This is a genomic window from Micromonospora sp. BRA006-A, assembly GCF_033433935.1.
GTDB lineage: Bacteria > Actinomycetota > Actinomycetes > Mycobacteriales > Micromonosporaceae > Micromonospora > Micromonospora aurantiaca.
Map to the genome: position 1 here is coordinate 3,286,280 of NZ_JANCLW010000001.1, position 54,128 is coordinate 3,340,407.

Sequence of the window (54,128 nt, forward strand, 5' to 3'; positions counted from 1 at the left end):
AGCGCGCTCTGCGGCAGGTGGCCGTGCAGTTCGACCTCGACCAGCCGGCCGGTGACGTCGCGGACCCGGACCGGGGTGACCAGGAACTCCGGCCCCTTCTTCAGCTCCTTGAAGCTGCGCCGGGCCCCGCCGCCGCCACTGCTGAGCAACGCGCGCACCACCTTCAGCAGCAGCCCCACCACCCCGGCGGCGGTGAGCACCGCGACCAGCGCGGGCTGCCCGACCCGGACCTCCCGGGCGTAACCCTCCATCAACCGGACCAGACGCCCGGTGACGACGCGTTCCGTCGGGTGGACGACGCGTCGGGTGTACAACTCCGTATCCATGTTCACCACCGAGAGTCCCGTTCCGTGCACAGATGGTATCGGCCCTTCGGGTTGAACGACGTGAATGAACGGTGGTCACGCCCGGGCGGCCGGCAGGTGAACTCCGCCGGGGCGCGGGTATGCGTGCGGCCGAGCCGGAAAGGGGTCGAGCATGCAGCTGTCCTTCCTGCGCCCGCTCTACGACCGTCCCGGGCCGTGGTGCTCGGTGTACATGGACGCCTCCCGCGACACCCAGGACGCGCGAGCGCAGGTCGACCTGCGCTGGCGGGCCCTCAAGGGCGACCTGCTGGGGCAGGGCGCCGACCCGGTCACCGTCGAGGCGGTGGAGGAGGTCGTCCGCCGGCACCAGCCGATGCCCGGCGACTACGGCATCGCCGTGTTCGCCAGCCGGGGGCGCGTCGTGCTCACCGAGTACCTGTCCGCGCCGCCGCTGCGCGACCTGGCGAGCTGGTCGGCGTTGCCGCACACCATGCCGCTCGTGGCTCAGCGGGGCGAGCAGGTGGCCTGGGTGCGGGTGCTGGCCGACCGTACCGGCGCGGACGCGATGGCGGTCAGCGCCGGCGGCGTGCCCCGGCGGGCCCAGGTGCAGGGCGGGCAGAGCCGCCAGCTGCGCCGGGTGCAGCCGGGCGGCTGGTCGCAGTCCCGCTACCAGCGCGCCGCGATGGAGGCGTGGCACCAGAACGCCGGTGACGCCGCCGCAGCCACCGCCGACCTGGCCGAGCGCGTCGGCGCGGACGTCGTCGTGGTGGCCGGGGACGTCCGGGCCACCGGCATGATCGCCGCCCAGCTCCCCGCCCGCTGGCAGGACGTGCTGGTGCGCACCGACGCGGGCGCCCGCGACGTGGGCGCCGACGACACGCTGATGGACGACATCACGGTGCAGACCGTCGCGGAGGTCGCCGACCGGCGGATCGCCGCCGCGCTGGACCGCTTCGGCGTCCAGGAGGACGTCGGCGCCGGGCTCGACGCCGTGGTCTCCGCGCTGCAACGCAACCAGGTCGACACCATGCTCATCGTGGACGACCCGTCGGCCGACGGCGAGCTGTGGGTGGGCCCCGAGCCGACCGAGATCGCCACCGACCCGGGGCAGCTGGCCGGCATGTCGGTGGCCGACCCCCAGCGGGTACGGGCCGACGCGGCGCTGCTGCGCGCGCTGATCGGCACCGACGCGGACCTGACGGTGCTCGCGCCGGAGGAGGCGCCGGAGCTGACCGACGGGGTCGGCGCGGTGCTGCGCTACGTCGACGCGAGCACGCCGGGGCGGGGTAATGGCTGAGCGCATCGTCGCCGACCTGGTGGTCGAACGCCTGCGGGCCTGGCGGGTGCCGCGGGTGTTCGGCCGTCCGGGCGCGGCGATCGCCCCGCTGGTGGGCGCGCTCGACGACGCGGGCGGGGATCCGGTCTTCGTCCCCGCCCGGCACGAGGAGACCGCCTCGTACATGGCCACCGGGCACGCGAAGTTCACCGGCGGCGTCGGGGTGTGCCTGGCGACCCAGGGCCCGAGCGCGGTGCACCTGCTCAACGGCCTCTACGACGCCAAGCTCGACAGCAAGCCGGTGGTCGCGATCATCGGCGAGGACGTCACCGGCCCGCTCGGCGGCGCGCACGAGGAGATCGGGCTGAGCCGGCTCTTCGGCGACGTGTGCAACCAGTTCGTCCGCTACGGCCGCAGCCCGGAACAGGTGCCCGCGCTGCTGGACCAGGCGTTCCGTACCGCCGCGGCGACCCGCAGCCCGACCTGCGTGGTGCTGCCGCGCGCGTTGCAGGTCACCGCCGTACCGGATCTGCTGCCGCAGACGGCCGGGGTGGTCACCGCGACGCCCGGCGAGCCGCTGGCCCGGGTGCTGCCGCACGACGCCGACCTGGACGCCGCCGCCTCGCTGCTCGGCAACGGGCGGCGGGTGGCGATGCTCGTCGGCCAGGGCGCGCACGGCGCGGCCGAGGAGATCGTCGCGCTCGCCGACCGGCTCGGCGCGGGCGTCGCCACGTCGCTGCTGGGCAAGCCGGTGCTCGACGAGCGGCTGCCGTTCCACACCGGTGTGCTCGGCGAGGTCGGCACCACCGCCGCCGCGCAGCTCATGGGCTCCTGTGACACGCTGCTGATGATCGGCACCAACGATCCGTGGACCGACTGGTTCCCGATGCCGGGCCAGGTACGCACCATCCAGATCGACATCGACGGCCGGCGCATCGGCACCCGCTACCCGGTGGACGTGCCGCTGGTGGGCGACGCCGCCGAGACGCTGCGGGCGTTGCTGACCCGGGTGCCGGAGAACCCACACCGCGAGTGGCGCGGCATGGTGGAGAAGATGGTGGACCGGTGGCGCGTGGCCGCCGCCGAGCGGGCCGCCACGCCCGCCGATCCGGTCGACCCGCGGCTCGTGCTGCGTGAGCTGTCCACCCGGCTGCCCCGGCACGCCGGCGTCGCCGTCGACGTCGGCTCGGTCGTCTACTGGTACGCGCGGCACCTGGAGCTGCCGCCGGGGGTGCAGGCCCGGTTGTGCGGCACGCTCGGCTCGATGGGCTGCGCCCTGCCGTACGCGGTCGCGGCCAAGCTGGCCCGCCCGGACGAGCCGGTGCTCGCGCTGCTCGGCGACGGCGCGATGCAGCTCAACGGCCTGGCCGAGCTGATCACCGTGGCGCACCACTGGACGCGGTGGCGCGATCCGCGGCTGATCGTGCTGGTGCTGAACAACAGGGACCAGTCCGGCGTCGGCGGCGGCCGGTCACCGGGGGAGCGGGGGCCCGAGGTGCCGTACGCCGGGTGGGCCCGCCTGCTCGGGCTGCACGGCGTCCGGGTGGACCGGCCGGACCTGGTCGGACCCGCCTGGGACGAGGTGCTGGCGGCCGACCGGCCTGCCGTCCTGGAGGCGGTGGTGGACCCGGCCGTGCCGCTGGACGCGCCCGAACCGGCGCTGGCCGACCTGCGCGGCCTGGTGGCCGACGGGGACGCGGCCCGCCGGGTGCGGGAGCGGGTGATCCAGACCGAGGCCATCGCGGCCGACGAAGTCGTTTAGCGGCATCGGGGCGGGGCACTGCGACCGGGCGCAACCGTCCCGGGAGGTCACCATGTCCGTCGCCGCCGACAGCCGTTACGGCCCCGCTCCGCTGCCCGCGGCACGCGGGCCGGTCTCCGCCGCGTTGCTGGCCGCGCTGCGCGGCGCTCCCCGCGAGCTGCCGGCCGGGCTGGGCGCGCACCTGGACGCGGTGGTCGCGCCGCTGACCGACGAGGATCTCCAGCTCACCCTGTTCCTCTGCTACGAGCTGCACTACCGCGGCTGGTCCGGCGTGGACGAGGCGTGGGAGTGGGAGCCGTCCCTGCTGGCGCTGCGCGCCCGCGCCGAGCGGCCGTTCGAGGCGGCGCTGCGCGAGCTGGCCGGCCCGCCGCCCGCGGTGCTGCCGGGCGCCGTGCCCGGCGCGCTGGCCGATCTGGTGGCCGCCGCCGACGGACCGCCGCTGGCAGCCACGCTGCAACGCCGGGCCGACCTGAACCAGTTCCGCGAGTTCGTGACGCACCGCTCGATCTACCACCTGCGCGAGGCCGACCCGCACAGTTGGGCGCTGCCCCGGCTCGGCGGCCCGGCGAAGGCGGCGCTCGTGGAGATCCAGACCGACGAGTACGGCAACGGCCGGCTGCACCTGATGCACGCCGAGCTGTTCCGCACCACGATGGACCGGCTCGGCCTGGACACCGGCTACGCCGCCCACCTGGACCGGGTGCCCGCGGTGACGCTGGCGACGAACAACCTGATGTCGCTGTTCGGCCTGCACCGGCGGCTGCGCGGGGCGCTGCTGGGGCACCTGGCCGCGTACGAGATGACCTCGTCGCTGCCGAACCGCCGCTATGGCAACGGACTGCGCCGGCTCGGCTTCGATCCGGTCGCCACGCGCTTCTACGACGAGCACGTCGAGGCCGACGCCGTGCACGAGCAGATCGCCGCGTACGACATGTGCGGCGGGCTGGTCCGGGCCGAGCCGGCGCTCGCGTCCGACGTGCTGTTCGGCGCCGCCGCCGCGCTGGCGCTGGACGCCCGGTTCGCCGCGCACCTGCTCACCGCCTGGTCGGCGGGCGAGTCGTCCCTGCGCCCACCCCAGCGCACCCTCGCCGCAGCCTGACCCCCGCCCCCTCCCTCGTGATCTTGCAGTTCGGGCCCCTCGACTGCCCGGTTCGGGAGGTTTGCCGGGCACGGAAGTGCAAGATCGGCGGGGGCGGCGGCGGGGGCGGGGGTCAGGTCGAGCGGTCGCTGCGGGCCCGGAAACCGGCCACCTTGTGCGTGCCGTCGCAGAACGGCTTGATCGCGCTCTTGCCGCACCGGCACAGCGCCACCGTGCCCCGGCGCGTCTCGATCGGCGTGCCCTCGGGCGTGACCAGCGCGAAGTCGCCGCGTACCAGCAGTGGTCCGTCCCGGTACGGGGTGATGGTCGCCGCCGGGGTGCTCTCGTCGTCGGGCATGCGCCGTGCAGTGCCCGTCCCGGTCCGGCCCAAACCCGCCCGCGACGGCGGGCACGCGGCGCGACGGCGTACCTGGGTGTCGCGGGCGGTGCCGGTACCGGGCGGGCCTTGGTCCTGACCCGTGGGGAGATGCCCCGTTTAGACCCCAGAGGGACGGGAAGCCGGGCCGCGTGGTGAGCGAACGAGTCGAACGGGCCGGCGGCGCGGGCCTGCCCGCGGAGCGGGTGGTGGCGGCCGGCAGCGCCGCCCGGATCCTGGTCGCCGCGACCGCCCGGGCGCTGCGCGGCGACGACTGCGGCGACCTCGGCCACCCGGGCGCGCTGTCCCGCCTCACCGGCGCGCCCGAGCCGGTACGCCGCGCCGCCGCCGTCCGGGCCGCCGGGCGGGCGGCGCTCACCGCCGAGCAGATCGCCGCCGTGGACGCCGAGCGGATCGCCGGATGGTTCGCCGGGCAGTACCCGGACCGGCGCTTCCCCGGCGTGATCCTCGGCTCGCCGCACGGCGCCGCCGCTCACCTCGCGGCGGCGCTCGGCGTGCCCTGGCTGCCGGCCGGCTTCGAGATCACCGCCCAGTGGAGCCGGGGGGCGGTGGACCGTCCCGACGCCGCGTATGCGCACGGCGCCACGCTGGCCGCCCGGCTGCTCGAGAGCAACCCGCGCGTGCACGTCCGCCAGGTGCACTGCCCGGCCAGCCGGGGCGCGGCGGCCGGCGCGGCGGTGACGTTCGCGGTGCGCTGGCGCACCCTGCCGGAGGCGTACGCGCGCTTTCTGGCCGACCGGCTGGAACCGGCCGCGCCGGTGCTGCTGCTGCACGACGCCCGCACCTGGCCGGTCCGCGACGGCGGCGACGGGCACAGCTTCCAGGCCGGCTGCCCGGCCGGCGGCCTCGACCCGGTCGACTTCCACCCGGACGCCCGCGCGCTCGGCCAGGTGCTGCGCGCCGCCGGCGGCGAGGAGACGCGCTGGGCGGCGCCGGAGGTCACGGTGGCGGGCGCGTTCGCCGAACACGGCGTAGAGTCCGGTTTCGAGCACGACGCCCGCTGTCTCGGCGACCGGCACGGGCATCCGCTGCACCGGGCGGTCGTGCCGCAGCCGGACGCGCTGAGCGCGGTGACCGCCGACCTGTACCGCCGCTGGCTGCGGCGGGCCGGCAAGACCGGCAACCGGCTGGTGGTGGAGTGCGGCCGGCTGCTCGACCCGGCGCAGGTGCTGCGGGCCGGCCTGGTGCCCTACTGGTGCGAGAACGCCACCGCGCGCCGGGTCGCCGGCGTCGAGTGGTGGCTGGCCGGCAGCGAGCCGTTCAGCTCGGTGGACGTGCTGCCCGAGCCGCCCGGCCTGCGCTCGCCCGCGTCCGCGGGGCTGCCCCAGTGGCTGGCCGTGGCCGGCTTCGGGCGCAAGCGGCGGGCCCTGGACCGGGGCGCCGCGCGCGGCTACCCGGTCGCCTCGGTACCCACCCGACGTGCCACGGAGGTGTTGCGCAACCAGCCCTGCGACCTGCCCGCGCCACCGCCGCTGCGGATGGCCGAGGCCCTCACCGCGCTGCGTGACGCGGGCGCGCACCAGGGCCTGCTGGTCTCCTGAAACCGCCGCCGGGACCGGCCTGCCGGCCAACCTGGCGAAACTTCCTCGCGATCCTGCGGTCCGTGATTGAGTACCTACGGAGCGGGAAGACCGCTCGCCGCGAAACGGCCCACGACGCCGTGCGGCGGGCAGCCACCGCTTTCGACGTATCCGTCACGTAACCCAACTTCCTCACCCGGTGCGTGGTCCGACCACGCGCACGACCGGTTCCGACCGGGCGGGGGCTCTTCGGCGAGGGGGCGCGGATGTTCGGACAGACCACCACACCCACACCACCGACCACCGACCGGGGTCTGGAGGACCTGGACGCGGCGGCGCTCGCGTACGCGGCCCGGATCGAGGGCCTGCCACCGGAGCGGCGGCAGGAGGCGCGGGACGACCTGGTCCGGTTCGCGCTGCCGTTCGCCGGTCGGCTCGCCCGCCGCTACCGCGGGCGCGGTGAGCCGCTGGAGGACCTGGAGCAGGTGGCCCGTCTCGGCCTGGTCAACGCCGTCGACAGGTACGACCCGGAACGCGGTTCGTTCACCGCGTACGCGGCCATCACCATCGTCGGCGAGATCAAACGGCACTTCCGCGACCGCACCTGGGGCGTGCACGTGCCGCGCCGGCTGCGGGATCTGATCCTCGAGGTGGGACAGGCGACGGCGACGCTGACCAGCGAGCTGTCCCGCGCGCCCACGGTGGCCGAGCTGTCCGCCCGGCTGGAGACGCCGGAGGAGGAGATCCTCGCCGCGCTGGAGTCGGCCGCCGGCTACAGCCCGGCGTCGCTGAACGCGCCGGTGGGCGGGGAGAGCTCGGCCGAGTTCGGCGATCTGGTCGGCGAGTCCGACCACGCGCTGGAGTCCGTCGACGACCGGGTCACGGTCAGCGGCCTGCTGCACCGGCTGCCCTGGCGGGAGCGCCGCATCCTGGCGATGCGCTTCTACGGCAACCAGACCCAGGCGGAGATCGCCGCCCGGTTCGGCATCTCGCAGATGCACGTGTCCCGGCTGCTGTCGCGGGCGCTGACCTGGCTGCGGCAGGCGATGCTCGCCGACGCGCCGCCGCCCTGGCAGAACGGCGCGGCCGAAACCGAACCGGCCAAGGCGCGGATCTCGGTGAAGCAGAACGGCGACCGGGTGGTCGTCGAGGTCGGCGGCGAGGTGGACCGGGCCGGCGCGGACCAGTTGCGCCGCGCGGTGCTCCAGGCGGTCACCGGGCAGCCCCGTGAGGTGGTGGTCGACCTGGTCGGGGCCGGTGGCTTCGACGCCGGCGGGATCGCCGCGCTGATGGCCGGCCGGGAGGCCGCCGCGCGTACCGGGGTGCCGCTGCGGCTGACCCGGGTGCAGCCGGCGGTGCGCCGATCGCTGGCCGCGGCCGGACTGCCGGCCGCCGACTGACCGCACGCCACCGCGCCGGCTCCCCACCACGGGGCGCCGGCGCGAGGCGTACGACGAGAGGGCCGGCGCCCGGCGGCGCCGGCCCTCCTCCGGTGTCTCAGTTCTCCGGGGTGTCCCCGTGCCCGCGCGGGTGCCGCCACCTGTCATTGGGCTGGTCGCCGCGCTCGGCGTTGAGCGCGCTGCCCTCCGGCTCGTCGGTCTCCTCGAAGCTGGGCCGGCGCACCTCCTCCGGCTCCGGCACCTCCACCGGGCGGGCGCCGGACTGCGGCGCGGGCTGGTAGTCCACCGCCTCGCGCGCGCCGTACGCGCCGCCGGCCGACGGCGACTCCGGCACGTGCCGCTCGTGGTGCAACTCCTCGCTGAAGCTCTGCGGCGGCTTCGTGGTGCGCTGCGGCAGATCGCGGCCCAGGTCGGACACGAGCGGGCCGTACTTGAGGTCGAACGCGGGCCGCTCGGAGCGGATGCGCGGCATCCGGTCGAAGTTGCGCAGCGGTGGCGGGCAGGTGGTGGCCCACTCCAGCGAGTTGCCGAAGCCCCAGGGGTCGTCCACGGTGACCATCGCGCCGTACCGCCACGACTTCCAGACGTTCCAGATCACGAACAGCGTGGACGCGCCGAGGACGAACGAGCCGATGCTGGAGATCGTGTTCAGCGTGGTGAAGCCGTCGCCGGGCAGGTAGTCGGCGTACCGGCGGGGCATGCCCTCGTTGCCCAGCCAGTGCTGTACCAGGAAGGTGGCGTGGAAACCGATGAACATGGTCCAGAAGTGCATCTTGCCGAGCCGCTCGTCGAGCAGCCGCCCGGTCATCTTCGGGAACCAGAAGTAGAGCCCGCCGAACGCGGCGAACACGATGGTCCCGAACATCACGTAGTGGAAGTGCGCCACCACGAAGTAGGTGTCGGTGACGTGCCAGTCCACCGGCGGGCTGGCCAGCAGCACGCCGGTCAGGCCGCCGAGCAGGAACGTCACCAGGAAGCCGACGGCGAACAGCATCGGCGTCTCGAAGGTGATCTGTCCCTTCCACATGGTGCCTATCCAGTTGAAGAACTTCACCCCGGTCGGCACCGCGATCAGGAAGCTCAGGATGCTGAAGAACGGCAGCAGCACCTGGCCGGTGGCGAACATGTGGTGCGCCCACACCGTCATCGACAGCACCGTGATGGCGATGGTGGCGAGCACCAGGCCGGTGTAGCCGAAGATCGGCTTGCGGGAGAACACCGGGATGATCTCGGTGATGATGCCGAAGAACGGCAGCGCGATGATGTACACCTCGGGGTGACCGAAGAACCAGAACAGGTGCTGCCAGAGCATCGGGCCGCCGGTCGTCGAGTCGTACACGTGCGAGTGCAGCAGCCGGTCCGAGGCCAGCGCCATCAGCGCGGCCGCCAGCAGCGGGAACACGAAGATCACCAGGACGCTGGTGAGCAGCGCGTTCCAGGTGAAGATCGGCATCCGGAACATGGTCATGCCCGGTGCGCGCAGCGTCACGATCGTGGTGATCAGGTTGACCGCACCGAGGATCGTGCCCAGGCCGGACACGGCCAGGCCGACCACCCACAGGTTCCCGCCGACGCCGGGGGAGTGCTGCGAGGTGCTCAGCGGCGTGTACGCGGTCCAGCCGAAGTCAGCCGCGCCGGCCGGGGTGGCGAACCCGCCCACGACCATCAGCGCGCCCAGGAAGTAGAGCCAGTACGCGAACGCGTTCAGCCGGGGGAACGCCACGTCGGCGGCGCCGATCTGCAGCGGCACCAGGTAGTTGGCGAACCCGAAGAACAGCGGGGTGGCGAACAGCAGCAGCATCACCGTGCCGTGCATGGTGAACATCTGGTTGTACTGCTCGGGGGAGACGATCTGCATCCCCGGCCGGGCCAGCTCCGCCCGGATGATCAACGCCAGGATCCCGCCGACGATGAAGTACCCGAACGACGTGACGAGGTAGAGCAGGCCGATCTGCTTGGCGTCGGTGGTGCGCAGCAACCGCCACAGCGCGTTGCCCTTCACCGCCTCCCGTACGGGCCCGGGGAATCCCCCGAACCGGGCCGGCGCGAGGATCGCGGGCCCCCGGTCTCGTACCGGTTCCGTGACTACCCGCTTGGGCATGGCATCTCACCCCGTGTGACGACAGACAGGACGGGCGGGCGTACCCGGCCCTCTGCCCATGTAACCAGGCGAGAGCGGAGAATTCGGTCAATTAGCCGGGAGTATGGCCCAGACGACCTTGCCGGCGCCGACCGGAGTGCTGCCCCAGCGCTGGGTCAGCTCGCGGACCAGCATCAGCCCGCGGCCACCCTCGGCGCGCGGGTCGCGGCTGGTCGCCTCGTACGCGTCGGCCGGGCTGCCGTCCATCACCGCGACCCGCAGGTACGGCCGGCGCAGCGTCAGCGTCACCTGCATCGGGGTGCCGGCGTGCCGCACCACGTTGCCGACCAGCTCGCTGAGCACCAGCGACGCCGGCCCGGCCAGCTCCGGCACGTTCCACCTGCCGCACGCCTCGGTGACCAGCTCCCGGGCCCGGCGGCAGGCGCCGGCGACCGGCTCCAGCCGGGCCCGCAGCCGGGGCGACGCCGCCGCGCCGGCCAGCGCGGTCGCCTCGGCGCAGTCCCGGCGCACCGGCACGACCCGGCAGGCGGTGGTCTCGTTCAGCCAGGCCGCCGTCTCGGCGCAGGGAGCGGCGAGGACCATCGGCACCGCCGGCCAGTCGGCGGCCCGGCGGGCGGCGGCGGCGAACACGGACAGCGCCAGCGGCTCGCCGACCTCGATCTCCTCCAGGTCGACCACCAGGGCGTCCGGCTGCGCGGCGAGGCAGCTGTCGAGCACCTCGTGCACCGCGCGCATCGTGCCCAGGTCGAGCGCTCCGGCCAGCCGTACGACAGTGACCGGCGACTCGTCGCGGACCTCGCACCTGATCCGGGTCACCATCGCCGCCTCGTTTCCTTCTCGTCGGGGAGGGCCGCCCTCGTCGGGAGGGTCGCCCCGGCCGGGGCGGTCGCCGCCTCCCACAGCCGGAGGACTACGGACGTACCCGGGCCCCGGACCGGCGAAACCGGGCATCGGGGCCGCCGGGGCGCAGGTCAGCGGCGGTCCCCGCGCCGCGCCGCGAGCAGCCCCAGCGCCAGCATTGTGGCGCCCAGCAGCAGGTGCAGCCACGAATCCGCGCGGTTGACCGCGAGCGCGTTCGCCGCGTCGCGCCGGTCGACCGCCAGCCCGTAGAGCCACAGCGCCAGGTAGACCGCGCCGGCGCCGACGAGGAACGCGCGGGCCCCGGCGACGGTACGGGCCAGCACCAGCCCGGCCACGCCGAGCACCAGATGCACCAGGTTGTGCACCACCGAGACCTGGAACACACCGAACAGCCGGGCGCCGGAACCCGGGCCGGCGAAGCGCAGATCCGCGAAGTGGCTGGTGACGCCCGGCACGAAACCCAGCGCGCCGAGCAGCAGCAGGAGAACGGCGAACCCCGAGGCGATCCGGCGTACCGGCGCCCGCCCGTCGGCCGGGTTGCGCCGCGCCCGGGAGTGCGCCATCGAGTTCGTCACGCCGGCCTCCTCGCCACCGCGGGAAGCGCCGGTTTCCCGCGGCCGGCCGGGGCAAACGCCGGCCCGGCCGCGCGGGGTGGCAGGCCGGCGCGGCTCAGGCGGGCTGCAGCGGCTTCGGCACGCCCGCCCGGACCCGGTCGTACAGCTCCACGTACCGCTGTGCCATCCGAGCCGGGGTGAACCGCCGGGACGCCTCCTGCCGGCACTCGGCCGGCTCCAGCCCGGCGGCGGCGAGCACCAGGTCACCCAGCTCCCGCTCGTCGCCGGTGAGCAGGCCGGTGCGGCCGTGCTCGATCAGCTCCGGCAGGCAGCCGCGGGAGGTGGCCACCACCGGTGTGCCGAGCGACAGCGACTCGACCACCGCCGTACCGCCCGGCTCCTCCCAGCGCAGCGGGAACAGCGACGCCCGCGCCGAGGCGACCAGGTCGTCGCGGTCCCGCCCGGCCACCGTGCCGACCCAGCGCACCCGGTCGCCGTCGACGTACGGGGCCACCTGGTCGTGGAAGAAACGCACGTCCGGGTTCTGCCGGGCCTCGTCGCCGGCCGCGGCCAGATCCTCCGGCCGGTGGTACGGGCCCACCGGACCGGCCAGCACCAGCCGGAAGCCGGCCTCCTGCGCGAGCCGGGCGCCCAGGTCCTGCCCCTTGCCGGGGTTGATCCGGCCGAGGATCACCACGTGGTCACCCTTCGCCACCGGCGCGTGCCGGTCCGCGTCCACGGCGAGCGGGGTGGACAGGTGCACGTGCCCCACCGCGTGCGCGCGCAGCGCCTCCGGGGCGCGCGCCAGCTGCGACGCGGACACGCCGTTCACACGTACCCGGTCGCCGCCGTCGAGGTTGCCGTACAGCTCCGGGTGCTTGGCGAGGTCCCAGTGCAGGGTGTGCAGCACCGGCGGGGCGTCCGGGCCCATCGCGGCGAGCGTGGCCAGCCCGACCGCCTCCACGTGGTCGTGCACCAGGTCGATGTCGTCGCGGGCGTGCAGCGCCCGCACCACCCCGGACAGGTGCGCCTGGGAGACGCCGCAGACCTGGTTGTACGGCCGCTGCAAGGCGTGGAACTGGCCGTCCGGAAAGACCGCGATCCGCTCGTCCACCGGCAGCGTGCTGCTCTCCACCGAGGCCAGCACCACCCGTACGCCCAGGCGGCGCAGTTCCGGCACCAGCGTGGCGATCACGTTCTCGATGCCGCCGTAGCCCGGCGGCGGCACGGACAGCCACGGCCCGGCGTTCATCAGCACGGTGAGCGTCATGCGCTGTCCTCTCTCCGGGGTTCCCCGCTCACGCGGCCGCCACCCGGCGGCGGGGAAGGCGGTTGCGCATCTGCGCCAGCGGCGGGCGTTCCTGCACCGACACGTCGTTCACGACGATCTCGCGGTCGAGGTTGGGCAGCGTCTCCGAGCCGCCCCGGCGGAACTGGGTCAGCAGTGCGGTCGGCGCCACCCCGGGCGCCGCCCACCCGCGCCGTTGCAGCCGCGACCAGGCGGTCAGCATGATCTGCGCGGACATCCGGCCCAGCGCGGCGGTGTCCTGGTGCCGGTGCTTGCGCTCACCCAGGTCCACCTGGGCCAGCGCGTCCAGCCCGACCAGTTCCAGCAGGTCGATCAGCATGGCCGTCTCGACGCCGTACCCGGTGACGAACGGCACCCGTTCCAGCACCTCCCGGCGGCCGGCGTACTCGCCCGCGAGCGGCTGCACGAAACCGGCCAGCTCCGGCCAGAACAGGTTCAGCAGCGGCCGGGCCATCAGCTCCGTCACCCGCCCGCCACCGTCGGGCTCCACACTGGTCGCGCCGACAAGCGGCCGGTGGTAGAAGCCCTTCACGAACTCCACGCTCGGGTCCGTCAGCAGCGGCCCGAGCAGCCCGGTCACGAAGTGCGGCCGGAACTCGCGCAGGTCGGCGTCGATGAACGCGACCACGTCCCCCTCGGCGGCGGCCAGCCCGGCCCAGAGCGCGTCGCCCTTGCCGGTCAGCCGGGGCAGCCCGCGCGTCATCGCGTCCTGGCCGACCACCTCGGCGCCGGCCGCGCGCGCCACCTGCGCGGTCCGGTCGGTGGAGCGGGAGTCCACCACGATCAGCTCGTCGACGAGTGGCACGCGTTCCATCAGGTGTTCCCGGACGGTCGACACGATCGCGCCGACCGTCGCCTCCTCGTTGCGGGCCGGCAGCACCACGCTGACCCGGCTCGCGCCCTTGGCGCGGACCAGTCGTCGCGCCGGCCAGTCGGCGGCGGTGCTGGTGCGGTACGTGGCCCACGCCTCCACCACAGGTGAGACGGTCGAATCTGATTCCCGCACGGGCACCCCCCATTAGTGGTGGAATCGCGAACCATGGTTTCCCAATCCCGCATCCGCGCTAACCGGATCTTGCCTAACAACCTGATCACCAGGTGCGTACCGGGCGGTTCCGGGCAGATGAACGTTGCGTTGCGCCCCCCGGCGGCGTTTCGCGCGCTGCCGCCGGGGGGAGTGGTGACCGCAGTCTTCCAGTCGTGGCGAGAGGGTTGGTCGGATGCGTACCTGCCGGGTGGGACTAGTCGGAGCCGGTGGGGTGGCGCAACGCCACGCCCGGGTGCTCACGGGCTTCGAGGACGTGGAGCTGCTCGGTGTGACCGACGTCGCGCCGGACGCGGCGGGGGCGCTCGCCGGCACCTACGGCGGCCGGGTGTTCCGCGACGTGGACGAGCTGCTCGCAGCCGGGCCGGACGCGGTGTACGTGTGCGTGCCGCCGTTCGCCCACGGGCCGGTCGAGGAGGCGGTGGTCGCCGCCGGGGTGCCGATGTTCGTGGAGAAGCCGGTGGCGCTGGACCTGGAGACCGCCGAGCGGGTCGCGGCGCTGGTGGAGCGGCGCGGCCTGCTCACCGGCGTCGGGCACCACTGGCGTTACCTGCACGTGGTGGAGGAGGCACGGCGGCTGCTCGCCGGCCGTCCGGTACGGATGGTCAACGGCGCCTGGCTGGACAAGGTGCCGCCGGTGGCGTGGTGGGCGCGGCGGGACCGCTCCGGCGGCCCGGTGGTGGAGCAGGCCGGGCACGTGCTGGACCTGGTCCGGCTGCTGGCCGGCGAGGCGGTCGAGGTGACCGCCTACGGCGACGGCAGCCCGCCGCCGGTGGACGGCGCCGACATCGACTCGGTGACCGCCGCCACGCTGCGGTTCGGCTCCGGTGCGGTCGGCACGCTCGCCGCGTCCTGCGTGCTCGGCTGGAAGCACCGGGCCGGGGTGGAGATCCTCGCCGACGGGCTGGTGATGTGGCTGGCCGAGGACGGCCTGACCGTGCGTGACGCCGACGGCGAGCGGCACGTGCCCGCCGACCCGGACGGCGCGCGGGTGGCCGTCGACCGGGCGTTCGTCGACGCCGTGTGCGGCCTCGGCGACGACGTGCGGGTGCCGTACGCCGAGGCGCTGCGCACCCACCGGCTCGCGCTGGCGGTGGCCGAGTCGGCGCGTACCGGGCGGCCGGTGGCGCTGCCGACCGGGCCGGCGGCCCGGCTCACCGCGGCGGTCGCGGACGCGGGGGTGAGCGTCGATGCGTGACCGGGTGGTGGTGGTCGGTGGACCCGGCCGGGTGGAGCTGGCCGAACTGGACGCGCCGGAGCTGCGCGAGGGCACGTTCCGGGTGGAGACGCTCTACAGCGGCGTCTCGGCCGGCACCGAACTGAGCTTCGTCAAGGGCACCAACCCCTACCTGCACGTCACCTGGGACGCCGGGCTCGGGCTGTTCCGGCCCGGGGAGGCGAGCACGCCGTACCCGGTGACCCGGCTCGGCTACATGCAGGTCGGGCGGGTGGTGGCCAGCCGTACCCCGGCCGTCGCGGTGGGCGAGGTCGGGGCCATGACGTACGGCCACCGCAGCGGCTGGGTGGCCGACCCGCTCACCGAGCGGTTCGTGCCGCTGCCCGACGACCTGGATCCGCTGCTCGGCGTGTACGTCGCGCACATGGGCCCGATCTGCGCCAACGGGCTGCTGCACGCCGCCGCCGACCTGTGCGGCACCGACGTACGCACGCTCGGTGACGGCGTACGCGGACGCCGGGTGGCGGTGGTCGGCGGCGGTGTGGTGGCGTTGCTGACCGCGCTGTTCGCCCGCCGGCACGGCGCCGCCTCGGTGGTCGTGGTCGACCCGACGCCGGCCCGGCGGCAGGTGGCCGAGGCGCTCGGCCTGGACACGCTCGACCCGGACGCGGACGACCCGGCGGTGGTGCTCAAGACGCGGTGGAACCACGCCGCCGGGGACCGGGGCGCCGACGTGGTCTTCCAGTGCCGGGGGCAGGACTGGGCGTTGCAGCTCGCGCTGCGCCTGCTGCGCCCCCAGGGCACGGTGATCGACCTGGCGTTCTACCAGGCCGGCGCGGACGCGGTCCGGCTCGGCGAGGAGTTCCACCACAACGGGCTGTCGCTGCGCTGCGCGCAGATCGGCCGGGTGCCGCGCGGCCTGGCCCCCACCTGGGACCGGGAGCGGCTGTCGGCGGAGACGGTGGAGTTGCTGCGCCAGTACGGGGACGTGATCCGCAAGCACCTGATCTCGGCAGTGGTCCCCCTGGACGAGGCCCCCACCCTGCTGACCGACCTGGCCGACCGCCGCCGCAGCGAACTCCAGGTGGTCCTCACCCCCTGACGCGCCTCCGCCCCGAACGCGTCGATCATGAGGTTGACGGCGACGAAACGGACACGAGATGCCGTCAACCTCATGATCGACGGAAGCGGGCGGGGGAGCGGGTGGGCGGGGGAATGCGGCGCGCGGTGGGCGGGGGTCACAATCGGCTCCGGTTCGCGTACCGTTGCGGCTCATGGGTGTGTCGCAACGGTTGAAGACCAGGTTCCGCCGGTTCCTCCAGCGCCCGGGGACGACTGTCGACCTGGCGCCGCTGGAGAAGCTGCTGCCGGCGATCGAGGCGCGCGAGGCGGACCTGGAGCAGCTCTCCGACGCCGAGCTGACCGAGGCCGCCGGCCGGGCCACGGGGTACGAGGAGATCTGCGCGATCGGCCGCGAGGCGGCCCGGCGCGGGCTCGACCAGCGCCCCTACGACGTGCAGCTGCTCGGCGCGATGGCGCTGCTGTCCGGCAAGGTCGCCGAGATGGCCACCGGTGAGGGCAAGACGCTCACCGCGACGGTCGCCGCGTACGGCCACGTGCGGCTGGGCAACGGCCCGGTGCACGTGCTGACCGTCAACGACTACCTGGCCCGCCGCGACGCCGAGTGGATGACACCCGTCTACGACCTGCTCGGCCTGACCGTCGGCTGGGTCAACGAGGCGTCCACTCCCGACGAGCGGCGCGCCGCGTACGGCTGCGACGTCACCTACGTGTCGGTCAGCGAGGCCGGCTTCGACTTCCTGCGCGACCAGCTCGTCACCGACCTGGCCGACCGGGTGCAGCCGGCGCTGAAGACCGCGATCGTGGACGAGGCCGACTCGATCCTGATCGACGAGGCCCGGGTGCCGATGGTGCTGGCCGGCGCGGTCGGCGGCGAGCAGGATCCGGTGCACGCGGCCGCCGCGCTGGTGCGCGGGCTGCGCAAGGGCAAGCACTACACGATCGCCGAGGACGGCCGCAGCGTCGCCTTCACCTCGGTCGGCCTGGCCACCGTCGAGGCCAAGCTCGGCGGCATCGACCTGTACGACGAGGAGCACGTCGGGCAGCTCTCCGCGGTGAACGTGGCGCTGCACGCGCACGCACTGCTGCACCGCGACGTGGACTACATCGTCCGGGACGACTCGGTCGAGCTGATCGACGAGATGCGCGGCCGGGTCGCGCAGCGCCGCCGCTGGCCGGACGGCCTGCAGGCCGCGGTCGAGGCGAAGGAGGGCCTGGACGCCACCGCCGAGGGCGAGGTGCTGGGCACGATCACGGTGCAGGCGTACATCGCGCTCTACCCGACGGTCTGCGGCATGACCGCGACCGCGGTCCTCGTCGGCGACCAGCTCCGCGAGTTCTTCGGCCTCGAGGTCGCGGTGATCCCGCCGAACACCCCGTGCGTCCGCGAGGACGAGCCGGACCGGATCTACGCCACCCGCGCCGAGAAGGAGGAGGCGCTGGTCGACGAGATCACGCGCTGCCACGAGGCGGGGCGGCCGGTGCTGGTCGGCACGCTCGACGTCAAGGAGTCCGAGGGGCTGGCCGCCGCGCTCAACGCCGCCGGGGTGTCGTGCGTGGTGCTCAACGCCAAGAACGACGACGAGGAGGCCGGCATCATCGCGGAGGCCGGCGCCTACGGCGCGGTGACGGTCTCCACCCAGATGGCCGGCCGGGGCGTCGACATCCGGCTGGGCGGCAGCGACCAGGCCGACCGGGACCGGGTGGCGGAGCTGGGCGGCCTGTACGTGATCGGCAGCGGCCGGCACGACAGCCGCCGGGTCGACGACCAGCTCCGCGGCCGGGCCGGTCGGCAGGGCGACCCGGGCGGGTCGGTGTTCTTCGTCAGCCTGGAGGACGACCTGGTGGTCCGGCACGCCGGCGACACCGTGCCGGCCTCGCCCCGGATGAACGCCGACGGCCTGGTCACCGACCCGCAGGTCGACTACGCGGTGGAGCACGCCCAGCGGGTCGCCGAGGGCGTCAACCACGAGATCCACCGCAACACGTGGCGCTACAGCCAGGTGATCGAGCAGCAGCGCAAGGCCCTCGCCGAGCGCCGGGAGCGGCTGCTGACCAGTGACATCGCCGCGCTGATGCTGCTGGAGCGGGTGCCGGAGAAGGCCGGCGACATGGACGAGGACCTGCTCGCCGACGTGGCCCGCAAGATCGCCCTCTACCACCTGGACCGGCTCTGGGCCGACCACCTGGCCGAGCTGTCCGAGGTACGCGAGGGTGTGCACCTGCGGGCGCTGGGCCGACTGGACCCGCTCGACGAGTTCCACCGCAGCGCGGTGCCGGCGTTCAACGCGCTGGTGCCCGAGATCGAGACGCGGACCGTGGCCACGTTCGAGGAGACCGAGTTCGACGAGGGCTGGGAGCCGGACTCGTCGAAGCTGGTGCGCCCGACCGCCACCTGGACGTACCTGGTGCACGACAACCCGTTCGGCTCGGAGCTGGACCGGCTGATCGCCTCGGTGGGCCGGCGGCTCATCTCCGGGTCGCGCTGACCCGCGCCGAAGGCCCCTTCCGGTGCGCCCGGGAGGGGCCTTTTTGCGCGGTTTCGCCCGCGGTCTGCGAGGGTAGTAGGCCGGGGCCCGGCCACAGGAGGGACGGACATGGGACAGGCAACGGTGCCGGACGGCGAGACCGCGTGGACGGACGCGGGGACGGTGGAGGCCCCGGCCCGGTGAACCTCGACACGCGCCAACCCATGATCGACAACCTCGGTGTGCTGGAGACGGCCGCGCTGCTGCGTGAGCTGACCGCCGGCCTGATCGGTGCGGCCGGGTTCGACGAGGCGCTCGACCGCCTGGTCCGGATCGCCCGCGACGCCGTGCCGGGCGTGGACTGCTGCGGTTTCACCGCGCTGCGCGCCGGTGAGCCCGCCGGGGTGGCCGCCTCCGACCCGGACCGGGCCGAGCTGGACGACCTGCGGCACGGGCCGGACACGCCGGCGATGACGGCGATCCACCGCCGGGAGATGATCATCGCGGGCGGGTTGCCCGACGAGACGCGCTGGCCGGCCTGGAGCGAGCGGGCCCGCGCGCTGGGCGTGCACGGCGTGATCTCCGCCCCGGTCGACGTGGACGAGCAGGTCATCGGCGCGATCAACCTGTACGCCGAGGCGCCCGAGGCGCTCACCCCCCGCCACCAGCTCACCGCGATGCTGCTCGCCGAGCACGCCGGTCTGCTGCTGGCCGCCGCACGCGACCGCGAGCGGGCCGCCTCCCGGGCCGGCGAGATCGACGACTCGCTGCTGGCCGAGGGCGTGGTCGGGCAGGCCGTCGGTGTGATCATGACGCAGCGCGGCTGTCCCGCCCCGGAGGCGCTGCGGGTGCTGCGCAGTGCCGCGTCCTCGCTGGACATCCCGCTGCGCGAGGTGGCCGAGCGGCTCGTGCTGACCGTCTCCCGGCCCCGGGACAACTGAGCGACAGTCGTTTCACCCCGCGGCGCCTCGGGTAGCACTCTGGACTGGTGAGCTGCGCCGACCTGGGGAGGAAGCGATGCAGAGCCGACTGCGGGTGCAGGGGCATCCCATTCAACCGATGCTTGTCACGTTCCCGTTCGGCCTGTTCGTCTGTGCCGCGGTCTTCGACCTGGCCGACGTGGCCGGCGGGCCGGCGTTCCTCGGCGAGGTGGGCTACTGGACCGCCGTGGCCGCGCTCGTCGCCGCCGGGCTCGCCACCGTCGCCGGCCTGGTCGACCTGTGGGACGTCCGCGCCGGGCGGACCAGCCGGACCGTGCTGACGTTCAACCTGGTCAACGCCGTCATGGCGGGGCTGTTCCTGCTGTCCTGCCTGATCCGGGCGAACGCGCCGCAGCGGGGCGCGAACGGCGCCCTGCTCGCCGCCGAACTCGTCGCGCTGGCCGTCGGCGCGGTCGGGGTGGCCCTGGGCGCGCGGCTGATGCAGCAGTTCGACCGGGCCACCGAGCCGGGCGGCTTCGAGACGTTCGGCGACGTGCCCGCCGGGTCCACTGTCGAGATCGCCCGCCCGCGCCCGTTCTGACCCGCCTCAGCGCGGCGCGTCGCGGCCGGTAGCCGCCGGCCGGTGGGCGGCGGCGTGGTGCGCGGCCAGCACGTCGGCGCCGAAGTCACCGGCCGGGCGGCGCAGCACGGTGTGCGCGTGGTTGCCGTCGTCCGTGGTGTTGTCGTACTCGATCAGCAGGTCGTCGCCCTGCACCCGGTAGTAGTGCCGCCGGCCCGGCTCGACCGGGCCCGCCCAGGCGAAGTGCAGCTCGCCGCCGTCGAGCCGGTCTGCCTCCCGGGCCGCCAGCTCCGGTGGGAGCCGGTCCAGGTAGAGCGCGACCAGCCGGTCGAGCAGCGCCCGGCCGGTGGGCCGCAGCCGCCCCCGGGGTACGCCGAGCGGGTCGAGCCGTCCCGGCGCGGTGGCCCGGGTGGCGCTGATGATGTCGTCGGGCGCCTCGTCGGCGATGATCGCGGCGGAGCGGCCGGCCGGTCCGAGCGCGTCGAGCAGCTCGCGGGCCAGATCCTCCTCGGGGCCCAGGGGCCGGGAGACCGGGCGGCCGGCGTGCCGGACGGTGGCCGGGTTGGCGCCGAGGAAGACCGGCGCGGGGGAGATGCGGTCGTCGGCGACCGTCATGCTCACCGACAGGTGGTGTCCCTCGAACCGCCAGGCCCAGTCGTCGTCGCGGTCCGGGTCGCCGAAGACGGCCACCCAGTAGTCGCCGCTGTGCCGGCCGCGCCGCCAGTCCTCGGCCCGGTCCAGCACCTCCTCCAGCGCCATCACGGTCATGGCCTGCGCGTACGCGGCCGGGCTGAGCGCGGTGGCGAGCAGCCGGTGGGCGGCCTTGCGGGCGTCGACGTCCAGGCCGGCGAGCGCGACGCCGGGCCGGGGCCGCGGCCGGTACTCCAGCCACCGCCGGGCCGGCTCGTCGTCGAAGGCGTGCCGGGCGGCGTCGCGGGCCGGCTCGTCCAGCGCGGCCAGGAACGCCGCGGCGGCCGTGCGCATCTGCTCGGGTACGGGATCCTCCACCGTCCCTGTATACCGCCCGCCGGTCACGCGCGGCCGAGCAGCGCCAGCATGTCGGGCAGCTCGAAGAAGCGGGCGGTCTCGACCGCGGACGGGCCGCCGTGGTCCGGGTCGGCGCCGGCGTCGAGCAGCGCGCGGACCGCCGCCTCCTGGCGCCGGAACACGGCCGCGGCGAGCGCGGTCTGCCCCCTGTCGTTCACCCGGGCCGGGTCGGCGCCCCGGGCCAGCAGCGCGGCCACCGTGTCCGGGTGGGCGTGGTACGCGGCGAGGATCAGCAGCGTGTCGCCCTTGGCGTTGGTGAGGTTGACCGGCAGCCCGGCGTCCACGTTGGCCGCCAGCTCCTCGGTGGCGCCGGCCCGCGCCAGGTCGAACATCCGGTGGGCGAAGGCGATGGTCTCGTCGTCGAGTTCGTCGGCCATCCGCCCAGGCTATGGCGTCGCGGCCGGACACGCCTGGTAGCTTGCGCAGCCGGGCACGGGAGGCGCGGACATGGACGATCGGGTGTACGTGGGCAACGCGGCGGTGGACGGCGCGGCCGACGCGGGCTGGCTGCTGGGCCACTTCAAGCCGGCCGGGGACGTGCGGCACAGCACCGACGTGGAGGTGAAGTGGGGCGTGCACCCGGCGGGGGAGACCCGGTCCCGGTGGGCCACCGGCGAGCGGCGTACCGCCCTGCTGGTGCTGATCAGCGGCGCGTTCCGGATCGAGTTGCCGGATCGGACGGTGGTGCTGCGCGCCCCCGGTGACTACGTGGTGTGGGGGCGGGGCGTGGACCACTCCTGGTACGCCGAGCGGGAGTCCACGGTGCTCACCGTCCGTTGGCCGTCGGTGCCGGGTTACAAGGTGGGTCCGCCGGTCCTGCGCTGAGTCACGTCCGGCGTCCCAGCATCCGGTATTACCTACTAAACCGATAGGCTTTACCGTCTAAGCTGTGCGGGTACAACCGCTCCGCACCGAGAGGACGCATCGCCGATGACCAGCACCGTTCCCGCCGACCTGCTCGCCGCCGCCGCCCGTTGGGCCGACCCGGACGGCTGGCCGGTGCCGCTGCGGTTCGAGGCGCCCGAGCGCTGGTACGCCCGGCTGGACGCCGGCGACGCGTACGAGGTGTGGGCGCTGAGCTGGCTGCCCGGACAGGGCACCGGCCTGCACGACCACGGCGGCTCGTCCGGTGCGTTCCTGGTCGTGGCCGGCGTGCTCACCGAGGAGACGGTGAGCGGCGGGCGGCTGCGCCCGCACCGGCTCGCCGCCGGAGCCGGCCGGCGCTTCGGCGCCCGGCACGTGCACCAGGTCACCAACCACGGCGACGAGCCCGCCGTCAGCGTGCACGTGTACCGGCCGGCGCTGACCCGGATGGCCCGCTACCACCTCGTCGCCGGCCGGCTCCGGGTCGCCGAGGTGGCCCGAGCCGGGGTGGCCTGGTGAGCCGCACCCGCAACCCCGACGAACGGAAGGACGCCACGATGGCGCAGCAGACCCCCACCCGCACCGAGCGCTGTCCGGTCCCGCCGCCCGGCTCGCGGGGCATCGACGAGATCCTCGCCGCCACCCGGGCCCGCCTGCGCCGCCTCGACCCGGAGCAGGCCCACCTGGCGTGCCGGGGCGGAGCGCTGCTCGTAGACATCCGCCCGGCCGCACAACGCGCCGCGCAGGGCACGGTGCCCGGCGCGCTCGTTGTCGAACGCAACGTGCTGGAGTGGCGCTTCGACCCGCGCTGCGCGGCAAGGCTGCCGCAGGCGACCGGCTACGACATCCCGGTGATCGTGCTCTGCCAGGAGGGCTACACCTCGTCGCTGGCCGCCGCCGCGCTCCAGGACATCGGCCTGCACCGGGCCACCGACGTCGCCGGCGGCTTCGCCGCCTGGCAGATCGCCGGCCTGCCCACCCTCGGTCCCACCCCGCCGACCCGACCCTCGTCCGCCGCGCCCCCGGTCACCGCCGGCGGGGCGCTCCGTTGACCGTCCCGCCGCACCCGGCGGGGCGGGGCAACCGCCCGCACAGGAGGCTCCCATGTCCGTCGTCGCCCTCACCACCCGTCCGGCCCGCTCGGGCCGCCCCGACCGGGCCGTGCCGCCCCGGCCGCGTACCGCACCGACGCTCACCATCACGCTCGACCTGGGCGCCGGGCCGCTCACGCCGGGTCTCGCGCGCCTGGTCGACCTGCTCGACGAACTGGCCGCCTCCGGCGAGGGACTGGCCGCCTCCGGGGAAGGGCCGGCCGCCCGTACCGTGCTCGACCTGCGCCGCGCCGACGCCGCCGCCCCGGCGGCGCCCGTCCCCGGCGGCGTGCGCATCCTCACCGGCACCCGGCGGGTCCGGCACGGCGCCGCCGAGATCCCACTGACCCGCATCGAGTACGACCTGCTGCTGTTCCTCGCCGAACATCCCCGCCGCGTGTTCACCCGCCTGCAACTTCTCGCGAACGTCTGGGGCTACGAGCACGCCGTGGCGCGCACCGTCGACGTGCACGTGCGCCGCCTGCGGGCCAAGTTCGGGCCGGACACGCCCTTGGTGACCACCGTGTACGGCGTGGGCTACCGCCTCGCCGACGACGCCGCGATCGTCGTGGACCGCGACGCCTGACCCCGGCCCGGACGGCACGCGGCGCACCCCGGGATCGGGTGCGCCGCGTTCACGTTCGCCGCTGATCCGCCATTGTGAACCCCCGGGGAGACCCCCCGTACCATGCCGAATCGGTGCTCTGCTGTAATCAACGGGCCTCGCACGCAGAGCGAGCGCACGGCTGCGATGTGTTCGTCAAATGTCACATTCATGCAACGCGGCCGCCCCTTGACCCTCGCAGAGACGCCGGGAAGCATCGATGAAGCGGCGTCCCGGGCCGTGGGGAGATACCCGGACCAGCCCAAGGAGGACCATGTCGGTCAGCCCCGCCTCGTCGCGCGCCGGATGGCATACGTCCCAACCCGCGGTCCCCGGTCGCCCCCCGGGCGGCCAGCGTCGTCCCGCGAACACGGCCGCCGCGCCCATGCTCACCGTCACCCTCACCATCCCCCTGGCCTGCGAGGAGTCGCTGACCCCGGCCGCCCGCCGGCTGCTCGACGCCGCCCGCGAGATGCTCGAACGCGGCGACGCGGTGGTCAGCGCGGGCACGGTCCCTTCCGAGCGCCGGCCCGACACCGTGCCGGGCGGCCGCGCTCCGGCCCGTCCGCTCGCCCCGACCATCCCCACCCTGCACATCCTCGCGTCGTCCCGGTCGGTGCTGCGCGACGGCGAGCCACTGCCGCTGACCCGCCTGGAGTTCGACCTGCTGCTGCACCTGGTCGCCCACCCGCGCCGGGTGTTCACCCGCCTGCAACTGCTCAACGCGGTCTGGGGGTACGAGCACGCCGGCGTCCGCACCGTCGACGTGCACGTACGCCGGCTGCGCGGCAAGGTCGGCGTGGACGTCCCGCTCGTCACCACCGTCTACGGCGTCGGCTACCGGCTCGCCGACGACGCCCGCGTCACCATCGACCGCACCGGCTGACCGTCCGGGACCACCACCCGCCGATCGGCGCCGGACGGAGCCCCGACCGCCCGGACCGATCATGTGGTGACCCGCCCGCCCGCGCGGCACGATGGTCCGATGCGCGTGCGCCCGATCAGTCCCGACCGGCTCGTCACCGAGCTGGCCGAGCTTCTCGCCCGCACCGGGACGCCCGGCCGGCTGCGGGTCGCCGTGGACGGCCCGCCCGCCGCCGGCCCGGACACGCTCGCCGAGGCACTCGTCGACCCGCTGCGCGCCGCCGGCCGGCCGGTGCTGCACGTCCGCGCCGACGACTTCCTCCGTCCCGCCTCGGTACGCCTGGAGCACGGCCGCACCAACCCCGACGCGTACTACGAGGGCTGGCTCGACGAGCCCGGGCTGCGCCGCGAGGTGCTCGACCCGGCCGGCCCGGACGGCTCCGGCCGGCTGCTGCCGTCGCTGTGGGACGCCCGCGCCGACCGGGCCAGCCGCGCCGCGTACGTCGATCTGCCGCCCGGCGGCGTGGTGGTGGTCAGCGGCGCGCTGCTGCTCGGCGGCACGCTGCCGTTCGACCTCACCGTCCACCTCGTGCTCTCCCCGGCGGCGCTCGCGCGGCGCACCGACCCGGCGCTGCGCTGGACCCTGCCCGCGTTCGCCCGATACGCCGGCGAGGTCGACCCGGCGTCCTTCGCCGACGTGGTGGTCCGGGCCGACGACCCGCGCCGCCCGGCGCTCGTCGTGGCCGCCTGACCAGCGGCTACGGGCTCACCGGAAACACTCAGGAAACAGCCGGTTTGACCCGCCGAGGGCGGGGGTAATCGCCCGGCTCACAGAGCACGGGTGATCTCGTCGCCCGCGCATCCACAGTCGGACCGGGTCCGGGGCGCTGGCCGCCCCGGTCCGGTATGAGGACGTAGGAAAGGCAGGCAGCGATGCTCGTCCACGACACGACAGCCACCGGCCGCTCCCAGGCGGAGGTCGACCAGATCCGGCAGTCCCTGCGGTCGCGGTACGACGAGCTGACCGCCGAGTACGAGCACACCATGGCGCAGAGCCAGGTGCTGCGGCTGGTGGAGGTCGGCGACACCGCCGGCGACGACCAGGCCGACAGCGGCACCAAGACCGCCGAGCGGGACACCGCGCAGTCGCTGCTGCGCACCATCCTGGACCGGCGGGCTCAGTTCGAGCACGCGCTGACCCGGCTGGACGAGGGCACCTACGGCTTCTGCGAGGGCTGCACCGCCCCGATCCCGGTGGAACGGCTGGAGATCTTCCCGTCCGCGACCTCCTGTGTGGCCTGCAAGCAGACCCGGGAGCGGCGGGCGGCCTGAACGCCGTTCCGGTTGCCGGTCGGTCCTCCATCGCGGTGAACTCCCACCATGGGTGAGATCAAGGTGGGCACCGCCTCGTGGACCGACCGGACGCTGCTCGACTCCGGCTGGTACCCGGCGAGCGCCGACACCCCGGAGAAACGGCTGTCCTACTACGCCCGGCAGTTCCCGCTGGTCGAGGTGGACGCCACCTACTACTCGCCGCCGGCCGAGCGGACCGCCCGGCTGTGGGCCGAACGCACCCCGGCCGGGTTCACGTTCAACGTCAAGGCGTTCAGCCTGCTGACCGGCCACCCCACCCGCGTCTCCGCGCTCTACAAGGACCTGCGCCCGGACACCGACAAGCGCAACGTCTACCCGGACGACCTGCCCGCGCAGGCGTACGAGGAGGTGTGGACCCGGTTCCTGTCCGCCCTCGACCCGCTCGTCGAGGCCGGCAAACTGGGCGCGCTGCTGTTCCAGTTCCCGCCCTGGTTCACCATCAAGCGGGCCAACAAGCAGTACCTGCTGGAGGTGGCCCGGCGGTGCGCGCCGCTGCGCCCGGTGGTCGAGTTCCGGCACGCCTCCTGGTTCGACGGCGACAACGCCGAGGAGACGCTCGGTTTCCTGCGCGAGCACGACCTGCCGTTCGTCTGCGTGGACATGCCGCAGGGACACAGGTCGTCCGTCCCGCCGGTGCTGGCGGCCACCGCCGACCTCGCGGTGGTCCGGTTCCACGGCCACAGCGACAAGTGGACCAGCAAGGACATCCACGAGAAGTTCGGCTACGACTACTCGAAGCGGGAACTGCGCGACTGGGCGCCGAAGCTGCGCGAGCTGGCCGGCCGGGCCGAACAGACGCACGTCCTGATGAACAACTGCTACCGGGACTACGCGCAGCGCAACGCCACCACACTCGCCGGCCTGCTGGACGGCTGAGCGTCTCACCCGGTCCGGGTGAGGCCCGCTCACCCGCCGCCGCAGCAGCATGGACGGTGGGCGCCGGCTCGGGCGCCGCGACGAGGAGGTGGGTCATGACGGTACGGGTGGTGGCGGATCGGCGCCGCGGTGGCGTACTGCACGTGGTCGGCAGCTCCGAGGCGCCACGGCGGGCCGAACGGCCCGGCCGGTTCAGTCCGACCCGGTTGTGGCGGGGCCCCAGCGGTCCGCCGCGCCGCGCCGAGGACCGACGCTGGGAGACCGAAGTACGGGGGTGAGCCCGATGGCCGAACAGCTGTTGTCCGCGTTCGAGTCCTCGCTGGACAAGACGAACGTGATCCTCAAGGAGATCGAGTCCGCGTACGGCTGGCCGAAGGAACAGCGCAACCAGTCCTACGCCGCGCTGCGTACCGTCCTGCACCTGCTGCGGGACCGGCTGCCGGTGCAGGAGAGCGCCGAGTTCGCCCAGCAGCTGCCGGTGCTGGTGCGCGGGATCTACTTCGACGGCTGGCAGCCGGAGAACGTGCCGATCAAGCTCAACCGCGACGACTTCCTGTACGAGGTGCGCCAGGGCTTCCCGTACGACGTCGAGGGCGGTGCGCAGCGGGTGGTGCAGGTCGTGCTGGACACGCTGCGGCGGCACGTCACCCAGGGCGAGTGGGAGGACGTGAAGGCCACCATGCCGGGTGACCTGCGTCAGATGATTCCCTGATCCGGCACCGGACCGGCCCGTCCCGCCCCCTCGGCGGGGCGGGCCGCCGGCGTGCCGGCCAGGAACATCGCCGGCCCTACTGAAGGTTGATCTGGAAGACCTCGAACGTGGCGCCGAACCGCGCGCCGAGCCGGCTGCCGGCCGGCCGGGCCATGCCCTCCAGGAACTCCTCGGCGTCGAAACCGCCGTCGCCGAGCCCGCTCAGGTACGCCCCGTGCGCCCGCAGCGACGCCACGCCCTTGTCGAACGTGTCCGTCACGTCCACCCCGTGCCGGGCCACCGGCGACCCGGCCGCCCACACCTCGCGGACCCGCGACCACGGCTGCGTGCCGCCGGTGAGCTGCTCCGGGAAGAGCCACCGGTTGCCGGCGTCGCGGACCGCGTCCAGCGTGGCCCGGCCGCAGGCGATGTGGTCGGCCTGGTTCAGCGCGTACGCCCCGTCCCACGTCTCCCGGAAGTTGTTCGTCAGCACCACGTCCGGCCGGTGCCGGCGCACCACGGCGGCGATGGCCCGGCGCAGCGGCACGCCGTACTCCAGCAGCCCGTCGGGCAGGCCGAGGAACTCGACCTCCGACACCCCGACCACGGCGGCGGAGGCCCGCTGCTCCTCCTCGCGCACCACCCGGGCGCGTTCCGGCGTCATCCCGTCGATGCCCGCGTCGCCGCTGGTGAGCAGGCAGTACACGACCTCCTTGCCCTGCCCGGTCCAGCGCGCCACCGCGGCGGCGGCGCCGAACTCCAGGTCGTCGGGGTGTGCCACCACGGCGAGCGCCCGCTGCCAGTCCTCCGTCAGTGGGGTGAGCGGCTCCGGCTGCGTCACGTGCGTCTCCTCGCGTCGTCCTCCCGCCATCCTGGCATCCGCCCGTCCCGGCCGCTTGCCCCGCGAACCGCCCGTACGGCGGCGTCCGGGCGTCTACGGTGTGGTTAGAGAAGATCGGGCGTGGGGTACCACCCGCTGCACACGGACCCCGGCACCACGCGGGGCGGCACACCGAGGGAGCACCCATGGCATTGAACGACGACGACATCCAGAGCAGCAGCGGCGGCAGCGGCCTGGAGGGCCCGGCCGACGGCGGGGCGACCCCGGGTCAGCACGACGGTGGCGCGGACGGCGGCGCGGAGGGCCCCGCCGACGGCGGCGCGACCCCGGGTCAGCACGACGGTGGCGCGGACGGCAGCGCGGAGGGCCCCGCCGACGGCGGCGCGACCCCGGGTCAGCACGACGGTGGCGCCGACGGCAGCGCCGAAGGTCCGGCCGACGGCGGCGCGACCCCCGGTCAGCACGACGGCGGCGCCGACGGCAGCGCCTGACACATGAGCACCACGCACGTCGACCCGCCGGGTGGCCACGGCCGCCCGGCGGTTCCGTTCTCCGCGACCGAGGCGCTGGCCCGGTGCGTGGCGGTGGAGCCGGCCAAGTTCGCCGCCGACCACTGGGGGCGCAGCCCGCTGCTGTCCCGCGCCGCCGAGCTGCCGAACGCCGACGGCTTCACCGACCTGCTCAGCCCCGCCGACGCCGACGAGCTGCTCAGCCGCCGGGGTCTGCGTACCCCGTTCCTGCGGGTGGCGAAGGACGGCCGGCTCGTGCCGGCGGCGCGGTTCACCGGCGGCGGTGGCGCGGGCGCCGAGATCGGCGACCAGGTCCTCGACGAGAAGGTGCTGGCGCTGTACGCCGACGGGGCGACGCTGGTGCTGCAGGGCCTGCACCGCACCTGGCCGGCGATCGTGGACTTCGCCCGCGACCTGGGCACCGCGCTGGCCCAGCCGTTACAGGTGAACGCCTACCTGACGCCGGCCGGCAGCCAGGGCTTCGCCACCCACTACGACACGCACGACGTGTTCGTGCTCCAGGTGGACGGACGCAAGCACTGGCGGATCCACCCGCCGGTGCTTGCCGACCCGCTGGAACGCCAGCCGTGGGGCGGCCGCGCCGACGAGGTCTCCGCGACCGCCGAGGGCCGCCCCGAACTGGACGTGGTGCTGGAGCCGGGCGACGCGCTCTACCTGCCGCGCGGCTGGCTGCACAGCGCCCAGGCGCAGGAGTCCAGCTCGCTGCACCTGACAGTGGGCATCCGGGCGCTGACCCGGTACGCAGTGGTCGAGGAACTGCTCGCGCTCGCTGCCGAGGACGCGCGGCTGCGCGCGAGCCTGCCGTTCGGTCTCGACCTGGCCGACCCGGACGCGATCGAGCCGGAGCTGACCGAGACCGTCGAGGCGCTGCGCGACTGGCTGCTGCGGGCGGACCCGGCGGCGGTGGCCGGCCGGCTGCGTGCCCGGGTGTGGCCGGCCGCCCGCCCGGCGCCGATCCGGCCGCTGGCCCAGGCGCAGGCGCTGGCCCGGCTAACAGCGGACAGCGAGGTGGCGGTACGCGGCGGCCTGCGCTGGCAGCTCACCCCGGCGGGGGACGGGCGGGTCACGCTGCGCGTGCCGGACCGGACGCTCACCCTGCCCGGCACCTGCGAGGCCGCGCTGCGGGCGCTGCTCACCGGCGAGGTCACCAGGGTCGGCGACCTGCCCGGCCTGGACGACGACGCCGACCGCCTGACGCTGACCCGCCGCCTGCTCAAGGAGGCCGTCCTGACCCCCGCCTGACGGCCCGATCATGAGGTCGACCGGCGGCGCGACGGCGTGTCGCGCCGCCGACCTCATGATCGACGGCTGGGTAGCCGGCGTGGGGAGGGCGCGGTCAGCGGGTGTACGTCACCGTCAGCAGGAGCAGCGTCGTGACCAGGCCGGAGACGGCCACCACGATCATCGGGCGCGGGGTCAGCACCGCGTGGCGGCGGTCGGCCAGCAGCCGCGCCGGCGCCAGCCCGATCACCGGGCCGAGCAGCGTCACCACCAGCGCCAGCACCGGCAGGCCCACCGCCAGGTCGCCGCTGGAACCGGCCGCGAGGGCCCGCGCGCCCACCCCCAGCACGTACGCCACCAGCGCCCCGCCGATGCCGCACGCGACGAGCAGCGGGTTCACCGAACCGGGCAGCTCGCCCGGTGTTCCGGTGCGGTCCAGCAGCTCCCGGACCGCCCGCAGCAGCGGCACCGGGTCACCGGCCGCGCCGCGTACCGGGCCGGGCGGGTCACCCAGCCGCCGCGCGCTCCCGCCGAGCCGGGCCCGCAACTGCGTCCACAGGTGCGTGACCTCGCCGTCGACGCGTTCCACAAGCAGGGACGCCTCGGCCACCTCCGCCTCGGCCTGCCGCACCTGCTCGGCCGCCTCCGCGACCGCCCGGTCGGCGGCGGCCACCTGCTGGTCGTACCAGGTGTGCGCCTCGGCCCGCTGGGCGGCCAACCGGGCGGTCAGCTCGGCGAGCCGGCGGATCTGTGCGCTGTACGTCTCACTGGCAACCGGTTCGTTCATCGGGACGGACCATAAGGGATGATCACCTGTCCGGTGCGGTGCACCGCCCGGTCGAAGTAGAGACCGCGCCACGGCCGGGGATACCAGTCCGGCCCGCCGCTGCCCGGATACAGCGAGGAGCCCAGCTCACCGCCCTGCACGTCGAGCGCCACCCAGGCGCCGATCTGATCCGTGCGCGCGCCAGCGCCGCCCAGGTCGACCCGCATCCGGGCCACGCCACGCCACCACGCCAGCACGTGCGTACGCCGTTCCGGCCCGTCGTGCAGGATCCGGCGCAACTGCTCCAGCCCGGTGCGCGTACCGGCCTTGCCGGCGAGCGCCGCGGCGGCCGCGTCCACCGCGTACAGCAGCAGGAAGTGCGGGGTACGCGCCGCACCCGGCGCGCCGAGTCCGTCACCTACCTCGGCCATCAGCTCCGGCACCGTCTCCTCGTCGTACCAGGAGGCGTCGCCTTCCAGGTCCTCGTACAGGGCGCGGGCGGCCGGGTCGGCGTCCGGGTCCAGGCAGGCGATGGAGAACCGGGCGGTGCCGGGCCGGTACTGCCGGGCCAGCGACCGGGCGGCGGCGTCGAGCACCGCACACGCCTCGTCCACCCGCGTGCCGAGCACCGCCAGGTTGCGGCCCGGCGCGCGGGGCAGCCGCAGCGCCGCCGAGCGGGACTGCACGTCGATGATCTCGCCGAGCAGCGCCACCGGGCTGCGCGGCACGCCCTGCTCCGGCGCGGTGAGCGCGCGGAAGTCCGGCGCGTCGGCCAGCTTCGGGATCGCGTCGCCGTCGAACAGCCGGGCCGGCGCGGCGTCCTGCGGGCGCATCCGCCACAGCCGGTGCTGAAGCTCGCTCCACGTCTCCCAGTCGCTGGCCGACGGGATCCGGGCCACCTCGTTCCCCTCGGCCAGGCCCGACTCGGCGTTGACGACCGCGTGGTGGCGGGGCAGCGACTGCGCCGCGTCGTTGCGCTCGGCCAGGATGCGCAGCGCCTTCGGCAGCGCGATCCGCAGCGTGAACTGGGCGACCAGCGCGGGCCGCCCCCACAGCGCCTCGATGCCGCGCACGTCCTGCGAGGCGAGCACCAGGTGGATGCCCTGCGACCGGCCCCGCCGGGCCAGGTCCTCCAGCAGGTCGGCGGCCTCCCGGGCGACCACGTCCCGGCCGGCCAGCAGCGCCTGGAACTCGTCGACCACCGCCACGATGCGCGGCCAGTGCCCGTCCGGGTCCACCGCGCGCAGCTCGGCCAGCTTGGTGACCTCGTGCTTCTTCGCCGCGTCGGCGCGCCGGCGCAGCTCCTCGGCGAGGAAGCGCAGCAGCGCCAGCCCGAACTCCCGGTCGGTGTTGACGTTGATGCCGACCAGCCGCATGTGCGGCAGCCAGCTCGGGTCGCGCCGGCCCTGCGCGAACCGGGCGAAGGACACGCCCTCCTTGAAGTCCAGCAGATAGAACTCCAGCTCGGCGGGGGAGTAGCGGGCGGCGAGCGCGCCGATCCAGGCGAAGATCAGGTTCGTCTTGCCGGTGCCGGACGGGCCGCCGATCAGCGCGTGCGGCGGGTAGTCGCCGAGCGTGAGCAGCACCTGCCGCCCGTGCGGGCCCTCGCCGATCGGGGCGCTGAGGCCGTGCGCGGAGTCCTCCCGCCAGTACTCGTCCGGCGGCGGGAGCAGGTCGGTGAAGGGCGTCGGCGGCGGGCCGGCGGCCACCCGGGACGCGACGGTGCGGCAGGTCTCGGTGACCAGGGCGGGCGGCGGCGGCGCGTCCAGCGCCACCGGCAGCCCGGCCACCCGGGCGTCGTCCGGCTCCACGGTGATCCGGGTGACTGTCGGGTCGTCCGGCAGCTCGATGCCGCGGACCACGAGGTGCACGCCGCAGGCCGCGCCGGTCCGTACCACCCGGTCGAGCTGGCCGCGCTCGTGCCGGGACAGCTCGTCGCCGCCGAGCAGCACCGCCACCCGCCACGGCTCCGGGCGCCGCCCGGTCGCGGCGGCCAGCTCGCGCAGCGAGCCGTACTCACCAGCGAGCACAGTGGCGTTGATCCGGCGGATCTGCTCCACCAGGTCGTCCAGCAGCCGGCCCAGCCCGCCCGGCCCGACGAACGTGAGCAGCCCGGCCGTGCCCAGCGGCGCGAACCCGGCCAGGCCGCCGCCCAGGTGCTCCGGGTCGTACCCGTAGAGCCGCACCGCGCCGGGGTCGGCCCGTCCCACCGAGCGCAGCAGCAGCGCGGGGACCACGGCGGCCGGCCCGTCCCGGTCGCCGCCGGCCAGGTGCGCGTGCCCGGCGTCCAGGAGCGGGACCAGCGCCGGCACCGGTTCGGCGCCGTCGAGGCGTACCGTGCCGACGCGCAACGCGCCGGGCGGCTCGGACCGGCCGGCGGGCGTGGCCCGCCAGCGGTCCCAGGGCGCGGACGCCGCGCCCGGTGCCTCCCGCTGTGCCGCGGCGGCGGCCCGGCGGGCCAGGTCGGTGAGGCGGGCGGTGTGCCGGGCGTCGATCTCGGCCAGGCGCCGGTCGCGGGCGGCGCCCACCCGGGCGGGCACCGCCGCGGCGGCCTTGCGGGTACGGGCCAGCCGGTCCCGCCCGGCGGCCAGGTCGGCCTCGGCGGCGGTGAGCCGGGTACGGGTGGCGCCCAGGGCCTCGGAGAGCATCCCCCGGACCCGCGTCACCAGTTGTGCGCGGACGTCAGCCACGGGACGGCTCCCGATCGTCGGTGTCCTTGGGCAGGTCCCGGCCGAGCCGGTCGAGCAGTACGCCGGTGAGCACGCCCGCGGTGACCGCCGGGTCGGCCGCGTGCGGCTGCTCCGCGTCGTCGTCGCGGCGCGGCGGCGGCATCCGGCACACCCGGGTCAGCAGCGTGTCCAGCACCGGCCGCGGCAGGCCGGGCAGCAGGTCGCGGACCCGGGAGTCCAGCGCGCCGCGCAGCCGGGGCAGGTCGTCCGCGCGGGGCGGATGGCCGAGCAGCTCACCGGCTAGCTCGCGCAGCAGCGGCGGGGTGATCGCGGCCAGCCCCAGCCCCACGTCGGCGTGCGCCCGGCGCAACTCGCGGTGCAGCCGGTCCCGGTCGCCGGAGCGGATCCCGGCGGCCACCCGGCGCAGCAGCTCGTGGGAGTCCTCGACGCGCTCGTCCGGCTCGTCCGGCGTGCCCTCCCGGCCGCCGGTCAGCTCCGCCACCCGCACCGCCCACCAGCGCCGTACCGCCGGTTGCTCGCCCGGCTCGGCGGCCGGGCCCGGTGCCGGCGGGTCCTCGCCGCGTGGCGTGTCGTGCCGGGGCGGCCGCTCGCCGGGCGGCGCCGGCCGCGCGCCGTCCGGTGCCAGCCCGATCGCGGCCAGGTACGCGGTGAGCTGCTCCTGCGCCACGCGCAACGCGTAGCCGGCGGTCTCGGCGTGCTCGGTGGCCGAGGACAGCTCCGGCACCCCCATCGGATCGGACGACTCCTGGCGCACCCAGCGCAGCCGCTCCTGCGCCTGGCCGAGCTTCTCCAGCGCGGCGGCGAGCTGTGCCAGCGGCAGTTCCTCGACGGCGGCGCGTACCTGCGCGCCGATGTCCTCGACGATGGACACGGCCGGGCCTCAGAGCGTCGCGACGTAGATCTGAGCCTGCTCCACCGCGACGAGTGTCGCGGCCAGACACTCCTCCAACTCCTGGCCCGCCTGTGTCAGCGAGGCCTGGGCCGCCTCGACCGTCTCGTGGCCGCTGCCCTCCAGCGCGCCGGCCAGCGTCTGCTGCGCCTCGGCCAGCTTCTCGCCGGCCGCCTGCACCGCTGTCTGGCCGTCACCGATCTGCTGGAGAGCGACATCGATGGCGGCCTTCAGCTCGGCGACGCTCGCCACGGGGACCTCCTGGGGGCGGAAGAGATCTCCATTACAACCCATCCCGGCGGGTGGACGAACATCCACCCTCGCGGCGTTGCGGCCCCGGTGTCCGGTTCCGGCCCTGACGTGCGCGAAGACCCTGCCGCTGGTCCCGTCGGCGGACTCCTCGGTCCCGCTGACGGGACCGGGTGCTCTAGCGGCCCAGCCAGCGCGGGCCGCGTACCTCCGCACCCAGCGCGGTCACCCGCTCGCGCAACTCCCGGTCGGCGGTGACCACCACCCGCCGCCGACCCGGCGCGGCGGCGACCAGCTCGACCATCGTGTCGTCGCCGGAGCCGGGCGCGGAGACGACCTCCACGCCGGGCGCGGGCGCCACGTGCCGGGCCGCGCCCTCCACCACCAGCACCACCTGCACCGGCGGCGGCAGCTCCGGCGGCACGCCCGCCTCCCCGACGGACGCCAGCGCGTCGCGCAGCCGGACCGCCGCGCCGGCCCGGTCCCGCCACCAGCCGTCCGGGCGTGAGCCCACCACGTTCGCGCCGTCCACGATCAGCAGCGGTCTGCTCTCCATGCCCCCAGCCTGCCATCCGGTCGAGTTTGTCGCGCCGACCGCCGGGTAGCCACCGCCGACCGTGCCGCGCGTGCCGGGTGCCGGTCGTGCCGACTGACTGCGGAGGACGTGATGATGGGACCGGGTGACTTCGGCAACGACCCCTGGGACGAGTTCCTGGCCCGATACTTCGGCCGGGGCGAGGGGGGACGCCGGCCGGCGCACCGGGTCGACATCACGCGCCTGATGACCGCCGACGCCCGGGAGATGCTCGCCGACGCGGCCCGCCGTGCCGCCCAGAAGCACAGCAACGACCTGGACACCGACCACCTGCTCTGGGCGGCGTTGCAGCGCGAGCCGCTGCGCGACCTGGTCCGCCGGGCCGGCGCCGACCCGGACGCGCTGCTGGGCGCGCTGGGCGGGCGCGGCGAGGGCGCGCCGCGCGGCGAGGTGCCGCCGAACCTTTCGCTGACCCCGGCGGCGAAGCGGGCGCTGCTCGACGCCCACCAGTTGTCCCGCGCGATGGGCGCCAACTACATCGGTCCCGAGCACATCCTGATGGCGCTGCCGTTGAACCCCGAGTCGCCGGCCGGCCGGATGCTCGCCGCCGGCCGGATCCAGCCCGAGTCGCTGCAGGCGGCCAGCGCCGAACGGGGAGCGACGAACGTCCCGCGTCCGGACCGGGGCACCCCGACGCTCGACCAGTACGGCCAGGACCTCACCGAGCTGGCCCGGATGGATCAGATCGACCCGGTGATCGGCCGGGCCGACGAGATCGAGCAGGCGGTGGAGATCCTGTCCCGGCGGACCAAGAACAACCCGGTGCTGATCGGCGAGGCCGGTGTCGGCAAGACCGCGATCGTGGAGGGTCTCGCCGAGCGGATCTGCGACGGCGACGTGCCGCAGACGCTGATCGGCAAGCGGGTGATCCAGCTCGACCTGTCCGGCCTGGTCGCCGGCACCCGCTACCGGGGTGACTTCGAGGAGCGCCTGAAGAAGGTGATCGACGAGATCCGCGCCCACCGCGAGGAGCTGATCATCTTTCTGGACGAGATCCACACGCTGGTCGGTGCGGGCGGCGCCGGCAGCGAGGGCGGGATGGACGCCTCGAACATGCTCAAGCCGGCCCTGGCGCGCGGCGAGCTGCGGGTGATCGGCGCGACCACGCTCGACGAGTACCGGCGCAGCATCGAGAAGGACGCCGCGCTGGCCCGCCGGTTCCAGCCGGTGCTGGTGCCCGAGCCGACCGTCGACGACACCATCGCGATCCTGCGCGGCCTGCGCGACCGGTACGAGGCGCACCACCAGGTCCGGTTCACCGACGAGGCGCTGGTCGCCGCCGCCGAGCTGTCCGACCGGTACGTCACCGACCGCTTCCTGCCGGACAAGGCGATCGACCTGATCGACCAGGCCGGTGCCCGGGTGCGGCTGCGCACCCGTACCCCCGCCGAGGACGTGCGCGAGCTGGAACAGCAGCTCGACGAGACGCGCCGGGACAAGGAGCAGGCGGTCTCCGACGAGCAGTACGAGCGGGCCTCCGCGCTGCGCGACCGGCTCGCCGAGCTGGAGGACCAGGTCCGCCGCGCCCGCGGCGACGAGGGGCCCAGCCACGTGCCCGAGGTGGGGCCGACGGAGATCGCCGAGGTGGTCTCCCGGGCCACCGGCATCCCGGTCACCCAGCTCACCGAGGAGGAACGCGACCGGCTGCTGCGCCTGGAGGGCCACCTGCACGAGAAGGTGATCGGGCAGGACGACGCGGTCACCGCCGTCGCCGAGGCGGTGCGCCGCTCCCGTACCGGCCTGGCCGACCCGGACCGGCCGATGGGCAGCTTCCTGTTTCTCGGCCCGACCGGCGTCGGCAAGACCGAGCTGGCCCGGGCGCTGGCCGAGGCGCTGTTCGGCGAGGCGGACCGGATGGTCCGGGTGGACATGAGCGAGTTCCAGGAACGGCACACGGTCAGCCGGCTGGTCGGCGCCCCGCCCGGGTACGTCGGCTACGAGGAGGCCGGTCAGCTCACCGAGGCGGTCCGCCGCCGCCCGTACGCGGTGGTGCTGCTGGACGAGATCGAGAAGGCGCACCCGGACGTGTTCAACATCCTGCTCCAGGTGCTCGACGACGGCCGGCTCACCGACAGCCAGGGCCGTACCGTGAACTTCAAGAACACCGTCCTGATCATGACCAGCAACCTCGGCTCGGAGCTGATCACCGGCACCCAGCGCACCGTCGGCTTCGCCACCGGCGCCCCCGGCGAGCAGGAGAGCGACGAGCTGCGGGAGCGGCTGATGCGCCGGCTCCAGGAGAACTTCCGCCCGGAGTTCCTCAACCGCATCGACGAGGTGATCATCTTCCAGCGGCTGGAGGCCGAGCAGCTGCGCCAGATCACCGGGCTGCTGCTGGAGGAGACCCGCCGCCGGATGCACGCCCAGGACATCCAGGTCGACTTCAGCACCGCCGGTGTCGACTGGCTCGCCGAGCACGGCTACCAGCCCGAGTTCGGCGCCCGCCCGCTGCGCCGCGTGATCCAGCGCGAGGTCGACAACCGGCTGTCCCGGATGCTGCTGGAGCACGAGGTCTCACCGGGGCAGAAGGTCACCGTCGACGCCCGCGACGACCGGCTCGTCTTCGACGTCACCGCCGGTGAGCGCGGCTACACGCCGGCCGCCACGTCCCATCCCCGATGACCGGCCGGGGCCCGTCCCGGCCGGGCCGGGACGGGCCGTCACCGAAGGACCGGAGGGCGGACATGACCGAACCCGAGGAAGTCCCCGACGACACCGGGGCCGGTGAACCGATCGAGGCGGCCCCCACGGCGAACCCGGCCCGGGTCCGGGTGCCGCCGGAGGGCCTGAAGCAGCACCCACCGAACGAGGGCGAGCCGGCATCCGGGCCGCCGCCGGGAGAGGAGGCGTGATGGTACGCGAGGCGCGACTCGACCCCGAGGTCGAGGTGATCTGGGACGACTTCCACGCCGAGGTGAACGTGCCCTCCGAGACGCTGCGGCAGTGGCTGCTGACCCGCGGCTCGGGGGAGGAGGCGTTCGGCCCGGATCCGGACCTCGACCTGCCCGAGCCCGGCCGGCAGATCCTCGCCGTGCTGCGCAAGCGCAAGGTGGACCTCACGCCGGAGGACATCGAGGTGATGCGGGAGGCGATCACCCGGATCCGGGAGCTGACCGCGCAGCGGCCACGCCGGGGCAACGCCGACGACGAGTGGCGCCACGCCCTGCTCGACCTCGGCCACGACGTCCTCGTCGAACGCTGAGCCGGTACGGCGGCGCCCGGGCGGAGCACCCGCCCGGGCGCGGCCGGCTACTCCGACTCCAGGCTGGGCAGCCGCAGCCCGGCCGCGTCCGCCGCGGCCTGCCGGTCGGCCCGGGCGCGTTCCTCGCGGCTGAGCAGATTGGCGTACTCGGTCACGTCGGCCGGACCCGGCACCTCCGGCAACCGGCGCAGGAACGCCTCCACCTCGGCGGAGGCGGTGGTGTGCGCGGTGGCCGCCTGACGCAGCAGCTCCCGCTGGTCGGCGGCCGGATACAGATCAGTCATGTCGCCGGTGATACCCGGGTTCAGGCGATTCGCACCCCACCCGAGCCGTTGGGCTGCACACCGAACTCCGGGTGCGCCAGCAGCCAGCCCAGGTATTCCGGATGGTTGGCCAGCGCGTCGGTGTACGCCGCGACCGCCGCCGCCAGCACCGGCTCGGCCACGGCCGCCGCCGGCACGTCCGGATGCCAGCCCAGCAGCAGCCGCCAGCGCAGCGGTGTGCCGGCCAGCCGGCGGGTGACCAGCCCCGCCACCGGACGGAACGTGGCCTGGCACAACGCCACCGCCTCGCCCGCGTCCACCAGGTCCAGCGCGGCCCGCACGTCCGCCTCGTACACCTTCTTCGGGGTGAAGCCGGAGCGGGCGCAGGCGGCCGCGAAGCAGTCGCCGAAGCAGCCGTCGCCCGGCGCGGCCACCCACCGCTCGCGCCGCAGGCCGACCAGGTCGACCTCGGCGTGGCCGGCCAGCGGGTGGGTCTGCGGCAGCAGCACGCAGACCGGCTCGACCGCCACCTCCCGCCAGCTCAGCCCGAACCCCGCCGACGGCGTCGAGTCGCCGCACACGCCGGTCAGCGCGAAGTCGAGCCGGCCACCGGCCACCATCTGCGCCAGCTCGTCCACCGACCACGAGCCGTACGTGGTGATCTGCGCGTCCGGGCGCTCGGCGGCGAGCCGGTGCACCAGCCGGCCCAGGATCGGGCTGTTCACCCCGCCGAAGCGGTACCGGCGCAGCGGATCGCCCGCACCGGCCATCCGGGCCGCCTCGTCCCGCAGGCCCTTCATCGCCGGCAGCAGCACCCGCGCCCGGTCCAGCACCAGTTCGCCCAGCGCGGTGGGACGGGCGCCGCGGCGGTCCCGTTCGAACAACGGCCCGCCCAGCGCCCGTTCGATCCGCTGAAGCTGGGCGGTCAGCGCCGGCTGGGCCAGGCCGAGCGCCGAGGCGGCCTTGGTGACGCTCCCCGTCTCCGCGATCGCGCAGACCACACGCAGGTGTCGCAGCTCCAGATCCATACCGTGACGGTAGGACCACGAACCGATACACGGAAGGGGCGATCGGCTCACCCCTGGCGGTGGTGCTCCAGGTCGCTCAGCCGGGTACGCCGTCCGGTGACCGCGTCGCGCACCTTGTCCAGCACCCCGACGGCCGGTTCGACGATCTTGTTCCAGGGCGGGGTGGCGGGCGTGCCGGGGTGCGGCCGGGTCGGCGCCGCCTCCTCCGCGATCTCCCAGCGGTTGCCCAGCCGGATCAGCTCGGCGTCGCTCGCCACCTCGCGCAACGGCGTGACCAGCGCCGCGACGCGGCTGACGTGCCGGCGTACCCGCTCGGCCACGTCCGCGACCGCCGGGTCGTCGGCGCCGGACAGCTCCTTGAGCGCGGTCAGCAGCGCGGCGTCGGCCTCGATCTCCCGCTCGACCAGCTCCGCGGCGTCCGGCATGGCGGCGCGGGCCGCCGGGAAGAGGTACTGCTCCTCGGCGGACAGGTGGCGGGACACCGCGGCGGTCAGCACGTCGAGCACCTCGCGCCGGCCGGTGGCGTCCAGCGCCGGGTCGGTGACCCGGTCGGCCAGCCCCAGCAGCGCCCGGTGCTCGGTGTCCACGAGTTCGGCGACGCTGCGCCCACCCGGCCGGTACGCGTCGTCGGCGGCCGGCGGCAGCGGCGGCAGGGGGACGGTCATGGTGCCCTCCTCGTGACGGCCGGAGTCGATGTCCGGGCGGTCCGGCGGTACCCGGCCGGGCGTGCCGCGAAACCGCCGCCGGGCCACCGGCGGCCCGCGACCACCTCACCTGCTGGTATAAGGAAGCGATGACGAGCGACGCCGCCCCCGCCCGACCCGACGCCACCGACGAGGTCGTCGACCTCTGCCGCGACCTGCTGCGCATCGACACCACGAACACCGGCGACAACGACACCAGCGCGGGGGAGCGGCGCGCCGCCGAGTACGTCGCGGAGAAGCTCGCCGAGGCCGGCGTCGACGCCGAGATCCACGAGTCCGCGCCCGGCCGCGCCAACCTGGTCGCCCGGATCCCCGGCACCGAGCCCGGCCGCGACGCGCTGCTGGTGCACGGCCACCTCGACGTGGTGCCCGCCGACCCGGACGAGTGGTCGGTGCACCCGTTCTCCGGCGAGATCCGCGACGGCTACCTGTGGGGCCGCGGCGCGATCGACATGAAGGACTTCGACGCGATGGTGCTCGCCGTGGTCCGCGACTGGCAGCGCACCGGCGTCCGCCCCCGGCGCGACATCGTGCTCGCGTTCACCGCCGACGAGGAAGCCGGCAGCGACTACGGCGCGCACTTCCTCACCCAGCGGCACCGCGGCCTGTTCGACGGCTGCACCGAGGCGATCGGTGAGGTCGGCGGCTTCTCCTACTCGGTCGACGAGCAGCGCCGCCTCTACCTGATCGAGACCGCCGAGAAGGGCATCGACTGGCTGCGCCTGCACGCCAGGGGCCGGCCCGGCCACGGCTCGATGGTGCACGACGACAACGCGGTCACCGCGCTCGCCGAGGCGGTCGCCCGGATCGGCCGGCACCGCTTCCCGGTGGTGATGACCGACACCGTACGGGCGTTCCTGGCCGAGGTCTCCGACGTGCTCGGCATCGAGATCGACCCGGACGATCCGGAGACCGCGATCGCCAAGCTCGGCCCGATCGCCAACATCATCGGCGCGACCGTCCGCAACACCGCCAACCCGACCCGCCTGGCCGCCGGCTACAAGGACAACGTCATCCCCGGCCGGGCCACCGCCACCATCGACTGCCGCAGCCTGCCCGGGCAGAGCGAGGAACTGGAGCGGCAGCTGCGCGAGCTGGTCGGGCCGGACATCGCCATCGAGTACGTCCAGCGCCAGCCGGCCCTGGAGACCACGTTCGACGGTGACCTGGTGGCGCACATGTCGGAGGCGCTGCGTGCCGAGGATCCGGGCGCGCACCCGGTGCCGTACATGCTCTCCGGCGGCACCGACGCCAAGGCGTTCTCCCAGCTCGGCATCCGCTGCTTCGGCTTCGCGCCGCTGCGGCTGCCCGCCGACCTCAATTTCTCCGGCCTGTTCCACGGCATCGACGAGCGGGTTCCGCTGGACGGACTACAGTTCGGCGTGCGGGTTCTGGACCGCTTCCTCCGTACCTGCTGACCGCGCCCGCCGCGGCGCCGCCGGCGCGGAACCTCCCCCCATCGCGAAGGGACTGCCACACATGACCGACCAGCACGGTGAGCTGGACGCCGCCCTCGAGCGGGTGATCGACGCGGCCCGCGCCCACCTGGCCGCCGTCCGGGCCGCCCAGGGCCGGATCGACGACGACGCCGTCTGGCAGGCGTACGTCGCGTTGAACAACGCCTCGTTCGCCTACGACGAGCAGCTGCTCGACGCGTTCGGCGAGGTGACGCCCTGGGACGTGGAGTCGATCGACCCGGACGAGGCCGACGAGCGCTTCGGCGCCGTCGAGGGCGGCGAGCCCACCGACCCGCACCCGCGGGTCATCTCGGTGCGGCAGCGGCGCGACTACCGGGTGCCCAGCGTCGCCGCGCTGCTGCGCGCGGCCGAGGCGGCCCGCCGGGAGGGCACCCCGGAGGAGGACGAGCCGGCACCGGTCGAGGGGGTCGGCGAGGCGGTGCTGGAGCTGCTGCAGAGCGGCGACGGCTCGTTGTCCGCGCTCGACGTGCCGGAGCTGGAGCCGCTGGACGGTGTGGTGATGGTCAGCGAGGTCGGCACCCCCGTCGACCTGGAGTCGTTCGACGACGACGACCCGGTCGGCCCGTTCCAGCCGGCCGCCGACGACCGGCTGGTCGGCCGGCTCGACGAGCACCCGTTCATGGAACTCGACGAGGAACACGACCACGCGCACTAGGCCGTGCGCATCCCCGGGGCGGCGCCGCGTCGCGCGGCCCCGGGGACGGGCCCGTCGTCAGTACGACAGGCCCGGCTGCGACTGGTTGACCAGGCGGCGCCGCAGCACCACCTGCCGCGTGCCGTCCCGGTAGAGCCGCACCCGGGCCAGCTCCCAGCCGGAGAACTCGGCCTGGATCGCCAGCTGCGCCGCGGCGGTCAGCCGATCGACGTTCGAAGGCAACCGCAGCGGCGCGTATTCGTAGTCCATGCCCCTATGCTGCCCAGGTCGCGGGCCCTCCGCCACCCCCTGCGGGTGACCCGGATCGCCCTCGTACGGCTCAGCCGTCGCGCTCCGGGTAGCCCACCGGCACCGCCGACACGTCGTCCAGCGCCGTGACGATCTCCTCCGGCAGCGTCATCCGCTCCACCTGCAACGCGCCGAGCAGCTGCCCGACGGTCCGGGCGCCCAGGATCGGCGCGGTCACGCCCGGCCGGTCCCGCACCCAGGCCAGCGCCACCTCCAGCGGCGACACGCCGAGCCCGCCGGCCGCGATGGCGACCGCCTCCACGATGCTGGAGCAGCGCGGCTCCAGGTACGTCGCGACGAACCGCTCGAAGTGCGGCGACACCGCCCGCGAGTCGGCCGGGCGGCCGTTGCGGTACTTGCCGGTCAGCACGCCCCGGCCCAGCGGCGACCAGGGCAGCACACCCAGCCCCATCCCGGCGCAGGCGGGCAGCACCTCCCGCTCCACACCGCGCTCCAGCAGCGAGTACTCCACCTGCGCGGCGACCACCGGCGCGCGCCCCGGCCAGGCGGCCTGCCAGGCGGCGGCCCGCGCGGTCTGCCAGCCGGAGAAGTTCGACACACCCACGTAGCGGGCCTTCCCGCTGGACACCGCGTGGTCCAGCGCGGAGAGCGTCTCCTCCAGCGGGGTGTCCGGGTCGTAGCCGTGCACCTGCCACAGGTCGACGTGGTCGGTGCCGAGCCGGCGCAGCGAGGCGTCGAGCGTGCGCAGCAGGTGCCCCCGTGAGCCGTCCCGGCGGCGGCTGCCCGGCCGCAGGCCCGCCTTGGTGGCGATCAGCAGCTCGTCGCGGTCCACCAGGCTGCCCAGCAGGGAGCCGATCACCGACTCGGCGTCGCCGTCGGCGTACACGTCGGCGGTGTCGACGAGGTTGCCGCCCGCGTCGAGGTAACTCTTCAGCTGGGCGGCCGCGTCGTCGGCGTCGGTGTCCCGTCCCCAGGTCATGGTGCCGAGCGCGAGCCGCGATACCGCCAGCCCGCTTCGGCCGAGCGGTCGCTGTTGCATGCGTGAACCTTATTTCGAACCCGGCGTCACGGATATCCTCGCCGCAGTCAACTTCCCGCGCGACCTCCACCCGGTGTGACATGTTCGGGGCGAGCCGGACGTCGAGGGTGCCACGCTCATTGCGTAACCTGATGCGACCTGTGGTGCGGACGGTGGGAGGATCAGTGCGACTCGGGCTCAACCTCGGATACCAGACGGCGTGGAGCACGCCCTTCGACCACCTGGCGCTGGCCCAGGAGGCGGACCGGCTCGGCTACTCGGTGGTCTGGGCCGCGGAGGCGTACGGCTCGGACTCGCCGAGCATGCTGGCCTGGATCGCCGGTCAGACGGAGCGCATCGACGTCGGCTCGGCGGTCATGCAGATCCCGGCCCGTACCCCCGCCATGACCGCGATGACCGCCGCGACCATCGACACGCTCTCCGGCGGCCGGTTCCGGCTCGGCCTGGGCGTGTCCGGTCCGCAGGTCTCCGAGGGCTGGCACGGCGTACGGTTCGCCAAGCCGCTGGCCCGCACCCGGGAGTACGTCGACATCGTCAAGCTGGCGGTGGCCCGCAAGGAGGTCGCGTACGACGGCGAGCACTACACGCTGCCGCTGCCCGACGGTCCCGGCAAGGCGCTGCGGCTGGGCTTCCACCCGCCGCGCGAGCACATCCCGATCTACCTTGCCGCCGTCGGCCCGAAGAACCTGGAACTGGCCGGCGAGATCGCCGACGGCTGGCTGGCCGTCTTCTACTCCCCGGAGTTCGCCGAGGAGCACCTCGCCTCGGTGCGGGCCGGGCGCGCCGCGGCGGGCAAGGAAATGGCCGGCTTCGACGTGGTGCCGTCCGTGCCGGTCGTGGTCGGCGACGACATCGCCACCTGCGCCGAGCTGGTGCGCTGGTACGCCGCGCTGTACGTCGGCGGCATGGGCAGCCGCAAGCAGAACTTCTACAACCAGCTCGCCACCCGCATGGGCTACGGCGACGCGGCCCGTGAGGTCCAGGACCTCTACCTGGCCAAGCGGCAGCGCGACGCGGCCGCCGCCGTACCGATGGAGTTCATCGACCGCACCTCGCTGCTGGGCCCGAAGGAGCGCATCGCCGAGCGGATGCGGGAGTACGCCGCCGCCGGCGTGACCACCCTGTCGGTGTCGCTGTTCGTGGCCGACCGGGACAGCGGGGTGCAGACCCTGCGTACCGTCGCCGAGGCGCTGGAGCTGTCCGGAGTCGGCGAGTGACCTGGATCGAGGCCATCGTCCTGGGCCTGGTCCAGGGGCTGACCGAGTTCCTTCCGGTATCCTCGTCCGGGCACCTGCGGATCACCTCGGAGCTGTTCTTCGGCCGGGACGCGGGCGCGTCGTTCACCGCGGTGACCCAGCTCGGCACCGAGGCCGCCGTCCTGATCTACTTCGCCAAGGACATCTGGCGGATCGTCCGCACCTGGTTCGTCGGCCTTGTCGACCGCTCGGTGCGGTCCAGCCTCGACTACCGGATGGGCTGGTACGTCATCGTCGGCACCATCCCAATCGGCATCTTCGGACTGATCTTCAAGGACCAGATCCGCACCGCCGGCCGGAACCTCTGGTTGATCTCCTGCACGCTGATCATCGGCGCGATGCTGCTGGCCTTCGCCGAGTACTGGGGCCGGCAGACCCGTACGCTGGAGAACTTCCGGATGCGCGACGGCGTCATCATGGGCTTCGCCCAGGCGGCGGCGCTGGTCCCCGGCGTCTCCCGCTCGGGCGGCACCCTGACCGCGGGCCTGCTGCTGAACCTCACCCGGGAGACCGCGGCCCGCTACTCGTTCCTGCTGGCCATCCCGGCCGTGGTGATCTCCGGCGTGTTCAGCCTCCCGGACGTCTTCGAGCCGTCCGCACCGGGCACCGCCGCACCGAGCGTGGCGCAGATGGTGATCGCGACGCTCATCGCGTTCGCCGTCGGCTACGCGGCCATCGCCTGGCTGCTGCGCTACGTCGCCCACCACACGCTGTACGTCTTCGTGCTGTACCGGGTGGCGCTGGGCAGCCTGGTGATCTGCCTGCTGGCGACCGGCACGATCAGCGCGACCTGACGCCGTCTCCTGGCACGCAGAAGGCCGGCACCCCGTTGGTTCGGGGTGCCGGCCTTTCGCTGGGTCTCACCTGTTCGTCTTAGCTGTTCCAGTGCTCGGCCACCAGGTCGGCGGCCTGCTGCTCCCACTGGGCGTAGTGGTCGGGGTAGGCGGAGACCTGGACGGTCTGGGCGGCCTTGGTCAGGGGCATGTCGCGCCAGCCGTCGACCTGCTTGAGGCCCTTGAGGAAGGCGGTGGTGGAGTATTCGGGGTCGGTGATCTGCTCGACGGTGCCCCAACCACTGGAGGGGCGCTGCTGGAACAGGCCCTGCGAGTCGTGGTCGTTGCGGTCGCCGAGGTGGCCGAGGTTCTCCAGCTTCGACTCCTGCAGGGCGGTGGCGATGGAGACGACGGCGGCGCGTTCGTCCATGCCGGCCTTCTTCGTGGCGGCGATGATCGCCTTGACGTTGGCGGTCTGCTCGTCGTCGAGGTCGATGTGGGACTGGGTGCCCTGGACGCCGTGCGGGATGAGCGCGGCGCTGTCCAGCTTGCCGGCGGCCTGCGTCGTGGTGACCGCGGCGTCCCGGGCAGTGGGGGTGCTGGTGTCGTGGTTGAGGGGGCCGGCGGCGAGGCCACCGGCGACGGTCAGACCGGCGATACCGAGGATGCTCTTACGCAGAATCGTGTTCATGGTGAGGGCTCCGTTCGGGGGTCGACGCCCGCGCCGAGGGGGGTCGGTGCGGGTGCGAGCACCGTCAGGCGCTCAAGAGAAGGGTCTTGGGGGGATGCCGGCGTCCTGCTCACCCGCGGCCCGCAGCACGCCCGGGGGTGGCGTGCGGGGCCGGTTCGCGGCGCCGGAGACATCCACAACGACCGGCTGCGCGGGATCATTCCCGGGCGCTGCCACCCGCGTCCGCGTGCTGCGGGGGTGCTGCTGCGGTCGTTCACCAGGTATAACGCCCCGCCCCCGCCCACGATTCCGCCGGGCGGGTGCCACCGACCACCCCGAAACCCGACACCCGCCCGGAATTGGATCGGCCGGGTCGGGGGCGATGTCCGAGGTTGCGGCCCCGTCCTCTGCCTGGACTCACCTGGCCCCGTCGACAAGAGGTTGACAGCACCCGGTGTCCGGTTTGTCGCAGCCAACTTCGTGATCGATGCATGCTCCGGGGCGGCGTTCGCACTGCCGGATGGAGATCTTGGTACGAGAGTGCCCTTATGAGGGCCGTTGCGTACCAAGATCTCTCGTCGGCGGAACGCCGGAGCCCGTGCGCCGTGCTCGGGGGCTGCTCTCGCCCAACGCCCCGCGGTCCATCTGCCCCGCCTCTTGCCGGCGTTGGCGCACGCGCCACCGTGGGAGATCTTGGAACGAAACGGCCGCCATGCCCGGATCTTCCAAGATCTCCGGCGGAGTGCCGCGCTAGGCGAACAAGGCGAACAGGTAGCGAGGACGCGACGGTCGATCATGAAGTTGGCGGGGACGAAACGGACGTCTCGCGCCGTCAACTTCATGATCGACGGGGTGGGGGCGGGAAGGGTGGGGGGTATGGGGACGGGTTGGGGTTACCCTGATGCCATGTCGGTCAGCGCGCACGCGTACCTCGCCCGTCCCGGGCGACCCGCCGTGGTGGCGCGCACCCTGGATGAGCTCACCGGTCCCACGACCGGCATCGTCGAGCTGCCGGTACGCCTGATGTGGAGCAGCGAACGCGCGTTCGACCTGGGCGACCCGGACGAGTTGCTCTGGATGTACGAGAACGTGCTGCGCGAGACGACCCGGGTGGAGGATCTGCGCGAGCTGATCCACGCGGGCACGTTGCGCCGGTTGTGGCCGCTGCTGAACCTGCCCCGGGGCGTACGCCTGGCCTGGGAGGGCCGGCACCGGAGCCTGCGCGCCGCGTGACCCATCCGCACGACTTCTACCGGCAGGTGGCCCGGGTGGCGCTGGCCGCCGCCGGCCCGCACCGCTTCGTCCTCGGCGGCGGCGTGGCGTGGGCCGTCCACGGCCTCGTCACCCGCCCCACCGAGGACGTCGACCTGTTCGCCGACGTGGAGGGCGCCGCCGCGGCGGCGGCCGACGGGGTACGCGCGGCGCTGGAGCGCGCCGGGTACCGGGTGGCCGAGGTGGATCCGGGCGGCCTGGGCGAGGTGTTCGACGGCTTCGACCGGGATCTGCGGGACTTCGTGGTGAGCCGGGACGGCCGGCAGATCCGGCTGAGCCTGGCCCGCCTGGACCGGCACCGCAGCCCGGTGGTGATGGACCTCGGCCCGGTCATGGACGTGCGCGACCTGATCGCCAACAAGACCGCCGCGCTGGTGAACCGGCGGGAGGTACGCGACTACATCGACGTCTCCGCCGCGCTGGACCGGTACACGGTCGCGGAACTGCTGGAGCTGGCCCGGCAGGTCGATCCGGCGCTGGACGACCAGGACGTGCGCGCCGCGGGCCGCTACCTGGACGGGCTGGCCGACCGACGGTTCACCCGCTACGGCCTGGACGCGCCGCGCATCGCCGAGGTCCGCCGCCGGATGGCCGCCTGGCCCCGCTGAGCAGCGGAACCAGACGACCGGGGGCGGGACCAGGCGGCCGGCACGGGCCGGAACGGGACCGGGCGGCGGCTCACTTCGTCGGGCGGCCGCCCGTGACGCCGAGGATCTCGCCGGTGACGTAGCTGGACTCCTGCGAGGCGAAGTAGACGTACGCGGGCGCCAGCTCGGCCGGCTGACCCGGACGGCCCAGCGGCGTGTCGGTGCCGAACTGCTTCACCTTCTCCTCCGGCATGGTGGCCGGGATCAGCGGCGTCCAGATCGGGCCGGGCGCGACCGCGTTGACCCGGATGCCCCGCTCGGCGAGGTTCTGCGCGAGCGCCTTGGTGAAGTTGGCGATGGCCGCCTTGGTGGTGGCGTAGTCGAGCAGCTGCGGCGACGGGTCGAACGCCTGGATCGACGACGTGTTGATGATCGTCGAGCCCTCCTTCATGTGCGGCACCGCGAACTTGCAGAGCCAGAACATGGCGTACACGTTGGTCTTGAAGACCCGGTCGAACTGCTCGGTGGTGATGTCGAGCAGGCCGTTGTCCTGCGACATCTGGTACGCCGCGTTGTTGACCAGGATGTCGACGCCGCCGAGGTCGCGCAGCGCCTGGTCGACCAGGGCGCGGCAGTTGGCCTCCTCGCGCAGGTCACACCGGACCGCGACGCCGGTGCGCCCGGCCTGCTCGATCAGGGCGACCGTCTCCCGGGCGTCCCTCTCCTCCTCGTCGGCGAGGTACGTGATGAGGACGTCGGCGCCCTCGCGGGCGAAGGCGATCGCCACGGCCCGGCCGATGCCGGAGTCACCGCCGGTGATGATCGCGCGCTTGCCGGTGAGCCGGTCGCTGCCCCGGTACGACTCCTCGCCGTGGTCGGGCTTCGGCCCCATCTCCTGCTCGTTGCCGGGCGGCGTCTGCCGCTGCGACGGCTGGCCGTCGCGCTGTCCGTACTGCTCGGCCGGGTGCTGCTGGGTGAACTGGTCCTCGCTCATGGATGCGCCCCTACCCCGGTGACCGGCGGGAAAACAGCAGCCTGTGACCGGAAGGGAAACGATTCGGGCCGGTGTGGCGCAGGTGACATGTGGTGGTTATGGTGCGCAACGGCGCCCACGAGGCGCGTACCCCCATTGGAAAGGCACCTCATGACCTCCTCCTCCGGCGCCTCCCGGCGCCAGGTGCTGGCCGTCGCGGCCGCCGCCGCGACCGCTCCCCTGCTGGCCGGCGCGCCCGCCGAGGCGAAGCCGAAGCAGCCGAAGACCTGGGACCTGACGATCCTCGGCACGTCGGACACCCACGGCAACGTCTACAACTGGGACTATTACAAGGACGCGGAGTTCGACGACAGCAAGCACAACGACGTCGGCGTCGCGAAGCTCGCCACCCTGGTCAACCAGATCCGCGCCGAGCGCAAGGGCAGGGCCACGCTGGTCCTGGACGCCGGCGACACCATCCAGGGCACGCCGCTCGCCACGTACTACGCCAAGCAGGAGCCGATCACCAGCACCGGTGAGACGCACCCGATGGCCCGCGCCATGAACATCCTCAAGTACGACGCGGTGACGCTCGGCAACCACGAGTTCAACTACGGCCTGCCGCTGCTGGCGACCTGGATCGAGCAGCTCGGCTTCCCGGCCCTGGCCGCGAACGCGCTCAACGCGAAGACCGGCAAGCCGGCGTTCCTGCCGTACGTGATCAAGGAGGTCAAGCTCGGCGGGCACGGCGCGCCGAAGCTGCGCGTGGGCATCCTCGGCCTGACCAACCCCGGCGTGGCCATCTGGGACAAGGGCAACGTCGAGGGCCGCCTGGTCTTCGCCGACATGGTCGCCACCGCCGCGAAGTGGGTGCCGGAGATGCGCCGCCGCGGCGCCGACCTGGTCGTCATCTCCGCGCACGGCGGCGACAGCGGCACCTCCAGCTACGGCCCGGAACTGCCGAACGAGAACCCGACCGCGCTGATCGCCGAGCAGGTCCCCGGCATCGACGCGATCCTGTTCGGCCACGCGCACAACGAGGTGCCGGAGAAGTTCGTCACCAACCTGACCACCGGCGAGCGGGTCCTCACCTCGGAGCCGTCGAAGTGGGGACAGCGGCTGACCCGGATGGACTTCACGCTGACCCGGGAGAAGGGCCGCTGGACGGTCACCGCCAAGTCGGCCACCACGCTCAACACCAACACGGTGGTCGAGGACCCGGCGGTGCTCGCGGCCGTGCGCGGCCAGCACACCAAGACCGTCGAGTACGTCAACCGCGTCGTCGCCCAGTCCAGTGTGGAACTGTCGGCCGCCGAGTCGCGGTACAAGGACACCCCGATCCTGGACTTCATCAACCACGTCCAGACCGAGGTGGTCACCGAGGCGCTCGCGGGCGGCGAGTACGCTGGCCTGCCGGTGCTGTCCATCGCCGCGCCGTTCAGCCGTACCGCGGTGTTCCCGCAGGGCGACGTGCGCATCCGCGACGTGGCGGGCCTCTACGTGTACGACAACACGCTGGAGGCGGTCGTGCTGACCGGCGCCGAGGTGAAGGCGTACCTGGAGTACTCGGCGAAGTACTTCGTCACGCTGCCCGCGGGCGCGCCGGTGAACCCGGAGACGATCAGCGACCCGGCGGTGCCGGACTACAACTACGACGTGTTCTCCGGCGTCGACTACGACATCGACATCGCCAAGCCGGTCGGGCAGCGGATCACCCGCCTGGTGCTGGCCGGCACCGGCACCCCGGTCGCGGCGGACGCCCGGTTCGTGGTGGCGGTGAACAACTACCGGCGCAGCGGCGGCGGCAACTTCCCGGGCATCGTGAAGACCCAGGTCTACAACGCCCAGCAGGAGATCCGCCAGCTGCTCATCGACTGGGCGCAGGCCAAGGGCGTCATCGACCCGGCCGACTTCTTCGTACCCAACTGGAAGCTGGTGCGCGACGGCGTGCCGGTCTTCTGACCGTGAGGCGGCGGGGTCCGGGCCGTTGCCCGGGCCCCGTCAGCCGCCCGCGCGCAGGTGCCACTCCGACTCCCCGCCGACCGGGTCCGGCCGGTCCGGCGGGGTCTCGGTCTCCACGGACCCCGTCAGGTCATCCGGGCGTACCCGGGCGGGCAGTTCGCCGAAGCGGACGTGCCGCAGGAACGCGTACTCCTCGTCGGTGAACGACTCGGCCGGCTCGCTCATGACCGCATTGTGCGCTCACCCGTTCCGTCTCCGCATCAACCGCTACGGCAGGGGTATGCCGCCGCGACGACCGTGGGCGACGAGGTGGAGGAGACATGCGCGCAGTACGGATGACCGCACCCGGTGTGCTGGAGCACACGGAGGTGCCCACCCCGCAGGCCGGCCCGGGTGAAGTGCTGCTGCGCGTCGGCGCGGTCGGCGCCTGCCACTCCGACCTGCACATCCTCGACGCGCCGGCCGGGGTGTTCCCGATCCCGATGACGCTCGGGCACGAGATCGCCGGCACCGTGGACACGGTCGGCGCCGGGGTGGAGGGCTGGTCGCCCGGCGACCGGGCCGCCGTCTACGGCATCATCGGCTGCGGCCGGTGCCGGGCCTGCCTGCGGGGCGAGGAGAACCGGTGCCGGGTCACCCCGGTCGGCGGGATCGGGCTCAGCCGCGACGGCGGGCTGGCCGAGTACGTGGTGGTGCCGGCGTCCCGGCTGCTGCCGGTCGGCGACATGGACCTGACCCAGGCGGCGCCGCTGACCGACGCCGGGCTGACCCCGTACCACGCGGTGGACCTGGCGCGGCCCCGGCTGCGACCGGGCACAACCTGCGTGGTGATCGGCATCGGCGGCCTGGGGCACATGGGATTGCAGATCCTGCTCGCCACCACCGCGGTACGGATCATCGCGGTGGACACGAACACCGCCGCGCTGGACCTCGCCGCCGGCCTGGGCGCCCACCACACGGTGCAGGCCGGCCCGGACGCGGTGGACAGGATCCGCGAACTGGTCGGGCCGGCGCCGGACGGCGCGGACGTGGTGCTCGACTTCGTCGGCGCGCAGCCCACGCTGGACACCGCCCGGCAGGTGGTCGCCACCGGCGGCCAGATCCTGCTGGTGGGCCTGGCCGGCGGCACGCTGCCGGTGCGGCCGGTCGCCGACGAGCCGCCGCCGGTGCCGCTGGAGACCGGTGTGGTCGTGCCGTTCTGGGGCACCCGATCCGAACTGCACGAGGTGATCGAGCTGGCCCGCGACGGCCGGCTGCACGCCGACGTGCACACGTTCCCCCTCGCACAGGCGCCGCAGGCGTACGAGGCGCTGCGCCGGGGCGAGGTGCGGGGGCGGGCGGTCATCGTCCCCTGAGCGGTGGCAGGCGGTCGAGCAGCGCCAGCCCGGCCCGCACCGGCCGCCGGTCGAGCACCTCGGCGAAGCTCGCCCGCCCCTGGCAGAACCGGACGAACATCCGCCAGCCGGGTGGGCTCGCCAGCATCGTGTGGAACACGTCGGGCCGCCGCTCGAACACCTCCAGCAGCCGGTACCCGGCGCGCATCTCCGGCGTCAGCCGCCGGTCGACGTCCCGGGCGTACGCGTCGAGGTCACCGGCGGCCACCGCCGCACCGGCCAGCCGGCCCGAGCGCAGCGCGTAGCTGATCCCCTCACGGCTCCACGGCTCCAGCAGCCCGGCGGCGTCCCCGGCGACCAGCACCCGGCCGTGCCGCAGCGGGGAGTCCCCGGTGCGGCAGCGGGTCAGGTGACCGGAGTCGTGCTCCGGCCTCACCCCGGACAGGCCGAGCCGGTCGGTGAAGTCGCGCAGATAGGCGCGGGTGCGGTCGCCGTCGCCCCGGGCGGATATGACACCCACCGTGAGACGGTCGCCCTTGGGGAACACCCAGGCGTAGGAGCCGGGCAGCGGCCCCCAGTCGAGCAGCACCCGGCCGCGCCAGCGGTCCCGCTCGGCGGCGTCCACCGGCAGTTCCAGTTCCAGGCCGAGGTCGACCTGCCGGAAGCGCACCCCGACGTGCCGTGCCGTCACGCCGGACGAGCCGTCCGCACCGATGACGGTACGGGCCCGTACCGTCTCACCGCCGGCCAGGCGCAGGCGTACCTCGTCGGGGTCCTGCTCGATCGCGCGGACCGCGACGCCCTCGCGGACCTGCGCCCCGGCGGCGACGGCGGCGGCGCGCAGCCGGTCGTCGAACTCCTCCCGGCGGATCATGGTGACCAGCGGCGCGGGGTGCCGGCGGGTGAACGCGCGTCGCCCGTCCCGGGTGAACGTGATCCGGTCGACCCGGTCGTGGGCGGGCACCTCGACAAGGTCGCCGACCTCGGCGAGCGAGGTGCCTGTCAGGCCGCCGCCGCAGGTCTTGTAGCGGGGGTGGGTGGCCCGTTCCACCACGAGCGTGCGGACGCCGGCCCGGGCCGCGGCGTGCGCGGCGGAGAGTCCGGCGGGCCCGCCGCCGACCACGACGAGATCCATGATCACGGGTGCAGCCTAGGGCACCGCCGTGCCGCGCCGCCCGGTACGACAGTCGAACGGGTGAGCATCATCGCGGCCCGCCCGGGTAACCGCCGGTCGCCGGCCGTCCGCGGGTCGGGCGGTCCACGCCGAGGAGGGAAGCGATGCCTCAGGTCCAGCTGTCTGCGGTCGAGGAACGGGTCTACCAGGCGGTGTCCGCGCTGGAGGTGCAGGGGCACGTCCCCTACCCGGACCTGATCGCCCAGGAGACCGGGATGACCGAGGAGGAGCTGCGCGAGCCGCTGCACTCGCTCACCGAGCGGGGACTGCTGCACCGCGAGGACTCCCCGATGTCCGGCCTGGACTTCGGACCCCGGTGGTGCGCGCGCCAGATGGCGTGATCGAGTCGTTTGCCCCACCGGGCACCGGGTAGCGATCAGAGTCGGGTGATCGACGGTCAGTGGGGGGCACGATGAGCGAGGGCCGGTCGTCGTCGGCGGTGCCCGACACCGGGTACGACGACCGGCGTCGCTGGCGCGCGCTG

The 54,128-nt window shown here is 74.2% G+C and carries 58 protein-coding genes (2 of these 58 running past the window's edge); 34 read left to right on the forward strand and 24 right to left on the reverse strand.

What is annotated here, in order from left to right:
- Positions 1-326, reverse strand: partial view of a hypothetical protein gene (locus NMK34_RS14765; protein WP_412098881.1) — the 5' portion only. Its footprint begins 214 nt before the window's first position; only the first 326 of its 540 coding nucleotides appear in the window; the start codon lies at positions 324-326; its stop codon lies off the left edge, out of view.
- A gap of 151 nt (positions 327-477) precedes the next feature.
- Between NMK34_RS14765 and NMK34_RS14770 the strand changes: the two genes are divergently transcribed.
- From NMK34_RS14770 to NMK34_RS14780, 3 genes are read left to right on the forward strand one after another with little or no spacing between them, the layout of a single operon-like run.
- Entirely contained in the window at positions 478-1,602 is a 1,125-nt protein-coding gene (locus tag NMK34_RS14770) for a Vms1/Ankzf1 family peptidyl-tRNA hydrolase (protein WP_135239893.1), read from the forward strand.
- Positions 1,595-3,343, forward strand: a complete 1,749-nt coding sequence (locus tag NMK34_RS14775; protein WP_318333885.1) for a thiamine pyrophosphate-binding protein — start codon at positions 1,595-1,597, stop codon at positions 3,341-3,343. Before NMK34_RS14770 ends, NMK34_RS14775 begins: the two co-directional genes overlap by 8 nt.
- 52 nt (positions 3,344-3,395) lie before the next feature.
- A complete protein-coding gene (locus tag NMK34_RS14780; RefSeq protein WP_318333886.1) occupies positions 3,396-4,442 on the forward strand; it encodes an iron-containing redox enzyme family protein in 1,047 nt (348 codons plus the stop codon).
- Between the two features lie 112 nt (positions 4,443-4,554).
- On the opposite strand, the gene NMK34_RS14785 is transcribed toward NMK34_RS14780, so the two are convergent.
- Positions 4,555-4,779: a CDGSH iron-sulfur domain-containing protein gene (locus tag NMK34_RS14785; RefSeq protein ID WP_318333887.1), complete on the reverse strand. Its 225-nt coding sequence runs from the start codon at positions 4,777-4,779 to the stop codon at positions 4,555-4,557.
- Between the two features lie 170 nt (positions 4,780-4,949).
- Here NMK34_RS14785 and NMK34_RS14790 point away from each other — a divergent pair, with 170 nt between their 5' ends.
- Both NMK34_RS14790 and NMK34_RS14795 read left to right on the forward strand, forming a co-directional pair.
- Entirely contained in the window at positions 4,950-6,359 is a 1,410-nt protein-coding gene (locus tag NMK34_RS14790) for a hypothetical protein (protein ID WP_318333888.1), read from the forward strand.
- 245 nt (positions 6,360-6,604) lie between these two features.
- Positions 6,605-7,738, forward strand: coding sequence for a SigB/SigF/SigG family RNA polymerase sigma factor (locus NMK34_RS14795; RefSeq protein WP_318333889.1), 1,134 nt, complete (start codon positions 6,605-6,607; stop codon positions 7,736-7,738).
- Between the two features lie 97 nt (positions 7,739-7,835).
- Here NMK34_RS14795 and ctaD read toward each other — a convergent pair whose 3' ends face one another.
- From ctaD to NMK34_RS14820, 5 genes are all read right to left on the reverse strand, one after another.
- On the reverse strand, positions 7,836-9,839 hold the full coding sequence (ctaD, locus tag NMK34_RS14800; protein WP_318333890.1) for a cytochrome c oxidase subunit I: 2,004 nt from the start codon (positions 9,837-9,839) through the stop codon (positions 7,836-7,838).
- An 87-nt stretch (positions 9,840-9,926) separates the two neighbouring features.
- Entirely contained in the window at positions 9,927-10,658 is a 732-nt protein-coding gene (locus tag NMK34_RS14805) for an ATP-binding protein (protein ID WP_318333891.1), read from the reverse strand.
- Between the two features lie 152 nt (positions 10,659-10,810).
- Positions 10,811-11,263 (reverse strand): DUF4383 domain-containing protein, encoded by a 453-nt coding sequence (locus NMK34_RS14810; protein WP_318336347.1) that lies wholly within the window; start codon positions 11,261-11,263, stop codon positions 10,811-10,813.
- 106 nt (positions 11,264-11,369) lie between these two features.
- Positions 11,370-12,524: a glycosyltransferase gene (locus tag NMK34_RS14815; RefSeq protein ID WP_318333892.1), complete on the reverse strand. Its 1,155-nt coding sequence runs from the start codon at positions 12,522-12,524 to the stop codon at positions 11,370-11,372.
- Between the two features lie 28 nt (positions 12,525-12,552).
- Positions 12,553-13,536 (reverse strand): glucosyl-3-phosphoglycerate synthase, encoded by a 984-nt coding sequence (locus tag NMK34_RS14820; protein ID WP_318336348.1) that lies wholly within the window; start codon positions 13,534-13,536, stop codon positions 12,553-12,555.
- 247 nt (positions 13,537-13,783) lie between these two features.
- On the opposite strand from NMK34_RS14820, the gene NMK34_RS14825 reads away from it, so the two are divergent.
- The 5 genes from NMK34_RS14825 (at position 13,784) to NMK34_RS14845 (ending at position 19,854) form a co-directional block, all read left to right on the forward strand.
- A complete protein-coding gene (locus tag NMK34_RS14825) occupies positions 13,784-14,806 on the forward strand; it encodes a Gfo/Idh/MocA family oxidoreductase (RefSeq protein WP_318333893.1) in 1,023 nt (340 codons plus the stop codon).
- On the forward strand, positions 14,799-15,887 hold the full coding sequence (locus tag NMK34_RS14830; protein WP_318333894.1) for a zinc-dependent alcohol dehydrogenase: 1,089 nt from the start codon (positions 14,799-14,801) through the stop codon (positions 15,885-15,887). The genes NMK34_RS14825 and NMK34_RS14830 overlap by 8 nt, the downstream gene beginning before the upstream one ends.
- A 172-nt stretch (positions 15,888-16,059) precedes the next feature.
- Positions 16,060-18,354, forward strand: coding sequence for an accessory Sec system translocase SecA2 (gene secA2 / locus NMK34_RS14835; RefSeq protein ID WP_194801640.1), 2,295 nt, complete (start codon positions 16,060-16,062; stop codon positions 18,352-18,354).
- A 203-nt stretch (positions 18,355-18,557) separates the two neighbouring features.
- On the forward strand, positions 18,558-19,274 hold the full coding sequence (locus tag NMK34_RS14840) for a GAF and ANTAR domain-containing protein (RefSeq protein ID WP_412098882.1): 717 nt from the start codon (positions 18,558-18,560) through the stop codon (positions 19,272-19,274).
- 76 nt (positions 19,275-19,350) lie between these two features.
- The gene (locus NMK34_RS14845) at positions 19,351-19,854 is read left to right on the forward strand and encodes a DUF2231 domain-containing protein (RefSeq protein ID WP_318333896.1); all 504 of its coding nucleotides are present in this window, start codon (positions 19,351-19,353) and stop codon (positions 19,852-19,854) included.
- A gap of 6 nt (positions 19,855-19,860) precedes the next feature.
- Here the strand turns inward: NMK34_RS14845 and NMK34_RS14850 are convergent, their stop codons facing one another.
- On the reverse strand, positions 19,861-20,841 hold the full coding sequence (locus tag NMK34_RS14850) for a DUF3500 domain-containing protein (protein ID WP_318333897.1): 981 nt from the start codon (positions 20,839-20,841) through the stop codon (positions 19,861-19,863).
- A 23-nt stretch (positions 20,842-20,864) separates the two neighbouring features.
- On the reverse strand, positions 20,865-21,257 hold the full coding sequence (locus NMK34_RS14855) for an ankyrin repeat domain-containing protein (RefSeq protein ID WP_318333898.1): 393 nt from the start codon (positions 21,255-21,257) through the stop codon (positions 20,865-20,867).
- Between the two features lie 70 nt (positions 21,258-21,327).
- Between NMK34_RS14855 and NMK34_RS14860 the strand changes: the two genes are divergently transcribed.
- From NMK34_RS14860 to NMK34_RS14900, 9 genes are all read left to right on the forward strand, one after another.
- On the forward strand, positions 21,328-21,705 hold the full coding sequence (locus tag NMK34_RS14860; RefSeq protein ID WP_318333899.1) for a signal peptidase I: 378 nt from the start codon (positions 21,328-21,330) through the stop codon (positions 21,703-21,705).
- 105 nt (positions 21,706-21,810) lie between these two features.
- Complete coding sequence (locus tag NMK34_RS14865; RefSeq protein WP_318333900.1) at positions 21,811-22,263, forward strand: cysteine dioxygenase family protein; 453 nt, start codon at positions 21,811-21,813, stop codon at positions 22,261-22,263.
- A gap of 38 nt (positions 22,264-22,301) precedes the next feature.
- Entirely contained in the window at positions 22,302-22,796 is a 495-nt protein-coding gene (locus NMK34_RS14870) for a rhodanese-like domain-containing protein (RefSeq protein WP_318336349.1), read from the forward strand.
- A 52-nt stretch (positions 22,797-22,848) separates the two neighbouring features.
- Entirely contained in the window at positions 22,849-23,421 is a 573-nt protein-coding gene (locus tag NMK34_RS14875) for a winged helix-turn-helix domain-containing protein (protein WP_318333901.1), read from the forward strand.
- Between the two features lie 292 nt (positions 23,422-23,713).
- A complete protein-coding gene (locus NMK34_RS14880) occupies positions 23,714-24,325 on the forward strand; it encodes a winged helix-turn-helix domain-containing protein (RefSeq protein ID WP_318333902.1) in 612 nt (203 codons plus the stop codon).
- Between the two features lie 99 nt (positions 24,326-24,424).
- Positions 24,425-25,054, forward strand: a complete 630-nt coding sequence (locus tag NMK34_RS14885) for a uridine kinase (RefSeq protein WP_318333903.1) — start codon at positions 24,425-24,427, stop codon at positions 25,052-25,054.
- A 182-nt stretch (positions 25,055-25,236) separates the two neighbouring features.
- Positions 25,237-25,635: a TraR/DksA family transcriptional regulator gene (locus NMK34_RS14890; protein ID WP_269706492.1), complete on the forward strand. Its 399-nt coding sequence runs from the start codon at positions 25,237-25,239 to the stop codon at positions 25,633-25,635.
- A 48-nt stretch (positions 25,636-25,683) separates the two neighbouring features.
- Positions 25,684-26,553 (forward strand): DUF72 domain-containing protein, encoded by an 870-nt coding sequence (locus NMK34_RS14895; protein ID WP_318333904.1) that lies wholly within the window; start codon positions 25,684-25,686, stop codon positions 26,551-26,553.
- Between the two features lie 283 nt (positions 26,554-26,836).
- A complete protein-coding gene (locus tag NMK34_RS14900; RefSeq protein WP_194801626.1) occupies positions 26,837-27,265 on the forward strand; it encodes a DUF2267 domain-containing protein in 429 nt (142 codons plus the stop codon).
- A 76-nt stretch (positions 27,266-27,341) separates the two neighbouring features.
- Here the strand turns inward: NMK34_RS14900 and NMK34_RS14905 are convergent, their stop codons facing one another.
- On the reverse strand, positions 27,342-28,085 hold the full coding sequence (locus NMK34_RS14905) for a PIG-L deacetylase family protein (RefSeq protein ID WP_318333905.1): 744 nt from the start codon (positions 28,083-28,085) through the stop codon (positions 27,342-27,344).
- A gap of 185 nt (positions 28,086-28,270) precedes the next feature.
- On the opposite strand from NMK34_RS14905, the gene NMK34_RS14910 reads away from it, so the two are divergent.
- Both NMK34_RS14910 and NMK34_RS14915 read left to right on the forward strand, forming a co-directional pair.
- A complete protein-coding gene (locus NMK34_RS14910; protein WP_318333906.1) occupies positions 28,271-28,576 on the forward strand; it encodes a hypothetical protein in 306 nt (101 codons plus the stop codon).
- Between the two features lie 3 nt (positions 28,577-28,579).
- Positions 28,580-29,857, forward strand: coding sequence for a cupin domain-containing protein (locus NMK34_RS14915; RefSeq protein ID WP_318333907.1), 1,278 nt, complete (start codon positions 28,580-28,582; stop codon positions 29,855-29,857).
- 94 nt (positions 29,858-29,951) lie between these two features.
- Here NMK34_RS14915 and NMK34_RS14920 read toward each other — a convergent pair whose 3' ends face one another.
- The 5 genes from NMK34_RS14920 to NMK34_RS14940 form a co-directional block, all read right to left on the reverse strand.
- Complete coding sequence (locus tag NMK34_RS14920; RefSeq protein ID WP_318333908.1) at positions 29,952-30,623, reverse strand: hypothetical protein; 672 nt, start codon at positions 30,621-30,623, stop codon at positions 29,952-29,954.
- Positions 30,620-33,292 (reverse strand): FtsK/SpoIIIE domain-containing protein, encoded by a 2,673-nt coding sequence (locus tag NMK34_RS14925; protein WP_318333909.1) that lies wholly within the window; start codon positions 33,290-33,292, stop codon positions 30,620-30,622. Before NMK34_RS14925 ends, NMK34_RS14920 begins: the two co-directional genes overlap by 4 nt.
- Positions 33,285-34,163 (reverse strand): hypothetical protein, encoded by an 879-nt coding sequence (locus NMK34_RS14930; protein ID WP_318333910.1) that lies wholly within the window; start codon positions 34,161-34,163, stop codon positions 33,285-33,287. The genes NMK34_RS14925 and NMK34_RS14930 overlap by 8 nt, the downstream gene beginning before the upstream one ends.
- A 9-nt stretch (positions 34,164-34,172) precedes the next feature.
- A complete protein-coding gene (locus NMK34_RS14935) occupies positions 34,173-34,433 on the reverse strand; it encodes a hypothetical protein (RefSeq protein WP_091428014.1) in 261 nt (86 codons plus the stop codon).
- Between the two features lie 175 nt (positions 34,434-34,608).
- Positions 34,609-34,986 (reverse strand): hypothetical protein, encoded by a 378-nt coding sequence (locus tag NMK34_RS14940; protein WP_318333911.1) that lies wholly within the window; start codon positions 34,984-34,986, stop codon positions 34,609-34,611.
- A 111-nt stretch (positions 34,987-35,097) separates the two neighbouring features.
- On the opposite strand from NMK34_RS14940, the gene NMK34_RS14945 reads away from it, so the two are divergent.
- The 3 genes from NMK34_RS14945 to NMK34_RS14955 all read left to right on the forward strand — a co-directional run bounded on the left by NMK34_RS14945 (position 35,098) and on the right by NMK34_RS14955 (position 38,227).
- A complete protein-coding gene (locus NMK34_RS14945) occupies positions 35,098-37,647 on the forward strand; it encodes an ATP-dependent Clp protease ATP-binding subunit (protein WP_318333912.1) in 2,550 nt (849 codons plus the stop codon).
- Positions 37,648-37,709: 62 nt separating this feature from the next.
- Positions 37,710-37,877, forward strand: coding sequence for a hypothetical protein (locus tag NMK34_RS14950; protein ID WP_162959103.1), 168 nt, complete (start codon positions 37,710-37,712; stop codon positions 37,875-37,877).
- Complete coding sequence (locus NMK34_RS14955) at positions 37,877-38,227, forward strand: DUF3140 domain-containing protein (RefSeq protein ID WP_302907076.1); 351 nt, start codon at positions 37,877-37,879, stop codon at positions 38,225-38,227. The genes NMK34_RS14950 and NMK34_RS14955 overlap by 1 nt, the downstream gene beginning before the upstream one ends.
- A gap of 47 nt (positions 38,228-38,274) precedes the next feature.
- On the opposite strand, the gene NMK34_RS14960 is transcribed toward NMK34_RS14955, so the two are convergent.
- The 3 genes from NMK34_RS14960 to NMK34_RS14970 are packed head-to-tail and all read right to left on the reverse strand — an operon-like array spanning position 38,275 to position 40,183.
- Positions 38,275-38,511, reverse strand: a complete 237-nt coding sequence (locus NMK34_RS14960) for a hypothetical protein (RefSeq protein WP_013476980.1) — start codon at positions 38,509-38,511, stop codon at positions 38,275-38,277.
- Positions 38,512-38,531: 20 nt separating this feature from the next.
- Positions 38,532-39,518, reverse strand: coding sequence for a LysR family transcriptional regulator (locus NMK34_RS14965; protein WP_318333913.1), 987 nt, complete (start codon positions 39,516-39,518; stop codon positions 38,532-38,534).
- 47 nt (positions 39,519-39,565) lie between these two features.
- Positions 39,566-40,183 (reverse strand): hemerythrin domain-containing protein, encoded by a 618-nt coding sequence (locus NMK34_RS14970; RefSeq protein ID WP_318333914.1) that lies wholly within the window; start codon positions 40,181-40,183, stop codon positions 39,566-39,568.
- A 128-nt stretch (positions 40,184-40,311) separates the two neighbouring features.
- Between NMK34_RS14970 and NMK34_RS14975 the strand changes: the two genes are divergently transcribed.
- Positions 40,312-41,640, forward strand: a complete 1,329-nt coding sequence (locus tag NMK34_RS14975; RefSeq protein WP_318333915.1) for a M20/M25/M40 family metallo-hydrolase — start codon at positions 40,312-40,314, stop codon at positions 41,638-41,640.
- A 61-nt stretch (positions 41,641-41,701) separates the two neighbouring features.
- Positions 41,702-42,355, forward strand: a complete 654-nt coding sequence (locus NMK34_RS14980) for a hypothetical protein (protein ID WP_013286069.1) — start codon at positions 41,702-41,704, stop codon at positions 42,353-42,355.
- 57 nt (positions 42,356-42,412) lie between these two features.
- Here the strand turns inward: NMK34_RS14980 and NMK34_RS14985 are convergent, their stop codons facing one another.
- Together NMK34_RS14985 and NMK34_RS14990 are read right to left on the reverse strand one after the other, a co-directional pair.
- Positions 42,413-42,604, reverse strand: coding sequence for a DUF5703 family protein (locus NMK34_RS14985; protein WP_030274256.1), 192 nt, complete (start codon positions 42,602-42,604; stop codon positions 42,413-42,415).
- Between the two features lie 70 nt (positions 42,605-42,674).
- Complete coding sequence (locus NMK34_RS14990) at positions 42,675-43,643, reverse strand: aldo/keto reductase (protein ID WP_013286071.1); 969 nt, start codon at positions 43,641-43,643, stop codon at positions 42,675-42,677.
- A gap of 164 nt (positions 43,644-43,807) precedes the next feature.
- Here NMK34_RS14990 and NMK34_RS14995 point away from each other — a divergent pair, with 164 nt between their 5' ends.
- On the forward strand, positions 43,808-44,860 hold the full coding sequence (locus NMK34_RS14995) for an LLM class F420-dependent oxidoreductase (protein WP_318333916.1): 1,053 nt from the start codon (positions 43,808-43,810) through the stop codon (positions 44,858-44,860).
- Positions 44,857-45,693, forward strand: a complete 837-nt coding sequence (locus NMK34_RS15000; protein ID WP_318333917.1) for an undecaprenyl-diphosphate phosphatase — start codon at positions 44,857-44,859, stop codon at positions 45,691-45,693. Before NMK34_RS14995 ends, NMK34_RS15000 begins: the two co-directional genes overlap by 4 nt.
- 79 nt (positions 45,694-45,772) lie before the next feature.
- On the opposite strand, the gene NMK34_RS15005 is transcribed toward NMK34_RS15000, so the two are convergent.
- On the reverse strand, positions 45,773-46,363 hold the full coding sequence (locus NMK34_RS15005) for a hypothetical protein (protein ID WP_318333918.1): 591 nt from the start codon (positions 46,361-46,363) through the stop codon (positions 45,773-45,775).
- A gap of 885 nt (positions 46,364-47,248) precedes the next feature.
- Between NMK34_RS15005 and NMK34_RS15010 the strand changes: the two genes are divergently transcribed.
- Positions 47,249-47,575, forward strand: a complete 327-nt coding sequence (locus tag NMK34_RS15010; RefSeq protein WP_013476750.1) for a hypothetical protein — start codon at positions 47,249-47,251, stop codon at positions 47,573-47,575.
- Positions 47,572-48,222 carry a nucleotidyl transferase AbiEii/AbiGii toxin family protein gene (locus NMK34_RS15015; protein ID WP_318333919.1) on the forward strand — a complete coding sequence of 217 codons (651 nt, stop codon included), beginning with the start codon at positions 47,572-47,574 and terminating at the stop codon, positions 48,220-48,222. Before NMK34_RS15010 ends, NMK34_RS15015 begins: the two co-directional genes overlap by 4 nt.
- Positions 48,223-48,292: 70 nt before the next feature.
- Here NMK34_RS15015 and NMK34_RS15020 read toward each other — a convergent pair whose 3' ends face one another.
- Positions 48,293-49,195 (reverse strand): SDR family oxidoreductase, encoded by a 903-nt coding sequence (locus tag NMK34_RS15020; protein ID WP_318333920.1) that lies wholly within the window; start codon positions 49,193-49,195, stop codon positions 48,293-48,295.
- A 150-nt stretch (positions 49,196-49,345) separates the two neighbouring features.
- On the opposite strand from NMK34_RS15020, the gene NMK34_RS15025 reads away from it, so the two are divergent.
- Positions 49,346-51,136 (forward strand): bifunctional metallophosphatase/5'-nucleotidase, encoded by a 1,791-nt coding sequence (locus tag NMK34_RS15025; RefSeq protein ID WP_318333921.1) that lies wholly within the window; start codon positions 49,346-49,348, stop codon positions 51,134-51,136.
- 39 nt (positions 51,137-51,175) lie between these two features.
- On the opposite strand, the gene NMK34_RS15030 is transcribed toward NMK34_RS15025, so the two are convergent.
- Complete coding sequence (locus tag NMK34_RS15030; RefSeq protein ID WP_318333922.1) at positions 51,176-51,361, reverse strand: hypothetical protein; 186 nt, start codon at positions 51,359-51,361, stop codon at positions 51,176-51,178.
- A gap of 95 nt (positions 51,362-51,456) precedes the next feature.
- Here NMK34_RS15030 and NMK34_RS15035 point away from each other — a divergent pair, with 95 nt between their 5' ends.
- Positions 51,457-52,491, forward strand: coding sequence for an NAD(P)-dependent alcohol dehydrogenase (locus tag NMK34_RS15035; protein WP_318333923.1), 1,035 nt, complete (start codon positions 51,457-51,459; stop codon positions 52,489-52,491).
- Here NMK34_RS15035 and NMK34_RS15040 read toward each other — a convergent pair.
- Entirely contained in the window at positions 52,478-53,605 is a 1,128-nt protein-coding gene (locus tag NMK34_RS15040; protein ID WP_318336350.1) for a geranylgeranyl reductase family protein, read from the reverse strand. The genes NMK34_RS15035 and NMK34_RS15040 overlap by 14 nt on opposite strands.
- Positions 53,606-53,748: 143 nt before the next feature.
- Between NMK34_RS15040 and NMK34_RS15045 the strand changes: the two genes are divergently transcribed.
- Positions 53,749-53,985, forward strand: a complete 237-nt coding sequence (locus NMK34_RS15045) for a hypothetical protein (RefSeq protein WP_013286401.1) — start codon at positions 53,749-53,751, stop codon at positions 53,983-53,985.
- Positions 53,986-54,056: 71 nt separating this feature from the next.
- On the forward strand, positions 54,057-54,128 hold the 5' end (the start) of the coding sequence (locus tag NMK34_RS15050) for an MFS transporter (RefSeq protein WP_318333924.1). Its footprint extends 1,383 nt past the window's final position; only the first 72 of its 1,455 coding nucleotides appear in the window; the start codon lies at positions 54,057-54,059; the stop codon falls past the right edge of the window.

What these genes read in the sequence shown, in the direction of transcription:
- NMK34_RS14910 (WP_318333906.1), top strand. Translation starts at nt 28,271, where the DNA reads ATGGCATTGAACGACGACGACATCCAGAGCAGCAGCGGCGGCAGCGGC.
- NMK34_RS14855 (WP_318333898.1), bottom strand. Translation starts at nt 21,257, where the DNA reads ATGGCCGACGAACTCGACGACGAGACCATCGCCTTCGCCCACCGGATG.
- NMK34_RS14885 (WP_318333903.1), top strand. Translation starts at nt 24,425, where the DNA reads ATGCGCGTGCGCCCGATCAGTCCCGACCGGCTCGTCACCGAGCTGGCC.
- NMK34_RS15020 (WP_318333920.1), bottom strand. Translation starts at nt 49,195, where the DNA reads ATGAGCGAGGACCAGTTCACCCAGCAGCACCCGGCCGAGCAGTACGGA.
- NMK34_RS14870 (WP_318336349.1), top strand. Translation starts at nt 22,302, where the DNA reads ATGGCGCAGCAGACCCCCACCCGCACCGAGCGCTGTCCGGTCCCGCCG.
- secA2 (WP_194801640.1), top strand. Translation starts at nt 16,060, where the DNA reads ATGGGTGTGTCGCAACGGTTGAAGACCAGGTTCCGCCGGTTCCTCCAG.
- NMK34_RS15045 (WP_013286401.1), top strand. Translation starts at nt 53,749, where the DNA reads ATGCCTCAGGTCCAGCTGTCTGCGGTCGAGGAACGGGTCTACCAGGCG.
- NMK34_RS14815 (WP_318333892.1), bottom strand. Translation starts at nt 12,524, where the DNA reads ATGACGCTCACCGTGCTGATGAACGCCGGGCCGTGGCTGTCCGTGCCG.
- NMK34_RS14845 (WP_318333896.1), top strand. Translation starts at nt 19,351, where the DNA reads ATGCAGAGCCGACTGCGGGTGCAGGGGCATCCCATTCAACCGATGCTT.
- NMK34_RS14805 (WP_318333891.1), bottom strand. Translation starts at nt 10,658, where the DNA reads ATGGTGACCCGGATCAGGTGCGAGGTCCGCGACGAGTCGCCGGTCACT.
- NMK34_RS14785 (WP_318333887.1), bottom strand. Translation starts at nt 4,779, where the DNA reads ATGCCCGACGACGAGAGCACCCCGGCGGCGACCATCACCCCGTACCGG.
- NMK34_RS15025 (WP_318333921.1), top strand. Translation starts at nt 49,346, where the DNA reads ATGACCTCCTCCTCCGGCGCCTCCCGGCGCCAGGTGCTGGCCGTCGCG.
- NMK34_RS15040 (WP_318336350.1), bottom strand. Translation starts at nt 53,605, where the DNA reads ATGGATCTCGTCGTGGTCGGCGGCGGGCCCGCCGGACTCTCCGCCGCG.
- NMK34_RS14780 (WP_318333886.1), top strand. Translation starts at nt 3,396, where the DNA reads ATGTCCGTCGCCGCCGACAGCCGTTACGGCCCCGCTCCGCTGCCCGCG.
- NMK34_RS15010 (WP_013476750.1), top strand. Translation starts at nt 47,249, where the DNA reads ATGTCGGTCAGCGCGCACGCGTACCTCGCCCGTCCCGGGCGACCCGCC.
- NMK34_RS14940 (WP_318333911.1), bottom strand. Translation starts at nt 34,986, where the DNA reads ATGGAGAGCAGACCGCTGCTGATCGTGGACGGCGCGAACGTGGTGGGC.
- NMK34_RS14950 (WP_162959103.1), top strand. Translation starts at nt 37,710, where the DNA reads ATGACCGAACCCGAGGAAGTCCCCGACGACACCGGGGCCGGTGAACCG.
- NMK34_RS14915 (WP_318333907.1), top strand. Translation starts at nt 28,580, where the DNA reads ATGAGCACCACGCACGTCGACCCGCCGGGTGGCCACGGCCGCCCGGCG.
- NMK34_RS14825 (WP_318333893.1), top strand. Translation starts at nt 13,784, where the DNA reads ATGCGTACCTGCCGGGTGGGACTAGTCGGAGCCGGTGGGGTGGCGCAA.
- NMK34_RS14875 (WP_318333901.1), top strand. Translation starts at nt 22,849, where the DNA reads ATGTCCGTCGTCGCCCTCACCACCCGTCCGGCCCGCTCGGGCCGCCCC.
- NMK34_RS14880 (WP_318333902.1), top strand. Translation starts at nt 23,714, where the DNA reads ATGTCGGTCAGCCCCGCCTCGTCGCGCGCCGGATGGCATACGTCCCAA.
- NMK34_RS14795 (WP_318333889.1), top strand. Translation starts at nt 6,605, where the DNA reads ATGTTCGGACAGACCACCACACCCACACCACCGACCACCGACCGGGGT.
- NMK34_RS15030 (WP_318333922.1), bottom strand. Translation starts at nt 51,361, where the DNA reads ATGAGCGAGCCGGCCGAGTCGTTCACCGACGAGGAGTACGCGTTCCTG.
- NMK34_RS14975 (WP_318333915.1), top strand. Translation starts at nt 40,312, where the DNA reads ATGACGAGCGACGCCGCCCCCGCCCGACCCGACGCCACCGACGAGGTC.
- NMK34_RS14955 (WP_302907076.1), top strand. Translation starts at nt 37,877, where the DNA reads ATGGTACGCGAGGCGCGACTCGACCCCGAGGTCGAGGTGATCTGGGAC.
- NMK34_RS14900 (WP_194801626.1), top strand. Translation starts at nt 26,837, where the DNA reads ATGGCCGAACAGCTGTTGTCCGCGTTCGAGTCCTCGCTGGACAAGACG.
- NMK34_RS14945 (WP_318333912.1), top strand. Translation starts at nt 35,098, where the DNA reads ATGATGGGACCGGGTGACTTCGGCAACGACCCCTGGGACGAGTTCCTG.
- ctaD (WP_318333890.1), bottom strand. Translation starts at nt 9,839, where the DNA reads ATGCCCAAGCGGGTAGTCACGGAACCGGTACGAGACCGGGGGCCCGCG.
- NMK34_RS14840 (WP_412098882.1), top strand. Translation starts at nt 18,558, where the DNA reads ATGATCGACAACCTCGGTGTGCTGGAGACGGCCGCGCTGCTGCGTGAG.
- NMK34_RS14965 (WP_318333913.1), bottom strand. Translation starts at nt 39,518, where the DNA reads ATGGATCTGGAGCTGCGACACCTGCGTGTGGTCTGCGCGATCGCGGAG.
- NMK34_RS14890 (WP_269706492.1), top strand. Translation starts at nt 25,237, where the DNA reads ATGCTCGTCCACGACACGACAGCCACCGGCCGCTCCCAGGCGGAGGTC.
- NMK34_RS14810 (WP_318336347.1), bottom strand. Translation starts at nt 11,263, where the DNA reads ATGGCGCACTCCCGGGCGCGGCGCAACCCGGCCGACGGGCGGGCGCCG.
- NMK34_RS14980 (WP_013286069.1), top strand. Translation starts at nt 41,702, where the DNA reads ATGACCGACCAGCACGGTGAGCTGGACGCCGCCCTCGAGCGGGTGATC.
- NMK34_RS15005 (WP_318333918.1), bottom strand. Translation starts at nt 46,363, where the DNA reads ATGAACACGATTCTGCGTAAGAGCATCCTCGGTATCGCCGGTCTGACC.
- NMK34_RS14895 (WP_318333904.1), top strand. Translation starts at nt 25,684, where the DNA reads ATGGGTGAGATCAAGGTGGGCACCGCCTCGTGGACCGACCGGACGCTG.
- NMK34_RS14865 (WP_318333900.1), top strand. Translation starts at nt 21,811, where the DNA reads ATGACCAGCACCGTTCCCGCCGACCTGCTCGCCGCCGCCGCCCGTTGG.
- NMK34_RS14775 (WP_318333885.1), top strand. Translation starts at nt 1,595, where the DNA reads ATGGCTGAGCGCATCGTCGCCGACCTGGTGGTCGAACGCCTGCGGGCC.
- NMK34_RS15035 (WP_318333923.1), top strand. Translation starts at nt 51,457, where the DNA reads ATGCGCGCAGTACGGATGACCGCACCCGGTGTGCTGGAGCACACGGAG.
- NMK34_RS14860 (WP_318333899.1), top strand. Translation starts at nt 21,328, where the DNA reads ATGGACGATCGGGTGTACGTGGGCAACGCGGCGGTGGACGGCGCGGCC.
- NMK34_RS14960 (WP_013476980.1), bottom strand. Translation starts at nt 38,511, where the DNA reads ATGACTGATCTGTATCCGGCCGCCGACCAGCGGGAGCTGCTGCGTCAG.
- NMK34_RS14920 (WP_318333908.1), bottom strand. Translation starts at nt 30,623, where the DNA reads ATGAACGAACCGGTTGCCAGTGAGACGTACAGCGCACAGATCCGCCGG.
- NMK34_RS14770 (WP_135239893.1), top strand. Translation starts at nt 478, where the DNA reads ATGCAGCTGTCCTTCCTGCGCCCGCTCTACGACCGTCCCGGGCCGTGG.
- NMK34_RS14990 (WP_013286071.1), bottom strand. Translation starts at nt 43,643, where the DNA reads ATGCAACAGCGACCGCTCGGCCGAAGCGGGCTGGCGGTATCGCGGCTC.
- NMK34_RS14970 (WP_318333914.1), bottom strand. Translation starts at nt 40,183, where the DNA reads ATGACCGTCCCCCTGCCGCCGCTGCCGCCGGCCGCCGACGACGCGTAC.
- NMK34_RS14830 (WP_318333894.1), top strand. Translation starts at nt 14,799, where the DNA reads ATGCGTGACCGGGTGGTGGTGGTCGGTGGACCCGGCCGGGTGGAGCTG.
- NMK34_RS14985 (WP_030274256.1), bottom strand. Translation starts at nt 42,604, where the DNA reads ATGGACTACGAATACGCGCCGCTGCGGTTGCCTTCGAACGTCGATCGG.